Origin of the sequence: Ruegeria sp. HKCCD7221 (assembly GCF_013031225.1) — a bacterium.
GTDB lineage: Bacteria > Pseudomonadota > Alphaproteobacteria > Rhodobacterales > Rhodobacteraceae > Ruegeria.
In genome coordinates this window covers 338592-396262 of sequence record NZ_WPZE01000001.1, presented here as the reverse complement: position 1 = coordinate 396262, position 57671 = coordinate 338592, and the positions used below count along the sequence as shown (strand labels likewise).

General features: G+C 56.1%; 52 protein-coding genes and 2 tRNA genes (2 of these 54 cut by a window edge). 25 read left to right on the top strand and 29 right to left on the bottom strand.

Annotated elements, in window-relative coordinates:
- Positions 1-1324, bottom strand: the 5' portion of a protein-coding gene (locus GOX73_RS01960) for a Glu/Leu/Phe/Val dehydrogenase (RefSeq protein ID WP_171122746.1). 107 nt of this gene lie to the left of the window's left edge; the window shows 1324 of its 1431 coding nt (coding positions 1-1324); it begins with the start codon at positions 1322-1324; the stop codon falls past the left edge of the window.
- A gap of 327 nt (positions 1325-1651) precedes the next feature.
- Between GOX73_RS01960 and GOX73_RS01955 the strand changes: the two genes are divergently transcribed.
- The 3 genes from GOX73_RS01955 to GOX73_RS01945 are packed head-to-tail and all read left to right on the top strand — an operon-like array spanning position 1652 to position 4429.
- A complete protein-coding gene (locus GOX73_RS01955; RefSeq protein WP_171122744.1) occupies positions 1652-3334 on the top strand; it encodes a TadE/TadG family type IV pilus assembly protein in 1683 nt (560 codons plus the stop codon).
- On the top strand, positions 3331-3861 hold the full coding sequence (locus GOX73_RS01950; RefSeq protein ID WP_171122742.1) for a TadE/TadG family type IV pilus assembly protein: 531 nt from the start codon (positions 3331-3333) through the stop codon (positions 3859-3861). The genes GOX73_RS01955 and GOX73_RS01950 overlap by 4 nt, the downstream gene beginning before the upstream one ends.
- A 7-nt stretch (positions 3862-3868) precedes the next feature.
- Entirely contained in the window at positions 3869-4429 is a 561-nt protein-coding gene (locus GOX73_RS01945; protein ID WP_171122740.1) for a TadE/TadG family type IV pilus assembly protein, read from the top strand.
- A 1-nt stretch (position 4430) separates the two neighbouring features.
- Here the strand turns inward: GOX73_RS01945 and GOX73_RS01940 are convergent, their stop codons facing one another.
- Entirely contained in the window at positions 4431-4901 is a 471-nt protein-coding gene (locus GOX73_RS01940) for a hypothetical protein (protein WP_171122738.1), read from the bottom strand.
- 158 nt (positions 4902-5059) lie between these two features.
- On the opposite strand from GOX73_RS01940, the gene GOX73_RS01935 reads away from it, so the two are divergent.
- Positions 5060-5971 carry a pirin family protein gene (locus GOX73_RS01935; protein WP_171122736.1) on the top strand — a complete coding sequence of 304 codons (912 nt, stop codon included), beginning with the start codon at positions 5060-5062 and terminating at the stop codon, positions 5969-5971.
- Here GOX73_RS01935 and GOX73_RS01930 read toward each other — a convergent pair whose 3' ends face one another.
- Positions 5972-6559: a TetR/AcrR family transcriptional regulator gene (locus GOX73_RS01930; protein ID WP_171120961.1), complete on the bottom strand. Its 588-nt coding sequence runs from the start codon at positions 6557-6559 to the stop codon at positions 5972-5974. It lies immediately after the preceding gene.
- 97 nt (positions 6560-6656) lie between these two features.
- On the opposite strand from GOX73_RS01930, the gene GOX73_RS01925 reads away from it, so the two are divergent.
- From GOX73_RS01925 to GOX73_RS01900, 6 genes are all read left to right on the top strand, one after another.
- The gene (locus tag GOX73_RS01925; RefSeq protein ID WP_171122734.1) at positions 6657-6905 is read left to right on the top strand and encodes a hypothetical protein; all 249 of its coding nucleotides are present in this window, start codon (positions 6657-6659) and stop codon (positions 6903-6905) included.
- A 114-nt stretch (positions 6906-7019) separates the two neighbouring features.
- The gene (locus tag GOX73_RS01920) at positions 7020-8306 is read left to right on the top strand and encodes a homoserine dehydrogenase (RefSeq protein WP_171120958.1); all 1287 of its coding nucleotides are present in this window, start codon (positions 7020-7022) and stop codon (positions 8304-8306) included.
- A gap of 70 nt (positions 8307-8376) precedes the next feature.
- A complete protein-coding gene (gene glpX, locus GOX73_RS01915; RefSeq protein WP_171120956.1) occupies positions 8377-9360 on the top strand; it encodes a class II fructose-bisphosphatase in 984 nt (327 codons plus the stop codon).
- 78 nt (positions 9361-9438) lie between these two features.
- Positions 9439-11181: a single-stranded-DNA-specific exonuclease RecJ gene (gene recJ / locus GOX73_RS01910; protein WP_171122732.1), complete on the top strand. Its 1743-nt coding sequence runs from the start codon at positions 9439-9441 to the stop codon at positions 11179-11181.
- A 98-nt stretch (positions 11182-11279) separates the two neighbouring features.
- Positions 11280-11354: transfer RNA gene (locus GOX73_RS01905), tRNA-Glu, on the top strand.
- 22 nt (positions 11355-11376) lie between these two features.
- Positions 11377-11451 (top strand) — tRNA-Glu (locus GOX73_RS01900).
- 272 nt (positions 11452-11723) lie between these two features.
- Here the strand turns inward: GOX73_RS01900 and GOX73_RS01895 are convergent.
- The 8 genes from GOX73_RS01895 to GOX73_RS01860 all read right to left on the bottom strand — a co-directional run bounded on the left by GOX73_RS01895 (position 11724) and on the right by GOX73_RS01860 (position 20060).
- The gene (locus GOX73_RS01895) at positions 11724-12485 is read right to left on the bottom strand and encodes an abortive infection family protein (RefSeq protein WP_217350992.1); all 762 of its coding nucleotides are present in this window, start codon (positions 12483-12485) and stop codon (positions 11724-11726) included.
- 188 nt (positions 12486-12673) lie between these two features.
- On the bottom strand, positions 12674-14515 hold the full coding sequence (locus tag GOX73_RS01890; RefSeq protein WP_171122728.1) for a V-type ATP synthase subunit A: 1842 nt from the start codon (positions 14513-14515) through the stop codon (positions 12674-12676).
- Complete coding sequence (locus GOX73_RS01885) at positions 14512-15204, bottom strand: hypothetical protein (protein ID WP_171134764.1); 693 nt, start codon at positions 15202-15204, stop codon at positions 14512-14514. Before GOX73_RS01885 ends, GOX73_RS01890 begins: the two co-directional genes overlap by 4 nt.
- A gap of 1 nt (position 15205) precedes the next feature.
- Entirely contained in the window at positions 15206-15883 is a 678-nt protein-coding gene (locus GOX73_RS01880) for a hypothetical protein (protein ID WP_171120950.1), read from the bottom strand.
- The gene (locus GOX73_RS01875) at positions 15883-16326 is read right to left on the bottom strand and encodes an ATP synthase subunit C (protein ID WP_170422131.1); all 444 of its coding nucleotides are present in this window, start codon (positions 16324-16326) and stop codon (positions 15883-15885) included. Before GOX73_RS01875 ends, GOX73_RS01880 begins: the two co-directional genes overlap by 1 nt.
- Positions 16323-18119 carry a V-type ATP synthase subunit I gene (locus GOX73_RS01870; protein ID WP_171134763.1) on the bottom strand — a complete coding sequence of 599 codons (1797 nt, stop codon included), beginning with the start codon at positions 18117-18119 and terminating at the stop codon, positions 16323-16325. Before GOX73_RS01870 ends, GOX73_RS01875 begins: the two co-directional genes overlap by 4 nt.
- Complete coding sequence (locus tag GOX73_RS01865) at positions 18116-18721, bottom strand: V-type ATP synthase subunit D (RefSeq protein WP_171122722.1); 606 nt, start codon at positions 18719-18721, stop codon at positions 18116-18118. Before GOX73_RS01865 ends, GOX73_RS01870 begins: the two co-directional genes overlap by 4 nt.
- On the bottom strand, positions 18699-20060 hold the full coding sequence (locus GOX73_RS01860; protein WP_171122719.1) for a V-type ATP synthase subunit B: 1362 nt from the start codon (positions 20058-20060) through the stop codon (positions 18699-18701). Before GOX73_RS01860 ends, GOX73_RS01865 begins: the two co-directional genes overlap by 23 nt.
- 316 nt (positions 20061-20376) lie before the next feature.
- Here GOX73_RS01860 and GOX73_RS01855 point away from each other — a divergent pair, with 316 nt between their 5' ends.
- The 8 genes from GOX73_RS01855 (at position 20377) to GOX73_RS01820 (ending at position 27939) form a co-directional block, all read left to right on the top strand.
- Positions 20377-22116, top strand: coding sequence for an ABC transporter substrate-binding protein (locus tag GOX73_RS01855; protein WP_171122718.1), 1740 nt, complete (start codon positions 20377-20379; stop codon positions 22114-22116).
- Positions 22117-22197: 81 nt separating this feature from the next.
- On the top strand, positions 22198-23247 hold the full coding sequence (locus GOX73_RS01850) for an ABC transporter ATP-binding protein (RefSeq protein ID WP_171120941.1): 1050 nt from the start codon (positions 22198-22200) through the stop codon (positions 23245-23247).
- The gene (locus tag GOX73_RS01845) at positions 23247-24323 is read left to right on the top strand and encodes an ABC transporter ATP-binding protein (RefSeq protein WP_171122716.1); all 1077 of its coding nucleotides are present in this window, start codon (positions 23247-23249) and stop codon (positions 24321-24323) included. The genes GOX73_RS01850 and GOX73_RS01845 overlap by 1 nt, the downstream gene beginning before the upstream one ends.
- Positions 24320-25183, top strand: coding sequence for a carbohydrate ABC transporter permease (locus GOX73_RS01840; protein ID WP_170383538.1), 864 nt, complete (start codon positions 24320-24322; stop codon positions 25181-25183). The genes GOX73_RS01845 and GOX73_RS01840 overlap by 4 nt, the downstream gene beginning before the upstream one ends.
- Positions 25180-25977 (top strand): carbohydrate ABC transporter permease, encoded by a 798-nt coding sequence (locus GOX73_RS01835; protein WP_170410573.1) that lies wholly within the window; start codon positions 25180-25182, stop codon positions 25975-25977. The genes GOX73_RS01840 and GOX73_RS01835 overlap by 4 nt, the downstream gene beginning before the upstream one ends.
- Before the next feature lie 8 nt (positions 25978-25985).
- Positions 25986-26390 (top strand): DUF2160 domain-containing protein, encoded by a 405-nt coding sequence (locus GOX73_RS01830; RefSeq protein ID WP_171122714.1) that lies wholly within the window; start codon positions 25986-25988, stop codon positions 26388-26390.
- Between the two features lie 66 nt (positions 26391-26456).
- Positions 26457-26852 (top strand): BlaI/MecI/CopY family transcriptional regulator, encoded by a 396-nt coding sequence (locus GOX73_RS01825; protein WP_171120934.1) that lies wholly within the window; start codon positions 26457-26459, stop codon positions 26850-26852.
- Positions 26839-27939 (top strand): M56 family metallopeptidase, encoded by a 1101-nt coding sequence (locus GOX73_RS01820; RefSeq protein WP_171122712.1) that lies wholly within the window; start codon positions 26839-26841, stop codon positions 27937-27939. Before GOX73_RS01825 ends, GOX73_RS01820 begins: the two co-directional genes overlap by 14 nt.
- A gap of 6 nt (positions 27940-27945) precedes the next feature.
- Here GOX73_RS01820 and GOX73_RS01815 read toward each other — a convergent pair whose 3' ends face one another.
- The 3 genes from GOX73_RS01815 to GOX73_RS01805 all read right to left on the bottom strand — a co-directional run bounded on the left by GOX73_RS01815 (position 27946) and on the right by GOX73_RS01805 (position 31144).
- Entirely contained in the window at positions 27946-29349 is a 1404-nt protein-coding gene (locus GOX73_RS01815) for an MATE family efflux transporter (RefSeq protein WP_254429102.1), read from the bottom strand.
- Positions 29350-29450: 101 nt separating this feature from the next.
- Positions 29451-30947, bottom strand: a complete 1497-nt coding sequence (locus GOX73_RS01810) for a GMC oxidoreductase (RefSeq protein ID WP_171122710.1) — start codon at positions 30945-30947, stop codon at positions 29451-29453.
- On the bottom strand, positions 30944-31144 hold the full coding sequence (locus GOX73_RS01805; protein ID WP_171120929.1) for a hypothetical protein: 201 nt from the start codon (positions 31142-31144) through the stop codon (positions 30944-30946). Before GOX73_RS01805 ends, GOX73_RS01810 begins: the two co-directional genes overlap by 4 nt.
- A gap of 363 nt (positions 31145-31507) precedes the next feature.
- Here GOX73_RS01805 and GOX73_RS01800 point away from each other — a divergent pair, with 363 nt between their 5' ends.
- Positions 31508-32278 (top strand): DUF3299 domain-containing protein, encoded by a 771-nt coding sequence (locus GOX73_RS01800; protein WP_254429101.1) that lies wholly within the window; start codon positions 31508-31510, stop codon positions 32276-32278.
- 21 nt (positions 32279-32299) lie between these two features.
- Here the strand turns inward: GOX73_RS01800 and GOX73_RS01795 are convergent, their stop codons facing one another.
- The 7 genes from GOX73_RS01795 to GOX73_RS01765 all read right to left on the bottom strand — a co-directional run bounded on the left by GOX73_RS01795 (position 32300) and on the right by GOX73_RS01765 (position 40322).
- Positions 32300-33226 (bottom strand): 3-hydroxyacyl-CoA dehydrogenase NAD-binding domain-containing protein, encoded by a 927-nt coding sequence (locus tag GOX73_RS01795; protein ID WP_171122706.1) that lies wholly within the window; start codon positions 33224-33226, stop codon positions 32300-32302.
- Entirely contained in the window at positions 33226-33966 is a 741-nt protein-coding gene (locus GOX73_RS01790) for an SDR family NAD(P)-dependent oxidoreductase (RefSeq protein ID WP_171123564.1), read from the bottom strand. Before GOX73_RS01790 ends, GOX73_RS01795 begins: the two co-directional genes overlap by 1 nt.
- Before the next feature lie 114 nt (positions 33967-34080).
- Entirely contained in the window at positions 34081-34872 is a 792-nt protein-coding gene (locus GOX73_RS01785) for an SDR family NAD(P)-dependent oxidoreductase (RefSeq protein ID WP_171122703.1), read from the bottom strand.
- The gene (gene betC / locus GOX73_RS01780; RefSeq protein ID WP_171134762.1) at positions 34869-36404 is read right to left on the bottom strand and encodes a choline-sulfatase; all 1536 of its coding nucleotides are present in this window, start codon (positions 36402-36404) and stop codon (positions 34869-34871) included. The genes GOX73_RS01785 and betC overlap by 4 nt, the downstream gene beginning before the upstream one ends.
- The gene (locus GOX73_RS01775; RefSeq protein WP_171120922.1) at positions 36401-37540 is read right to left on the bottom strand and encodes an SRPBCC family protein; all 1140 of its coding nucleotides are present in this window, start codon (positions 37538-37540) and stop codon (positions 36401-36403) included. The genes betC and GOX73_RS01775 overlap by 4 nt, the downstream gene beginning before the upstream one ends.
- A 134-nt stretch (positions 37541-37674) precedes the next feature.
- On the bottom strand, positions 37675-38694 hold the full coding sequence (locus tag GOX73_RS01770) for a GlxA family transcriptional regulator (RefSeq protein ID WP_171122699.1): 1020 nt from the start codon (positions 38692-38694) through the stop codon (positions 37675-37677).
- A gap of 215 nt (positions 38695-38909) precedes the next feature.
- Positions 38910-40322, bottom strand: a complete 1413-nt coding sequence (locus GOX73_RS01765) for a cell wall metabolism sensor histidine kinase WalK (protein WP_171120918.1) — start codon at positions 40320-40322, stop codon at positions 38910-38912.
- Between the two features lie 296 nt (positions 40323-40618).
- Here GOX73_RS01765 and GOX73_RS01760 point away from each other — a divergent pair, with 296 nt between their 5' ends.
- Complete coding sequence (locus GOX73_RS01760) at positions 40619-41965, top strand: cytochrome P450 (protein WP_171122697.1); 1347 nt, start codon at positions 40619-40621, stop codon at positions 41963-41965.
- Positions 41966-41985: 20 nt separating this feature from the next.
- Here GOX73_RS01760 and GOX73_RS01755 read toward each other — a convergent pair whose 3' ends face one another.
- Together GOX73_RS01755 and GOX73_RS01750 are read right to left on the bottom strand one after the other, a co-directional pair.
- On the bottom strand, positions 41986-43119 hold the full coding sequence (locus tag GOX73_RS01755; RefSeq protein ID WP_171122694.1) for a PleD family two-component system response regulator: 1134 nt from the start codon (positions 43117-43119) through the stop codon (positions 41986-41988).
- A 316-nt stretch (positions 43120-43435) separates the two neighbouring features.
- The gene (locus tag GOX73_RS01750; protein WP_254429100.1) at positions 43436-44185 is read right to left on the bottom strand and encodes an acyl-homoserine-lactone synthase; all 750 of its coding nucleotides are present in this window, start codon (positions 44183-44185) and stop codon (positions 43436-43438) included.
- Positions 44186-44746: 561 nt separating this feature from the next.
- On the opposite strand from GOX73_RS01750, the gene GOX73_RS01745 reads away from it, so the two are divergent.
- The 5 genes from GOX73_RS01745 to GOX73_RS01725 all read left to right on the top strand — a co-directional run bounded on the left by GOX73_RS01745 (position 44747) and on the right by GOX73_RS01725 (position 52510).
- Positions 44747-45688: a PleD family two-component system response regulator gene (locus GOX73_RS01745; protein WP_171120912.1), complete on the top strand. Its 942-nt coding sequence runs from the start codon at positions 44747-44749 to the stop codon at positions 45686-45688.
- Between the two features lie 213 nt (positions 45689-45901).
- Positions 45902-47824: a DUF3604 domain-containing protein gene (locus GOX73_RS01740; protein WP_171122692.1), complete on the top strand. Its 1923-nt coding sequence runs from the start codon at positions 45902-45904 to the stop codon at positions 47822-47824.
- Positions 47825-47925: 101 nt separating this feature from the next.
- Positions 47926-48756: a peptidylprolyl isomerase gene (locus GOX73_RS01735; RefSeq protein ID WP_171122690.1), complete on the top strand. Its 831-nt coding sequence runs from the start codon at positions 47926-47928 to the stop codon at positions 48754-48756.
- A complete protein-coding gene (locus GOX73_RS01730) occupies positions 48753-49754 on the top strand; it encodes a HupE/UreJ family protein (RefSeq protein ID WP_171122688.1) in 1002 nt (333 codons plus the stop codon). The genes GOX73_RS01735 and GOX73_RS01730 overlap by 4 nt, the downstream gene beginning before the upstream one ends.
- A 113-nt stretch (positions 49755-49867) precedes the next feature.
- Entirely contained in the window at positions 49868-52510 is a 2643-nt protein-coding gene (locus GOX73_RS01725) for an AsmA family protein (RefSeq protein WP_171122687.1), read from the top strand.
- Between the two features lie 34 nt (positions 52511-52544).
- Here the strand turns inward: GOX73_RS01725 and GOX73_RS01720 are convergent, their stop codons facing one another.
- The 6 genes from GOX73_RS01720 to GOX73_RS01695 all read right to left on the bottom strand — a co-directional run.
- On the bottom strand, positions 52545-53465 hold the full coding sequence (locus GOX73_RS01720) for a hypothetical protein (RefSeq protein ID WP_171122685.1): 921 nt from the start codon (positions 53463-53465) through the stop codon (positions 52545-52547).
- Positions 53466-53471: 6 nt separating this feature from the next.
- Positions 53472-54785, bottom strand: a complete 1314-nt coding sequence (locus GOX73_RS01715) for a TRAP transporter large permease (protein WP_171122683.1) — start codon at positions 54783-54785, stop codon at positions 53472-53474.
- Positions 54786-54789: 4 nt separating this feature from the next.
- On the bottom strand, positions 54790-55323 hold the full coding sequence (locus tag GOX73_RS01710; RefSeq protein WP_171120898.1) for a TRAP transporter small permease: 534 nt from the start codon (positions 55321-55323) through the stop codon (positions 54790-54792).
- A gap of 69 nt (positions 55324-55392) precedes the next feature.
- Positions 55393-56367, bottom strand: a complete 975-nt coding sequence (locus GOX73_RS01705; RefSeq protein WP_171120896.1) for a TRAP transporter substrate-binding protein — start codon at positions 56365-56367, stop codon at positions 55393-55395.
- 47 nt (positions 56368-56414) lie between these two features.
- Positions 56415-57668: an FAD-binding oxidoreductase gene (locus tag GOX73_RS01700; RefSeq protein WP_171122681.1), complete on the bottom strand. Its 1254-nt coding sequence runs from the start codon at positions 57666-57668 to the stop codon at positions 56415-56417.
- Positions 57665-57671, bottom strand: the 3' end of a protein-coding gene (locus tag GOX73_RS01695) for an enolase C-terminal domain-like protein (protein ID WP_171122679.1). It continues 1127 nt past the right edge of the window; only the last 7 of its 1134 coding nucleotides appear in the window; its start codon lies beyond the right edge, outside the window; its stop codon occupies positions 57665-57667. Before GOX73_RS01695 ends, GOX73_RS01700 begins: the two co-directional genes overlap by 4 nt.

Below are 57671 nucleotides of genomic sequence, written 5' to 3'. Positions count from 1 at the left end.
TGGACTGGTAGGCGATACGCATCGTGTCATCCAGGCCCGAGCGTACAAGCTCCAATTCGTCGGCGCCCTTCAAATACTTGGACTTAAAGTCCGGTGACATTGACCAGGCATCCCCCAGATAGCGATCCAACCGCTCAAGCTCACTTACAATCAGCTCGTGGCGGGCTTCTTCCTGCCGGCGCTGCATTCGGCCAAACCGGATGTGGCTGAGGTTCTTTACCCACTCAAAATAAGAAACGGTCACACCGCCCGCATTGGCGTACATGTCGGGGATGATAACCGTGCCTTTCTTGCGTAGAACCTCGTCCGCGCCCGCAGTCACCGGACCATTTGCGGCCTCGATGATCAGTGGGGCTTTGATGCGATCGGCATTGGTCAGGTTGATGACACCTTCCAAGGCGGCGGGAATCAGGATGTCGCACTCGGCCTCAAGAACCGCCGCACCGTCTGCCGAATGGGTCGCATCGGGATAGTCGCTTACGCCGCCGTGTTTGACGATCCACTGCCGAACCGATTCAACATCAATTCCGTCCGGGTTATAAAGTGCTCCGTCCCACTCGATGATACCGACAATACGGCTGCCATCCTCCTCGCTCAGGAACTTGGCGGCGTGGTAGCCCACGTTGCCCAGCCCCTGTACGACAATGCTCTTCCCATCCAGCTTTCCGGACAGGTTTGCCTTTTGGACGTCCTCGGGATGCCGGAAAAATTCGCGCAGCGCATATTGGATACCCCGGCCCGTGGCCTCGACCCGCCCGGCGATCCCCCCAGCGTTCAGGGGTTTGCCAGTCACACAGGCGCGCGCATTGATATCGGTGGTGTTCATACGGGCGTATTGATCCGCCATCCATGCCATCTCACGCTCACCCGTGCCCATATCCGGCGCCGGGACGTTCTGCGAAGGGTTGATGAGATCACGCTTGGCCAACTCATATGCGAACCGGCGCGTGATCTGCTCCAACTCGTGTTCCTCATACTGCCGAGGATCAATGCACAATCCCCCCTTGGACCCGCCAAAGGGTGTTTCGACCAAAGCGCACTTATAGGTCATCAGGGCCGCCAGTGCTTCAACCTCATCCTGGTTCACGGCCAACGCAAAGCGGATACCGCCCTTCACCGGCTCCATATGTTCTGAATGAACAGAACGGTAGCCAGTGAACGTGTGAATATCGCCCCGTAGCCGCACACCAAATCGCACGGTATAGGTGGCGTTACAGACCCGGATTTTTTCCTCTAGCCCCGGAGGGAGGTCCATCAGGGACGCCGCCCTGTTGAACATCAAATCAACACTCTCTCGAAAGCTGGGTTCGTTTGTGGCCGTCATTTAATCCTCCGTGCCAAAGAGCGATCTACGCTCTGACTTTTTGTCGCACCCCTTGCGTAAACGATCAATATTTAAGCAAAAATAAAATTCAAAATCCTCACACTTTTTTAACGAACCGCGGTGAGTCGCAGTCTTTTCGATCATCGCCCGGAATTGTCCCCAAACAGAATACAGAGCGGCGTGAACTCTGTGAATTATCCGCCATTCGACAGGAAAAGGGCCTAATCTAAGGTTTTTTCGCCCAATTCCCGCCACGTTTCCCAGCTAATTTTCTGGCGTTAACTTTTCCTTAGCAGGGCCAAGCCACTGCTCAGCGAGGTCAGCACTATGATTAAGAACGCTATTGTCAGCGGATTTGGAAAATTTGGAAAAAAGAGTGCACCGGTCCGCGATTTCGCTGAACGCGAAGACGGGACGTTCACGATTTTCGTACTATTGGGTTTCTTGGTTATCTTCGCCACAACGGGGATGGGCGTCGATTTGATGAACTATGAGCGTGACCGCGCGAATTTGCAGTCAACGCTGGATCGCGCCGTGCTGGCCGCGGCCGACCTTGATCAGAAACTGCCCCCGAAAGAGGTTGTTGCTTCATATTTGGAAAAAGCCGGATTGGAAGGCAAACTTGTCGGCGAACCCGTCGTGATTGAAGGATTGGGATCAAGAACAGTTTCGGCCACCGCCGAAACCGTCGTCAAAACGCATTTCATGAGCTTTTCGGGGGTCAACTCACTGACCGCACGCGCCGCGAGCACTGCGGAAGAATCAGTGGGTGCTGTCGAAATCTCGCTGGTCCTCGACATGTCGGGTTCGATGGACAACCCGTCGGCCGAGGCCGGCAAAACCAAGATCGAAGTTCTGCGGGATGCCGCGAAAGAATTCGTTACGCTGATGCTGTCGAAGCAAGACGCGACAGAAGTTTCCATGTCGATTGTTCCTTACGCGACGCAGGTAAATGCAGGCGAGGATATTCTGAGCAAGTTCAGCAATGTCACCTCTGAACACAGCTATTCGCACTGCGTGAACTTTTCGTCGACCCAATTTGACGACCCGTCAATGGATCCGACTTCGGCATTCCAGCGCACCGCGCATTTTGACCCGTTCCGCTACACCAATGGCGCAGAGCAATTCCCAAGATATCCTGTGTGCCCAACCCGCGTCGGCAGTGAAATTACGGCCGTCACAGACGATATCGACGTACTTCACAACCGCATTGATGCCCTGACCGCGAAAGGCAACACGTCAATCGACGTTGGAATGAAGTGGGGATCCGCAATGTTGGACCCAAAATTCAAGGGCATTATCAAAAGCTTGTCGACCGAAGGCGCGGTTCCTGTGAAATTCGACGACCGTCCGTTGCGCTATGAGGATGATGTTCTGAAAGTTATCATCGTCATGACCGACGGTAAGAACACGACGCAGTATATGCTGAATTCAAATTACCGCAGCGGCAATTCGAATGTCTGGTTCAACCCCGAATACGACCGGGGCGATGGTAAGTTGGGTGAATACAGTGTTCGCTATTCGACCAATCCGGATCGCTGGGTCTGGATGCAGCACACAGATGCGGCGGGCTATTATGTCACGGCAACGCATCCGTTTGGCAATCCGCCCGACGAAAACGCTTCGAACGAAGAAGTCGGCACATCTGTGCGCCTGACCTATCCTGAACTCTTCAACCTTGCTTCGACCTGGTGGAATGCCAAGAACAACTATTACTGGCAGAACAACCACGAGAGTAACTGGCACTATAACATTCGCTCATCGGTGGGTGCGACAACCAAGAACACGCGCACCAGCAACATCTGCGGCGCTGCCAAAGACAAGGGCGTGATCGTTTACGGTATCGCGTTCGAAGCACCGGACGAAGGTCTGACGACCATCAAGAACTGTGCGAGTTCGGACAGTCATGTCTACAAAGTCGACGAATTCGATGATCCAGAAGGTATATCGCTGGGAGACGCCTTTGTCTCCATCGCTTCGTCGATCAAAAAACTGAGGCTGACACAATGAGCATGAAGGCCCTGGCAAAACTCCTGAAATTCCGAAAATCAGAGTCCGGCTCTGTGACGGTAGAGTTCGTGCTGATTTTCCCCGCGTTCCTGTTTTTCATCCTGAGCGCGGTGGAGTATTCGCTTGTCACCCTGCAGCAGGCGATGCTGGAGCGCGCGGTCGATCAGTCCGTTCGGGACATTCGCCTGGGCACAGGCTCAAACTTGACCCACGATCAGATCAAGGACTCGATCTGCAACAAGGCGATTATGGTCAGAGAGTGCGGGAAGAACCTGCGGCTCGAGATGATCATCCAAAACGCTTTTGTTGGCGTCGACCTGCCCCCTGCCCCAGATTGCACTGACAATTCCGAAGAAGTGAAGCCCGTGCGTCAATTCAAACAAGGCCAGTCCAACGAACTGATGATCCTGCGCGCATGCGCAAAAGTTGATCCGGTGTTCCCGACCTCTGCGATGGGTCGTGCGCTTTCGGACGAAACTGGCCAGATCGCGTTGACCGCGACCACAGCATTTGTTCAGGAGCCTTGATAGACCCATGTCCTTTCTGTCCAAGTTCAAAAAACTCTTCAGCCGCACCGCGCGTGACGAAAGCGGTCTTCTGACCGTCGAAGCTGTTTTGATATTCCCCATGCTGGTCTGGACTGTGACGGGGGCCTTTACTTTTTTCGACGGGTTCCGTCAAAGCGCGGCCAACCTGAAGGCGGCCTATACAATCGGCGACCTCATCTCGCGGGAAACTCAAACAGTTACGGACACATATGTGGATTCTCTGTATGAGTTGATGCTGCGCATGGTCAACAATGGCTCGGAAATGAAGCTGCGGGTCACGCTCATTGTTTTTGATGAAGTGGATGATCGCCACTACGTCCGGTGGTCAACCGAACGTGGGTACAATCAAGTCTGGACCGACGGGAACATCAAGGACATGCGGGATAGCCTGCCCCCGATGCCCGATCAGGACACGTTGATTATCGTCGAAACAGCCAACAACTATGAACCTGTTTTTGGGTCCGGTTGGATTTCTGACGATTATACGTTTCGCAACTTTGTGTTCACCCGCCCCCGTTTCACAAACGAGATCGCGGCTGACGTCTGATTTATGCTCTGTCTGCGATCATCGCAGACAGCATCTCGGACATGAACTTGGTTTCTGCAGCGGCAGTCATTCCTCCGATACCGACGCGACACCCAAGTCGCCACCACAGACCCGGTGCCCAAACGTTCTTTTCCTTGGAATTTGTCCGCACAAGAAAACCGTTTGATGGTTTGAACGCAAAGACCCCTCGGTCAACGGCCTCGACATCCTGAACGCGCGCAATGATGCGCCCTGTTCCGGTGCGCAGCTCGGTCTGTGTCAGCTCAATCCAATCTTCGGTCGCATTCCACATGCGATACGCCAGCCAAAACGCAGCAGCGCCCACAACGATCAGGAACACCTGCCAATGGGGTTCGGGCGGCGCGGCCAAGGCCACGTACAGAACCATGGCACCGACCACGGCCAACATACCAACCCCAAGCCACCGCCTGGGCGTCGACGCTTTTACTGTGGCCAGAACTTCCTGCTGCATGTCCATCCCCTGCATGATTTCGACCGGGTTTAGCGGCTTTCCACGGCGAAAGACAGAGGCGGATTTATTACTAATTTTTGCACACAGCACGTGCCCAATCGCAAATTGACGCACATTGCGCACAGACTACATGATCGACCAAGTAACAGGAGGCCGCAATGTCGCTACGACCCACTTTGGAAATCAGGAAATCCGTCCCGACGATGGAGGGCGCCGGCGTCAAGTTGCATCGTGCCTTTGGATTTCAGGACCCGTCCGAACTTGACCCGTTTCTTCTGTTTGACGATTTTCGCAACGAACACCCGCAGGATTATCAGGCTGGCTTCCCGTGGCACCCACATCGCGGGATAGAAACGATCACATATGTCTTGTCGGGAACAGTCGAGCATTCGGACTCTCTTGGAAATACCGGAACGCTGGGCGCAGGCGACGTGCAATGGATGACCGCAGGCTCGGGGATCCTTCACCAAGAGATGCCAAAAGGGAACGCTGTGGGTCAGATGCACGGGTTTCAACTTTGGGGAAACTTGCCGTCCGGCCAGAAAATGACGGCTCCGCGGTATCAGGATGTAGAAAGCAAGGACATTCCAGAGATCACGGATGACGATGGCACGACGGTCCGCGTCATCGTCGGCGAATTCTGGGGAAAGACAGGTCCCGTAGACGGCATCGCCGCCGATCCGCAGTATCTTGATATTCAGATCCCAGCCGGTGTGAAGAAAACGTTTCGCATCGACACCTACCGCAGGGCGTTTGCCTACGTTTTTCAGGGACAAGCGGCATTTGCGGATGCGTCTCAACCCACCGGGGTTCTGCTTGAAAAGGAAATCGCGGGGCAAGAGGTCAATATCCGCGATATGTCAGGCGACCGAACTTTGGTTCGTTTCGGAACCGGCGACGAGATCACGGTTCAGGCAGGTCCTGAGGGTGTGCGATTTCTGCTGATTTCCGGTGCACCGATAGACGAACCAGTTGCATGGCACGGCCCGATTGTCATGAACACACGGTCCGAGCTTGAGCAGGCATTCCGGGAATTGCGCAACGGCACCTTCATCCGGCCTGCGCATTGATCAGGCGGTCACGGATCGCCGGACCATATCCCAATAGACCTGCTCGACTTCATCCAGCGAAAGGCGTCCGCCTGCGCGATACCACGTCATCACGCCGTTCAACATGGCAATGACGGCCAAGGTCGCCATCTTGGTGTCGGCGACCAAGAAGGCCCCTACCTCTTGCCCATCCTTTAGGATTTGTTCGAGCGAGTCTTCGTAAGCCCGGCGTAACGCCTCGATTTCACCGAAATTTTCGGGGGTCAGGTTGCGCAGCTCCATATAGGCAATGAACACCTCATCCGGACGCTCAAGATGGAACCGGATATGGAAACCGACAAACTGGCGCAGCGCCTCAAGGGCGGTCGCTGGCCTTTCAAGCTTTGCGTAGGTCGACAGAAGATCCTGCATGTGATCGTTCATCAGGCGATACAGAAGGCTCTGCTTGTCCGGCGTGTAATTATAAAGCGCGCCAGCCTGCACGCCGACGTCTGCCGCGATCTGGCGCATGGAAACTGCGGCATAGCCCTGCTGCGCGAACAGGCGCAAAGCCGCCTTTCGGATGCGGGGGCCGGTAATATCGGAATGGGAACCTTGTGTGCGTGCCATGCCCCAACCGTATATGAACGGATGTTCAGATAGAACCCCGCTTGAATGCCCACGGTAAAAAGTGCATCACGGGGACAATGGTATTCGAAAGAGCAGTATGAAACCCCTGCCCCTGCTGATCCTGACCCTTTGCTGTGCGGCCTGTGCCGACTTTCCTGAGTTGGAAGGCAGCGAACCAGCCAGCCTGAAATCAGCGCGCTATCCAAAACTGATCCCCCTGCAAGAAAACCTTGGCCCTACGATCGACCCGATCAGCGAGGCATCCGAGGTAGAGGAAGAGCTTGAGACAAGGCGCAAAGAGCTGCAGAAAAAGGCGGATCAGCTACAAAGCGAACAAATCAACTGACCAAGTGATTGCTGCGGCTCACCACGCATTGCACCCCTTCGCCGAACCCGCTAAGGCAGCGTTGAACGGGGCAACCCGGCATTAAAGAATTACGAGCGGAAAGGAACCCACGGGATGACACAGGCGCTGCGGCTTGGAATTGCGGGCTTGGGAACTGTCGGCGTGGGCGTCGTCAAGATCGTGCGCCGTCATGCGGACCTGTTGCAGGCGCGGACAGGCCGCCCTGTGGAAATCGTGGCAGTATCCGCGCGGGATGCGAGCAAGGACCGTGGCGTCAACCTGTCTGACTATGCTTGGGAAACCGACCCAGTCGCTTTGGCCAAACGCGATGATATCGACGTATTTGTCGAATTGATGGGCGGTGAGAATGGTCCCGCCAAAGCCTCGGTCGAGGCGGCGCTGACAAGTGGCAAGGACGTCGTCACCGCAAACAAGGCGCTGCTGGCAATCCATGGTCAGGAATTGGCGGAAAAGGCCGAGGCCGCTGGCCGAGTCATTCGTTTCGAAGCCGCCGTCGCAGGCGGTATTCCCGTCATCAAGTCCCTGACCGAAGGGCTTGCAGGCAACGAGATTACCCGCGTGATGGGGGTGATGAACGGCACCTGTAACTATATCCTGACGCGAATGCAGTCGCAGGAACTTGGCTATAACGCATTGTTCGAAGAATGCGCGCAGTTGGGATATCTTGAGGCCGACCCAAATCTAGACGTCGGCGGAATCGACGCCGCACACAAGCTGGCCCTGCTGTCCTCAATCGCTTTTGGCACCAAGCCCAATTTCGACGGGATCGAGATCGAAGGCATCCAGCAAATCAGCCTCGATGACATTCATCAGGCGGATGATATGGGATACCGGATCAAGCTGCTGGGCGTCGCACAACGAACCGCGCGCGGGCTGGAACAGCGGATGCAGCCCTGTCTGGTACCCAGCGGTTCACCTTTGGGACAGCTCGAAGGCGGAACGAACATGGTCGTGATCGAAGGCGACGCAGTGGAACAGGTTGTTCTGCGCGGCCCCGGCGCAGGCGAAGGGCCCACGGCCAGCGCTGTGATGGGTGATGTCTGCGATCTGGCACGCGGACTGCAAATTCCGACGTTTGGGCGCCCAGCTACATCGCTTCAGGATGCAGCCCCGGCGATCACGGGCCTGCCAGCCCCCTATTATCTGCGTCTTGCGTTGTTCGATAAACCCGGTGCGTTGGCAAAAGTTGCCGCAATTCTGGGTGATGCAGGTGTGTCGATCGATCGGATGCGCCAATACGGGCATTCCGAAAGCACCGCGCCGGTATTGATCGTTACGCACAAGACAACGCGTGCCACGCTCGACGTTGCGCTGGATGGCTTCCGCGAGACAGACGTTGTTGCCGGAGAGCCTGTCGCCCTGCGGATCGAAGAGGTTTGACCCTTGCGGCCTGCCCAAAACGCAGGCTATGCCCAAAACAACGCCGATACTGAGTTAAGGATACTGAAAAATGAGTGCTGCCAAGATTGATTTCAACGACCGCCTGCTGTCATTGGGCCTAGCGCGGGTGGCAGAACAGGCCGCACTCGCGTCGGCATCTCTGGTGGGTCGCGGGGACGAAAAGGCTGCGGATCAGGCTGCTGTGAACGCCATGCGTGAACAGTTGAACCTGCTGGACATCGCAGGTGTCGTTGTCATTGGTGAGGGCGAGCGTGACGAAGCACCAATGCTGTATATCGGTGAAGAGGTTGGCACCGGCAACGGCCCCGGCGTTGATATCGCGCTGGACCCGCTGGAAGGCACCACGCTAACCGCCAAGGACATGCCCAACGCGCTGACTGTAATCGCAATGGGTCCGCGCGGTTCGATGCTGCACGCACCTGACGTCTACATGGACAAGCTTGCCGTTGGGCCCGGCTTCCCCGAAGGTGTCGTCAGCCTGGACATGAGCCCGCGTGAACGGGTTGAAGCGTTGGCCAAGGCCAAGGGGTGTGAACCCGCCGACATCACCGTCTGCATTCTTGAGCGCCCCCGGCACGAGGCCATGATCGCCGAGGTGCGCGAGACCGGCGCGTCCATCCGTCTGATCACCGATGGTGACGTTGCGGGCGTGATGCACTGTGCCGAAAGCGAAGTGACCGGCATCGACATGTATATGGGTCAAGGCGGCGCGCCCGAGGGTGTGCTGGCTGCGGCTGCCTTGAAATGCATGGGCGGTCAGATTTTTGGCCGCCTTCTGTTCCGCAACGATGACGAACGCGGACGAGCGGCCAAGGCGGGTATCACCGATCTGGACCGTGTCTATGCGCGCGATGAGATGGTGACAGCGGACGTCATCTTTGCCGCGACTGGCGTGACCGGAGGATCGCTGTTGCCGCGCATCAAACGCGAGCCAGGCTGGGTTGAGACCACCACCCTGCTGATGCGGTCGAAAACCGGGTCGGTTCGGCGCATGTCCTACCGCACGCCAATGTGGTCGCACGACAACGCGTAACCGCGTGCGCAAGTCGATCCATACAATAACAAAGGCCGGGTCCGCGAGGGTCCGGCCTTGGCATATCAGGGGCAGGTCATGAGCTTTCTAGGGGTTGAACAGTCTTTGTCCGGGCGGCGCTGGGTCGGCCCTTCGGCAGATGTGGAACGCGCGACCGAGATGCTGGTGCAACAAGCGGGCCTGCCGCGTGCGGTCTGTCAGGTTTTGGCCCGGCGCGGCGTTCCGGCGATGGAGGTCACCGGATTTCTGGACCCCAAGCTGAAAGAATTATTGCCCGATCCCCGCGCGATGAAAGACATGGAAGCCGCCGCGACCCGGTTTCTGGCGGCGGTACGCGCCAAACAGCGAATTGCCGTCTTTGCCGATTACGACGTGGATGGCGGCAGCTCGGCCGCTTTGTTGCTGGTCTGGCTGCGGCAGATGGGGCTTCAGGCAACGCTCTATGTCCCCGACCGGATTGCTGAAGGCTACGGCCCCAACGGACCTGCCATGCAGGACCTGGCCGCCCGTCACGACCTGATCATCTGCGTCGATTGCGGCACCCTCAGCCATGAACCGATAGCGGCTGCCAAGGGTGCGGATGTGATCGTTCTGGATCACCATTTGGGGGGCGAGACCCTGCCTGACTGCGTGGCCGTGGTGAACCCGAACCGGCAGGATGAAAGCGGCGATCTTGGCTATCTTTGTGCGGCGGGCGTAGTGTTCCTGATGCTGGTCGAAGCGGGGCGGCAACTGCGTGAGGCCGGGGTAACGGGGCCAGACCTGATCTCACTGTTGGATCTGGTGGCGCTGGCGACGGTTGCCGATGTGGCTCCTCTGATCGGGGCGAACCGGGCGCTGGTACGGCAGGGGTTGAAGGTGATGGCCCAGCGGCAGCGGCCCGGTCTGGTGGCCCTGTCGGATGTGGCACGGATGGATTCTGCCCCCAACAGCTATCACTTGGGGTTCCTGCTTGGGCCACGTGTGAATGCCGGTGGGCGAATTGGTCAGGCCGATCTGGGCGCGCGGCTACTTAGCACCGAGTCGCAGCACGAAGCCGAAGCGCTGTCCCAGCGACTTGATGAACTGAACACCGAGCGCCGCGACATCGAAAACGCCGTGCGCGTAGCCGCCATGGAACAAGCTGAAGAACGCGGCTTAGATGCACCCTTGGTCTGGGCAGCAGGTGAGGGCTGGCATCCGGGCGTCGTCGGCATCGTCGCCTCGCGCCTGAAAGAGGCCGCGAACAGCCCTGCTATCGTGATCGGCTTTGACGGGGATGAGGGCAAAGGCTCGGGCCGTTCTGTCGCGGGCGTTGATCTGGGTGCGTCGATTCAGCGACTGGCTGCCGAGGGGCTGCTGGTCAAAGGCGGCGGGCACAAGATGGCCGCCGGTCTGACCGTGATGCGCGATCAGTTGGAACCGGCCATGGCGCGGCTGTCTGAACTTCTGGCCAAACAAGGCGCGGGCGACAGCGGCCCGGCGGACCTGAAACTGGACGGCACATTGATGCCGGGCGCAGCCACAGTGGACCTTATCGAACAGATCGAAAAGGCAGGTCCATTTGGGGCAAGTGCCCCTGCCCCACGGTATGCCCTGCCTGATCTACAAGTGCGCTTTGCCAAACGAGTGGGCGAATCTCATCTCAAACTTTCGCTGTCCGATGGCGTAGGCGCCGGGTTGGACGCCATCGCGTTCGGAGCATTCGACGGGCCGATGGGCGAAAAGCTGTCCAACCATGGCGGCGCGCGGTTCCATTTCGCCGGCAGGCTTGAGGTCAACACATGGGGCGGACGGCAATCTGTGCAGCTTCGGCTGGAGGATGCAGCCGAGGCCAATTAGGCCAGCACCCGGCCCCGCCAAAAAACTTTCACATCCCTGCATTTTTCGGCTTGCGGGGGTGATAGGTAAACCGTAAAAGGCGCTCCACAAGCTAACGTGGCCCGTTCGTCTATCGGTTAGGACGCCAGGTTTTCAACCTGGAAAGAGGGGTTCGATTCCCCTACGGGCTACCACTTGTGCTTGTATCGCCTAAATGGCCCGTTCGTCTATCGGTTAGGACGCCAGGTTTTCAACCTGGAAAGAGGGGTTCGATTCCCCTACGGGCTACCATTTTTCTATTTAAAATCAATAACTTAATAAAAATACTTTGCTTGAAAACGTTCTCCCTTAAGCTGTTAATTGAAATTGACAAGACAACCTTGGGAACTTACCAATCCGATTGTCAGCCGTGTAAGTAGAGCAGGTTAGCCTGTAGACTGCACTACTCGACTTGGTGTTTCTGGTTGTGCTTCTCAGGCCTCGGCCAGAAACACCAATTTCATTTCGCATATTGGCAGTTTCCTACCCCTTCAATTCGATACTTGATTGAGAACAAAAACTGGCTAGCTGTCCTGTTCTGACCGCGACTTCCACGTTTCAATTAGAAAGAGTGCCATCGAGCCTGCAAGGTTAACAGCAAGCGCGGCATGTCTGGGTGCAGGTCTTACTTTCTTTCTACCACCACCATGCGCATCACTGACTTTATTACGAAGCTGCCCAAGATTTTCGACAACTGACTGGCAACCGCCAAGAATCTTCTTTAACGCATCTTCAGAATGCTGCGACGGTGCAATACGCAATTCTTTTGCTACCGAGCTATAAAGTTTCGGCAAGTCCCATCTGTCTTGATACTCTACGTTTGCATCCTCAAGAATGTGTTTACAAACTTCTTCTAGTAATGACCTCGAAGCCGTAATCGCTCCTTCTGGGTCTGCCGCCCTTCTATCCAGCGCCTTTTGCCATGCGAGGCTGACTCCATCCGCATCGTAAGACTGAACACCTATGGTAAGAAGCCTGTCTGTCCTTGATCGCCCAAATTCTAAAAATTCTAAGATCGGCGAAAAAGTGTCGTTTATCATCTTTCGGCGCGCGGCGTACGCGCCGCTTCCCTCATGGAAGTCTTTCAAGTGTGCCCATAAACTACCGCTGTCTCGGCACACTCTTATGTAAATTGGGATCAGTTCACGCGTTTCTGGGTCATCACAGAGTTCCGCCCTGATGGACCTGTATGCGGGCTCTTCCAAACCTCCGCCAGTTCCTAGTACTTCCACCATGTTCTTTAAGTAAAGAGTTCGTTCAAACAGGTTGTCGGGCAAATCATCCATGCAAGTCGGGCAAATCATCCATGCAAATAGAACTCAATATGACGTTTCTGGAACTTTACAAACCTGCATCCGGTTAGCCAAGCGGTGCAAGAAGTTCAACGCAGTTAACGACAATAAGGCTGGCTAACCTCCGTGTAAGCGATTGATAAATTGTGTTTTTTATAATTCCCTACGGGCTACCATTTCCCTTACACTCCGAATTTTTCGCGACACAAATCTTCTATCTGACCCCAAGTCGATTTGAATTCCGGCGTGTTTTCAGCCGCATAGTGGAAGTTCTTCATCAATCCCGTCAGCTGCGTAAAGACCTGTCGAACCTCGGCTTTATCGGCGAATTCGGCAGTGGATTGTGTCACGCCGTAGACCAGCTTGAAAGTCATCTTCTGCCTATCAAGCGGTACGGTCGCATCCACTTTATCGAACGCATCTTGTTGCAGATAGACCATGTCCACGAACAAGGCCTTTTGCTGGGTGACGAAATCCTCGATCGTAACGCCCTCTTCGCCCGTCACCTGCATCATCTGGTCGACCTGTTCGCCCTTTTCGATCAACGCCAGAAGATCACGAACCTTGCTGGTCCAACCCGCCTCTGCGTTCTTGTCATACCAATCGGACAACTGGTCCAGATAGCGCGACCAACTGAGCATCGGATCGACCGCAGGGTAAAACCGTTTATACGCACGTTCGGAAGACAGACCGAGAAAACACTTAACCGTGGACAAGGTCGATTGCGTGACCGGTTCGTCAAAGTTGCCTCCGGCGGGTGAGACCGTTCCAATCAGGGTCAGGCTGCCCAGCGCGCCGTCATTAGTTTTCAATGCGCCCGCGCGTTCGTACAACCCCTTGATCGAGCTTTCCAGATAGGCCGGAAACCCTTCTTCTCCGGGGATTTCTTCCAACTTGCCCGAGGTCTCTCGCATGGCCTGCGCCCAGCGGCTTGTGCTGTCGGCGATCAGCAGAACATCGTACCCCATCTGGCGATAGTACTCGCCCAGCGTGATGCCGGTGAAAATCGACGCCTCACGCGCCGCAACGGGCATCGAGGACGTGTTGCAGATTATGATCGTCCGGTCCATGAGGCTACCACCCGAGGTCGGGTCAGTCATCTTTGGAAATTCGCTAATGGTTTCAACCACCTCGCCCGCGCGCTCTCCGCAGGCGACGACGATGACGATGTCTACCTTGGCGTTTCGCGCGATCAGGTTCTGCAACACTGTCTTACCGGCACCAAACGGCCCCGGAATACAGGCTGTTCCACCCCGGGCAATGGGAAAGAACGTGTCGATCAGGCGCTGAGATGTCAGGACCGGTTCGGTTGGATAAAGCCTTTCGGACAGCGCGCGTTTCAGAACCCCTTCGGGCAATGGACGTCGCACCGGCCATTTCTGTGAAAGGGTCAGAGTATGCTCTCCGCCCTGTTCGTCCTCAAGCCGCGCCACGATATCGTGGATCGTGGCCGCGCCCTTCTGGACCCAGACAACCTTATAGTCGCCGACCCAGTTGAACGGCAGCATGATTTTGTGTTCGAACCTGCCCTCGGGCACCGTTCCGATACTGTCGCCTGATCGAACACTATCACCAACTTTGACGGACGGTGAAAACGACCACTTTGCCTGATCGTCCAACGGGGCCACATCCGCACCGCGCGGCAGGAAAGTGCCAAACTCAGCCGCGACTTTCGGCAAAGGGGACTGCAGACCGTCAAACACCTGACCCAACAATCCCGGCCCAAGTTCGACCGACAGCAACTGCCCCGATTGCTCGACCGGATCACCCACCGCAACGCCATCCGTGCTTTCATAGACCTGCACGTCCGCTGTTTTCCCACGCACACGCAGAACTTCGGCCTTCAGGCGTTCCTGTCGACCTCCGGGCCCAAGGCGAGTCGGCAGGATAAACACCACCTCGTTTTTGACCAACTGTCCGGGGTGACCTTCTGCGTCCTGTTTTGCTTCGATCTGAACCAGCCCTTCCTGGACCGAGACAACACGGGCGGTGGCTGTTTGGATAGCGGGGGTTGGGGCGGTCATGGGTAAGCTCCCTCAAAGTCGATATCAGCGGCGTCGGCCATGGCCTGTTGCGCCAGTTTTTCAAATCGTGCCGCCGCCTCCTGCGCGCTGCTTTGCGCCCAACGGTCGAAAATATTCCAGATCAGCACATAGATCGCCACGGCCTCAAAATCGAAAAGATGTCGTGCGGCGTGGCGCTTTAACTGCTTGTGACTAATCGACAAAAAAAGCCTTTCCAGCCCCAGTGGATCGTTGGATTCCAGCAATTGACGCGCGTCTTTGATCCAAGGCATTGCCGCATCCAACCCGAAACCGGGGTCATTCCAATGGGCAGGGATATGGCGGCTCCATCGTCCAAACCCCAAAGGCGTCGCAGGCGGTGGTTCCCCTCGATGCCGAAGTCGCAACGCGGCAACTACGGTGCGCAAGTCCATCCGTTCGATAAGCAACTTTTTCAATGTCGGTTGCGGGATGTTATCCAGTGCCTTCCTGCAGCGCGCAATCGCTTGATCGTCCGTGACATCCATGTCGTAATCGTTCCAGTTCAGAGCGTGCTCCAACACGCGCAGAACCCGGGCATCTTCGGGTGCCAGCGCCTTCAACCGTAGATCCAGCCGCAGTCGCGACAGAGGCGGCTGCTTGGCCACAAACAACCGCTCCGAGCCCGGCAAACTGCTGATCAGCGCGATATAGGCGTCCGGGTCCGACATGTCAGCGGATCACGCCTTCCAGCACGGCGCGGAATCTGGGTTGCAGATGCTCCATCAACAGCGAGGCCACGGCTTTGTCGGTGAGGTCCAGAACAACGCCCTGCTCCTCGGCCTGAATGCGAATGCCATCCTGGGTATCGTCTGACGCGTGCAGCTCGACTTGTTCCCGCAGCATTTCGGCGGTCAAACCCAGCACATACTTGGTCAATTTACCAGACTGGATATCGTCGGCGTTCTGCTTGATATCTTCCTGAGTGGCCACTTTCGCGGGCAGGATCACCTGCACTTTACCATCCAGCTTGGCACCTGCTGCGGCCCGCCCAACAACCTCAAGGATCATCTGTTTCAGCATCTCGGGATCAGCCATTTCCTTGGTGACAAGGCGCTCGACATCCTTGCGGAAACGGTCGGTCAGGCCAGCTTTCATCGTCAAAACGGCATCGCGCATCGCGGTATTCAGCGCCTCTTCTCCAGCCGCGCGGTAATTGTCCGAGTCGGCGCGGGCTTTCTTCTGATGCGCCTCAGCCTCGTGCTTGGCATCTGCAAGGATCTTGGCGGCCTCAGCCTTGGCCTCGGCGCGTAGCTTCTCGGCCTCGGCCTGACCTGCGGCAACGCCGTCATTTCGCAGCTTGTCGATCAGGGCATCAACACCATGAGAAATCATTCCATCCTGTGCCATCAGCTAATCCCCGCGCTGATGACCAAGGCAAATACGAAGGCGAAAACGCCAAACCCTTCGATGATCGCCGCCGGAGCAAGCGCCAAGCCGAAGATTTCTGGTTTCTCTTTTGTTGCATTGATCGCCGCGGCGCAGGCCCGTCCTTGCCAGATGCCGCAATACATCAGCGCAATGCCCGATAGGATGCCGATCCCGAACAACCCGCCCGCATTTTCGGGCGTCACATCGCGGTTCAGGGTAAACATGATGACAATCCCATAGATCACCATCGTTGACGGAAATGCCGAGACACCGACGAACCGACCATAGCCGCCTTCGGTTTCAGTCATCGCGCCGATGCTGGCCTGCCCAGCGATTGCGCACCCAATGGCACTTGCCGCCGCGCCCAACGCCATTGGCGCGTAAATACCCAGCCAACCCAATGTCAATACAAGCTCATTCATTCCTGTACCTCCTTGCGGGCGAACGGGCGAAAGACGATGCCTTCATCCGGCAGACCCCATTTAAAGAATTCGATATAATTGAGACGCAAACCGTGAACGACACCGCTCATCATCGCGAGGGCGAAGTTCAGAATATGACCGACGATCAGGATCAACAGCCCGAACAAAATGCCCGGCCCCTTCATCGCCTGCATCACCGAAACCGCCAGATCATTGAACGTGATCGCAAGCGACGCCGAGGCCAGACCCAGCGCAAACAGACGCATATAGCTCAGCACATCGCCAAATGCCCCCATCGCACCAGCAAGGCTTTGCAGCCCATCTATCAGCCGCCACAGCCAGTCGATTGGTTTACGCACCACCCGCTCGCTTGAAAACAGGACAATGGCCAGAACACCCGCAGCCAATACAATCGAGCCCGGCAGCATCGTCCCACCCTTCATATAGCTGAGCCACAGAATAAACCCGCCAATCAAGGCTCCGATCCAGCCAAGGTTTGCAACGGCCCTCCGCTGCCCCCACGCCGCGCGCGCGGCCAAAGCATTTGCTAACACCAGATGCAATACGCCCACTACGATCGAGATCATCATCATCGCACCAAAGTTGTTGAGGTCCAGTATCTTGAGCTTAGCCCAAACCGTGCCGTCGGCTGGTGATGCACCAAAATAGCTGCCGACCAGCACACCGTAGATGATCGTAGCGCCGGAAATAATTATTCCATATCGGCGCCAAGACCTTTCGCGCGGCGTTTTTCCCATCCGTTTCCAGAATGCCAAAAGACCCAGCAGAATGACCGCTCCGTAACCTGCATCCGCCACGATCATGGCAAAGAAAAACGCGAATGAGGCCGCGACGATGATACTCGGGTCCCAGTCCTTGTACCCCGGCACCTGATAGAACAACGCAAGATCAACGGCCGCGCTTCGGTCCTCCGGTTGCTCCAGCAGAGTCGGTGGATTGTCATCCGGCCCCGGTTCTTCAATCAGAACAGCGGCATCTTTGGATTTGGCCATGTCCAGAACCGCTTCGATACGGTCCTCGGGCACCCAGCCCTGCAAGGCGAACATCGCCTCTGCGTCGCGGACCTTCTGGGTCGCATGAGCCAGTTCCGCGGCGCTTTCTGCTGCCGACAAGTTACGGCGCATCAGGGTCAGATAACGTGTTTGGGCAACCCGTTCAGCCTCCAACGCCTCAATCGCGATCTCGGCTTCTTCCAGTTGCGCTTCCAATTCGTGAATCGGCAAAGAACCGGTATGCGTACGCGGCACCGGCAGGATATCATCGCCCGGATCATCGGGCGCGATCAGAACGGCGTAAATGTACCGATGGTCCTCCTGCAAAATCGCCCAGGGCAGATTGATGTTTGACAATGCATCGCGATGTTTCAGGGGAAGCTGATAGAACCATAGCCGATTACCCGCCGGCACATCGGTCGGCGGAAAATCCAGGTCCCCCCAAGGGCGAACCTGCGCGATCCGGTAGGTCAGAAAATCCCGGCGATCCGTCATATCGCGGGTGCGCTGCATCAGGTCCAACACGTCACGCACGAACTGATCCATATCGAACACCGGATCACGCTGTATCTGTCGGCGCGGCTCTGGCACATCCGTCAAAAAGCGCAGCGCCTTATACGCATTGCGCGCGCCGCGCTCGCTGATCTTTTCCGGCTCGGATGGCGGAGGCGCAAGCGGCAGCACATGCATACAGCCTAGCTCCTGCAACGCCTCCAGCGTATCGCCCTTCCGCGCGGCAGGTCCGACGAGGGACAGTTTCTTCAGCCGCGCAACGCTCATGTCAGCGCTTCCTGCGCATGTTTGCGCTTGGAGATTTTCGAGCGCACAACCGCCTGCATCTGTTCATCACTTAGAAAGATGCGGATTTTCTTGATATTGGCCTTGGCGCGCGGGATCAGAACCTTTTCGAACAGGTTAACCCGCTGCGTGATCGTGGCCACGGCCTTGTCAAAGATGCGCACCCGTTCCTCGGCGACTTTAACGCGCAACCGCGCCTCAATCATGTCATGCAACAGGCCGGCAGCGGCATCGACCCAATGCGGTTTCGCCAACACCGAATAGGGCCGCACAGCAACTTCGATCCGGTCTAGGTCGGGCATCTTGACGCCGACCACGTTGACCTCTTTCAACCTATAATCCTTCAGCTCAACAAGCCCGTCCAGATCGACCCCTTGCTGCGCCAACATCGGCAGTTTTTCCCCGACCTGCTGCGCCAGATTATGCACCTCTTGCTGCAAGCGTTGGACGTCTTCGCGGGCTTTGGCACGTTCCGCCATCAACTGCTGGCGTTTGAGGTCCAGCGACGGCAGGAACCGCTCATAGCTTTTCAGCTGGGTCTGCTGGCGGGCCAGCGACGATTTATTCAGCTGCAACCGCGCCATCGACATCCTTTGGGTAATACTTGTCGACCAAGGCCTGCTTCATCAGCAACTGATCAGGCTGGAAACACTCGGCCAGCGTCTTCCACCCCAGATTCAGCGCGTCCTCAAGCGGGATCGAGACGTTGATATCCATGAACCGCTTGCGAAACAGCGCGCCGAATTTCAGCAATTGGTGATCGTAATCCGACAGATCAAACGCCATCGCCTGTTTCTGCGCGGCGTCTCGGCTTTCGGAATAGAACCGGATCATCGTATTCATGATCTGCCCGTGATCCTCGCGCGTGGTCTTGCCGATCACGTTCTGCTTGAGGCGCGACAGGCTGCCAAACGGATCAATCACCCCCGAATGCAGGTAAAACTGCCCCTCAGTGATATAGCCCGTGTTATCTGGCACCGGATGGGTTACGTCATTGCCGGGCATTGTCGTCACGGTCAGCACCGTGACCGAGCCGCCCTTGGCGTAATCACACGCTTTCTCATACCGCCGCGCGAGTTGGGAATAGAGATCTCCCATATAACCGCGCTGCGACGGCACGCGTTCCTGACTGATCCCCACCTCTTTCATTGCATCGGCATAGGCGGTCATGTCGGTCAACAGAACCAACACGCGCTTGCCTTCCTCAACCGCGAATTTCTCGGCCACCGCCAGCGCCATATCTGGCACCAACAGCCGTTCCACCAGCGGGTCCATCGCCTGATTGACGAACATCACCGTTCGCGAGAACACGCCCGCATCCTCGAACGAGGTCCGGAAGGTGTGGTAATCGTCAAAGATCAGCCCCAACCCGCCAAAGACCACGATATCGGCATCAGCCTGAATACCGATCCGACTGAGGAACGCATTGAACGGCTCGCCCGAGACCGAAAAGATAGGGATTTTCTGGCTTTCGACTAGTGTGTTGAACACGTCGATCATCGGCACGTCGGTGCGGATCATCTTGTTGGGCACAGCCCGCTCCGAGGGGTTCACCGTTGGCCCACCAATGTCGATCCGCGGCTCGGAGGACAGGTTCGGCCCACCGTCGATCGCCACCCCTGCCCCGTCAAAGACGCGGCCCAGAATGTTGGCCGAATAGGGCGTCTGCATCGGGTGGCCCAGAAAGGTCGCGGTTGCCTCGGTCGATATACCCTTGGTGCCGGAAAACACCTGTAGGGTCACAACATCGCGGTCGATGAAAATCGCCTGCGCCAGCGTCTTGTGCCCGTCCACCGTTTCGATCACGGCCAGGTCGTTGAACCGAACCGCCGCATCGGCTTCGCCGTCCAGCGGGACCCTGACCTTGATCGTGTCCCCGACAATTTCCAGAACACGAGTGTACTTCAAAAGACTTTGGGACATCGTCGAACCTCAGTCGTCTAAAAGAAATAGCGATTTCTCTGGACAAGATATCCGCTCGAAACCAGCGAAATCACGATCAGCTTACAAAGAATCAAGGACTTGGCAAGGAAAGATAAACCTGAGGACCGAATGAGGCGCGCTTTAATCCGCGGCCTCCTCAGATTGCGCAACAACGATGCGTTTCCAATGCAAAACAATAACTTACCGAGAAATTATGCCATTTACTAAAAAATTAGTTTGACAGCTAAGCGCGAAATCGCTGATGCTGTTCGTCATCCGGTCAATACCGGAACTCATAATCTTTGGGAGGAGACAGATGCGGAGACATCTACTTTCCGCAGTGGCGGCGGCTGCCGTCATTGCGGGGCACGGCCCTGCTTGGGCTGACGAAGCCGCAGCACAACGTTGGATTGATGACGAATTCCAGCCATCAACGCTGTCGAAAGACGAGCAGATGGGTGAGATGAAGTGGTTCATCGAAGCTGCACAGCCCTATGCCGGCATGGAAATCAACGTCCTGTCAGAGGGTATCCCAACCCATTCCTATGAATCCGAGGTTCTGACCAAGGCGTTCGAGGAAATCACCGGCATCAAGGTCAACCACCAGATCCTCGGTGAGGGTGAGGTGGTTCAGGCTGTTCAAACTCAGATGCAAACCGGACGTAACCTGTATGACGGCTATGTCAACGACAGTGATCTGATCGGCACCCACTCGCGTCTGCAACTGGCCTATCCGCTGACAGACATGATGGAAGGCGACTGGGCGGCGACAACTTCGCCGACACTGGATCTGGATGACTTCATGGGCATTCAGTTCACCACCGGTCCCGATGGTAAGTTGTACCAATTGCCTGACCAGCAGTTCGCCAACCTTTACTGGTTCCGCAAGGACTGGTTCGACGACGAAGCAAACAAGGCGGCCTTCAAAGAAAAGTACGGCTACGACCTGGGCGTTCCGGTCAACTGGTCGGCATACGAAGACATCGCCGAATTCTTCACCAACGACGTGAAAGAAATCGACGGCGTCGCGATCTATGGCCACATGGATTACGGCAAGCGTGCGCCTGACCTTGGCTGGCGTATGACCGACGCATGGCTGTCAATGGCCGGTGCCGGTGACGTGGGCGAGCCTAACGGTGTTCCGGTCGACGAATGGGGCATCCGCATGGAAGCGGGCACTTGTAATCCTGTTGGTGCGTCCGTTTCGCGCGGTGGTGCCGCAAACGGCCCGGCTGCGGTCTATGCGATCCGCAAGTGGGACGAATGGCTGCGGAACTATGCGCCTCCGGGTGCGGCGTCTTATGACTTCTACCAGTCGTTGCCCGCGCTCAGCCAAGGCAACGTGGCACAGCAGATCTTCTGGTACACCGCCTTTACCGCCGACATGGTGAAGCCGAAATCCGAAGGCAACAACACCGTGGATGACGAGGGCACGCCGTTGTGGCGGATGGCCCCCAGCCCGCATGGCCCCTATTGGGAAGACGGCCAGAAGGTTGGCTATCAGGACGTGGGGTCGTGGACCTTCCTGAAATCGACCCCCGAAGATCGTGCTCAGGCGGCTTGGCTTTACGCTCAGTTCGTGACGTCGAAGACTGTTGATGTGAAGAAGTCCCATGTGGGTCTGACCTTCATCCGCGACAGCTCGGTCAACCACGAGTCGTTCACCGAACGTGCACCCAAGCTGGGTGGTCTGGTCGAGTTCTACCGCTCGCCTGACCGTGTGGCATGGTCGCCGACCGGCATCAACGTGCCGGACTATCCGAAGCTGGCCCAAATCTGGTGGCAGCAGATCGGTGATGTGAACTCGGGCGCGTTCACTCCGCAAGAGGCGATGGACCGTCTGGCCGAGGAAATGGACATCACCATGGCCCGGATGCAGGCTGCGGATGAAAGCGCCGGTGTCTACGGCGGCTGTGGTCCGCGTCTGAACGAACCGCAAGATCCTGCCTTCTGGTTGGAGAAAGCCGGTTCGCCAAAGGCCAAGTTGGAAAACGAAAAGCCGCAAGGCCAGACTGTCAACTATGACGAGCTGGTGGCGCGCTGGCAGGCCAACTAAGCCAATGAAACCGGGGATGCCGTGCGCGGCATCCCCACACCAAGACCAGTGCACCGCACTGAAGGACCGGAACCCACGGACATGATCGAACTTCAAGACGCCACCAAACGGGTTGGCAACGTCATCCACATCAAGCCCACAAACCTGACGCTTCAGACCGGCCATTTCAATGTGCTGTTGGGCGCGACGGGATCAGGCAAGACCTCTCTGATCAAGATGATGGCCGGGCTGGACCCGATCGCCTCTGGCAAAGTGCTGATGGACGGGCAGAACGTGACCCGGCTGAACACGCAAAAACGGCAGATCAGCCTCGTCCACCAGTTCTTCGTGAACTACCCGCATATGACTGTATTCGACAACATCGCCTCGCCGCTGCGCGTGGCGGGCATGGCGAAATCCGAGATCGAGGGCCGCGTGGAAGAGGCAGCCGATCTGCTGCAACTGCGCCCTATGTTGCACCGCCGCCCGCATGAGCTGTCGGGCGGCCAGCAGCAACGTACTGCGCTGGCCCGCGCAATTGCCAAGGAAAGCCGCGCGGTGTTTCTGGACGAACCGCTGGCCAACCTCGACTACAAATTGCGCGAAGAACTGCGCGAGCAGTTGCCCGATCTGTTCGCCGGGCGCGGGGCCGTGGTGGTCTATGCGACCTCAGAACCCGAAGAGGCGTTGCTGCTGGGCGGCTACACCGCCCTGATGGAAGATGGACGTGTGACGCAGTTCGGCCCGACCGCAGATATTTATCGCAACCCCGAAAACATCGCGGCTGCGCGCGTCTTTTCAGACCCGCCGATCAACGTGGCGCGCATCACCGTATCAGGCACGCAGGCGCAGCTTGCAGGTGGTGGAGGCTGGGCAGTCTCGGACATGGCCGATGGCGAATACATGGTCGCCGTCCGCCCGCACCGGGTGACCCCATTCCGCACATCTGACATCGATGTAGAACTGACGGGCCGCGTGATCGTGACCGAGCTTTCGGGCTCGGATTCCAGTGCGCATTTCCAACATGGGGACGACGCCTGGGTGTCATTGGCGGCAGGTGTGCACCCTTATCAGGTTGGCGAAGACCATAGTTTCTACATGAATCCAGCGCATTGCCGGTACTTCAGCCAAGACGGAAAAAGGGTTGTCTAATGGCTCAGATCAAGCTTTCAAACCTTAGGCACAGCTATATGCCGGCCCCGAAAGGTCCCGAGGACTATGCACTGAAGGAAATCGACGTGACGTGGCGCGATGGCGGGGCCTATGCGCTGTTGGGTCCGTCGGGTTGCGGCAAGTCAACTTTGCTGAACATCATCTCGGGCCTGTTGACCCCGTCCGAGGGTCAGATTCTGTTCGATGGTCAGGACGTCACCGCCCTGCCCCCCGATCAGCGCAACATCGCGCAGGTGTTCCAGTTCCCGGTGATCTACGACACGATGACCGTGGGCGAAAATTTGGCCTTTCCGCTGAAGAACCGGGGAGTCGATCCTGCAACCATCAAGCGCCGCGTCGATGAGATTGCCGAGATGTTGGACGTCACCGATATGCTGAACACCCGCGCCAGTGGCCTCAGCCCGGACAACAAGCAGAAAATCTCGATGGGGCGCGGGTTGGTGCGCGATGACGTGAACGCGGTGATGTTCGACGAGCCGCTGACCGTTATTGACCCGCACCTGAAGTGGAAACTTCGGTCCAAGCTGAAAGAGCTGCACCAGCGCGTCAAAGCAACGATGATCTACGTGACCCACGACCAGACCGAGGCGCTGACCTTTGCCGACGAAGTGGTAGTGATGCAGGAAGGCGAAGTTGTGCAGATTGGCACGCCGGTTGAACTGTTCGAGCGGCCTCAGCATACGTTTGTGGGTCATTTTATCGGATCGCCCGGCATGAACGTTCTGCCGTGTGAGGCCAAAGGCGACCGTGCCGTTTTCGAGGGTCATGAGGTGATGCTGGAAGGCCCCACTCACGGCGACGGAGGTCGCACCGATCTGGGCATTCGCCCCGAATATGTGGGTTTTGGCGACACCGGTATCCCGGCCCATGTGACCAAGGTGGCTGATATCGGCCGCCACTATGTGGTCAGCGCCATGGTCGGCAATACGGCCCTGAAAGCGGTGACGGAACACAGTGTGCCCGAGCCGGGATCAGAGGTCTTTCTGCAATTCAAACCAGAACAATCCCGCGTCTACCGCGGCGGCTGGATCGCAACCGAGGAGCGGTCGCAATGAGAACGGAAAACCAAAAAGCGTGGTTCTTTGTCCTGCCCGTGCTGGCACTGGTCGCATTCAACGCGCTGGTGCCGATGATGACGGTAGTCAACTATTCGGTGCAGGAAACCTTTGGCAACAACCAGTTTTTCTGGGAAGGGCTGGGCTGGTTCGAACAAATCCTGCGTTCGGACCGGTTCCAAGCGGCCCTCGGTCGGCAGTTCCTCTTTACCTTCCTGATCCTGCTGATCGAGGTGCCCTTGGGCATCATCGTGGCCCTGTCCATGCCCCGCAAAGGGTTCTGGGTCCCGGTCTGTCTGGTGCTGATGGCCCTGCCGATGCTGATCCCGTGGAACGTGGTTGGCTCGATGTGGAACATCTTCACCCTGCCGAAAATCGGCCTGATGGGATATTTCCTGAATGACGTTCTGGGCATCAACTATGACATGACCCAACAGCCGCTGTCGGCCTGGATCACGGTCATAGTCATGGATGTCTGGCACTGGACTTCGCTGGTGGTGTTGCTGTGTTATGCGGGTCTCGTGTCGATCCCGGATGCCTATTACCAAGCTGCCAAGATCGACGGAGCCAGCCCGTGGTCGGTGTTCCGCTATATCCAGCTTCCCAAGATGAAAACCGTTCTGACCATCGCCGTCCTGCTGCGCTTTATGGACAGTTTCAACATCTATACCGAGCCCTTCGTTCTGACTGGAGGCGGCCCCGGCAATTCGACCACCTTACTGTCGATCGACCTTGTGAAGATCGCGTTGGGACAGTTTGACCTTGGCCCTGCAGCTGCGATGAGCCTGATCTATTTCGCCATCACGCTGCTGGTCTCATGGCTCTTCTACACTCTGATGACAAAGGATGACGCGCAATGAAGAAGCGGTCCCTTATCCCGATCCTGTATATCGCGTTCCTGATGCTGCCGATCTATTGGCTAGTGGCGATGTCCTTCAAGACCACGAACGAGATCCTGTCGGGCTTTTCCCTGTTTCCGCAGACCTTTACGCTGGACAATTACATCACGATCTTTACGGATCCGACGTGGTACTGGGGGTACATCAACTCAATCACCTATGTGACCCTTAACACAGTACTTTCGGTCTGCGTTGCCCTGCCCGCGGCCTATGCGTTCTCGCGCTATCGGTTCCTGGGGGACAAGCAATTGTTCTTCTGGCTGTTGACCAACCGCATGGCTCCGGCAGCCGTGTTCGCGCTGCCCTTCTTTCAGCTTTATTCGTCGATCCACCTGTTCGACACCTATCTGGCTGTGGCGCTGGCACATACGCTGTTTAACGTGCCGCTGGCGGTGTGGATTCTGGAAGGTTTCATGCGCGGCATCCCCAAGGAACTGGACGAAACCGCCTATGTCGATGGCTATTCCTTCCCGCGTTTCTTCGTGACGATCTTTCTGCCCAACATCAAAGCGGGCGTGGGTGTGGCGGCGTTCTTCTGCTTCATGTTCTCGTGGGTCGAGATGCTGTTGGCCAAGACGCTTACGGCGGTTGAGGCCAAACCCATCGCCGCTGTGATGACCCGCACCGCCTCCAGCGCTGGGTATGAACTTGGCCTGCTGGCAGCCGCCGGGACGCTCACCATTATCCCCGGCGCCATCGTCATCTGGTTTGTCCGCAACTACATCGCGCGCGGGTTCGCGATGGGCCGTGTGTGAGGTTCGATATGCGTAAACTACTACTTACCCTCCCCTTCCTGCCTTCAACGGCCTTCGCCCAAGCCAAAGCCGGTTGGGGCAATGTCGGACAGGAAGAAGAGAAAGGTTTTTCCTGGACGGATCCCCTTTGGCCCGATTTTTGGATGGCATGGACACCGGCCACACTGGCCGTGTTTGTTGGCATCTTCTCAGCTATTGCTTTGATCGGCGTCCTCGAAGCCACCAAGTTCCGCGACGGGATCGAACGGCGCGGCGTTCTGGGCCTGACGACCACACTGGGCGATCGTCTGTTTATCACCCTATTGGGATCGGCCTACATCTTTCTTGCCTGGCTGGGGTTCGTGGGACAGCCCGTCTGGACACCGCTGTTCCTGTCAATCGGCTGGGGTATTTTCGTCTTCTGGAAAGTTTGAGCTTTGCGAAACAGCGAAAGGATGCTTGTCTGTCAGGCATACTAAAAAATGCGACACGAAAGACCGATGCGAAAGAAAAAAACAACAAACCTGCTGACCGAAGTAGAGCTCGAGTTCATGAATGAGCTTTGGGCACTTGGTCAGGGCTCGGTCCGTGACGTGCTTGATCGTCTGCCTGCTGAACGCAATCTCGCTTATACATCCGGCGCTACCATCCTGCGTATTCTCGACGAAAAAGGCTTTGTCGAAAGCCGCAAGGACGGAAAGACGCTGATCTATACGCCGCTTCTGGAGAAAGACAGATATCAGGCCCGGTCGTTGCAGAACCTGTCACGAACTTTGTTCGACGACACACCTGCCACACTTGTCGCGCGTCTGGTGGACGACGCCGGCCTTAGCGAAGCCGATCTAGAGGAAATTCGGGCATTGGTAGAAAGGAGACTGCAAAATGACGGCGGTTAAACCGGTTCTCGATGCCTATCTCGAACTGAACCTTGTACTTGTTCTGGCAGCATTTGTTTGGTTGGCGGTCAGAGCTGCCCTTGCAAAGACGCCTTTGCAACATGGGTTTGTAATCCAGCTTCGTGCGCTTAAGGCGCTGTGCCTGTGCGTTGTTCTCAGTCCTGTGCTTGCCCTTGGCGTTTTCGCACTGGCCGCTCAGACATCGGCCCGCGGTGTTGTCGCGATCGGCGATATCGCTGTCGCCGCTTATCTGCGAGGCGATATTGCCATGCCAGCCACTCAGTTTGAGGCGCTGCTCAACACACGTCAGCGCTGGGGCGATCTGGTCTTCTCGGGCGAGTATCCGGTTGTGTCTGCTGTGCTTGTCCTTCTTGCAATCATATCGGTGGGGTACGCGGTTCGGATTGCGTATGACGCTTTGGCGATACGCAACACGATCAACAGCAGCTATCTATGGCGGCGTTCTGCCAAGGTAGATATCCGGCTATCTGATCGCATCGCCGTACCTTTTGCGGTGCGCGGTCTGCGCCGACGCCATGTAGTCTTGCCCAGCCATCTTCTTGATACCCCGCGCGAATTGCGCTTTGCACTGGCACATGAGTTGCAGCACGTGCGCGCCGGAGATGTTGAGTGGGAACTGGGTTTTGAATTGATGCGCCCGCTCCTGTTCTGGAACCCGGCCTATGTTGTTTTGAAATACCAGTTTGACCGGCTCCGCGAACTTGCTTGCGACCAATCCGTTGTTGCCCGCAGGGGTATCAATGCGCGTGACTATACAACCTGTCTATTGGACTATTGCGCCAGAAACGTTGTTCAAGGAAGCCCACGCGTCTTGAACGTAGCCTTGGTAACGGGAGGCAAGGCAAAACGAGTGCTGCGTCAACGGGTAATCGCCTTGGCCGAAGCACCCTCGGTTCAATCTTCCATGCCGCTTCTGTTTCTCGGCCTGACGATCGCGTTTACGATGGTGCTTGGATTGGCCGCAGCCTCGGTGCGTCAGGCAGATGATTGGAGCCACGACCGCATCATGCTGTCCACTGTGGTGAACCTTGAAAGGTTGGAAGCGCGCAGAAGTCAGACCGACTGACCTTGCCTACCAACCGCGCCGTCCAAATAGAGCCTGAAGCCGTTTTTGTCCCGAAAACGGGTCAACTGGCTGAGGTTCCTTCAATCGCGACACGACGCGGCGGACTAAAACGATACAGATCGCCGCAAATATGACGCCCCCCAGTGCCTGCCCGATCAAAACGCCGGGCGCGCCTGCGATATAGGCACCAGCCACGGCGAATGGCCAGGTTCCCAAAGTGTGTCGCCCCCAGTTGACCCAAGTCGAATACACGGGATGGCCCAAATTGTTAAAGCTGGCATTGGAGACGAAAATCACCCCATTGAAGAATGACGCAAGCGCCAGAGGCCCACAGAAAAGATAGATCAAGGCCCGCGTCTCCCCCTGCGCGCGGAACAAATCCGCGATAGGGGCCCGCAGGATATACAATGTTGCGGCCATGAGACAGACATAGACGGCCGTAAACTTGACCCCGGACCAAAAGGCTTCTTTTACGCGGTCGTGTTGTCCGGCACCGAAATTTTGCCCTACGATCGGCCCGATTGCCCCCGACAGGGCAAAGATGACCGAGAATGCAACAGGTATCAGCCGTCCGATCACGGCCATACCGGCAACGGCGTCTGTGCCGAATTGGGCGATTTCACGGATGACGATTGCATTTCCCACCGGGGTTGCCACATTCGTCAAAACAGCAGGCACAGCAATTGCCCGTACCGAGCGGAAATCGCCAAGAACCTGTTGGAACGACAGGCGCGCAAACGCGCGGTGCACACGCACGGCGGGCCTGATCGCAGCGATCAACATGCAAAGGCGTGCGATCACTGACGCAATGGCCGCACCGTCCAGACCGAGCCCCACAGCGAAAATCAGGATCGGGTCCAGGACAGCGTTTGTGATCCCACCATAAATCGTCGCCATCATCGAACGCCGGGCGTCCCCGTTCGCGCGCAGAACGGCCATGCCAGCCATCGCCATGGCCATGACCCACATGGTCGGCAAAATGATCGACACGTAGCGCGCCGCCAGACGCAGCACCTCACCTTCTGCCCCCAAGACAGACAGAAGAAAGCGTATTTTAATCATCACGATGGCGGACACGATTAAACCAAACAATATGCCCAGAATGGCAACACTGGTCGCGAACTGCCTTGCACGTTCGGGCCGCCCAGCACCTAGTTCCCGCGCCACCAGCGCACCTGCGGCGATCGAAAGACCGACATTAACGGAATTCGTAAAAAACAGCAGAGTGCCCGCGTATCCCACGGCCGCGGCCAGCGCGTCATTACCCAGCATCGAAATGAAAACCATATCCACAAAGTCGACGGCAAAAATTGCCATCAACCCGATACTAGTGGTCAGCGACATCCGAGTGACGTGCCGCATCAGGCTGCCTGTCAGAAAAACAGCCTTGCCCGACGATCCTGATTGCATGTGCTCGATGTCCCCCCGCTTGCGACTGCAATTTGCCAGCGGACACCGCGACTGCGCAACCGTTTATTGGGGCCATCCGGTCTTTTGCGGTCTGCGGTACCCTAGGCGGTTGGATCAGCCAAATGCTCGGCCAGACGTAGTGAAAGCTGAACAATCGTGAAGGTCGGGTTTGAATGCCCACTGGTTGGGAAAACCCCTGACCCCGCAACATAAAGGTTGGGCGCACCATGCACCTTGCAATTGGCGTCGACCACGCCGGTTTCAGATGTCAAAGACATACGCGCGCCGCCCATGTGGTGACTGGAATAGTCAAGCGGCAACTGTTCCAGCGGCTCACGATTCCAAAGGGACGGATCGACGCGCATTCGACCAAGCCCGCTGCGGATCAGGAACTTGGCAGCTTCGGCTGTGGAACCGCGCAGGGTTTCGATATCTTTCTCGGTCAACCGCAGGTCCAGCCCGACGATGCCCAAGCCAAACCTGTCCCGATTTTCGGTCAGCACAATTCGGCTTGCGGGATTGGGCTGCTGTTCCCCCATCACAAAGGACGTCCCGGTAAAGAAGTAGTCCTCTTCGAATTGCAGGCTCTTGATAAACTCGGCGTCGCCGATTGCTTTTTCTCTGATCGGCAGAGGGTTGAGACGTTGCAGCCGCACAGCAGAATTCAGCCATCCATTCTTGAGCATGTAATCGTGACTGGGGCTCAGCAAAAGTTCAGGCCGGGACCGGCGCAACAGGCGTTCAAGCTCCCACGTGGGTGAGTGCGAATAGAGCCGCTTGGTAATAAAGTAGGTGTCGTTGTCGATAATCGGGTGTTCCATGAAACACCGCCCGACCATATCGTTCTGGTTGCCAAAGCGATTTTCGTGACCCGCATTCAGATGCAACAACATGCGGCTGGTTTCGATGCCGCCCAATGCCAACACAAACCGGTCGGCCGTGGCCACGCCCTGTCCATCTTCATAATTGCGAACCTGCGCCTGGGTGATACGGCCTGTATCACCATCGACCGCAAACCCCACGACATTGGCGTTCAGGACCAGATCAATATTCGGAGTGTTCTTCAATCTGTCTTGAAAAGAGACACCAAAACGAACGGGGTCTTCATTTCGAACATCATGAAACTGGCGGTCGGAACTGAAACGCTGTTCAACGACCTCCAGATTTCCAAGGTCATCAACGGGCTTTCGAATATCCGCGCTGAAGCGACCGGTTTGCAGAAGGTTTGCCGCCTCTTCCTGATAGGGCACCAGATCTTCAAAGCGGATTGGCCAGCCACTTAGCGGAACATCATCGCGCGGCAGGAAATCAGAACGGTCCAACAATAGGCACACCCCGCCCCAATGACCCGTGCTTCCACCCAAGGCCCGAAGGCGCGGGGCGGACAGGGGGTAGTATTCCAACCCCAGATTTTCCCCTTCGTACAGGTCCTGAGATTCCCAGGTCACTTCCCAATCGCCAGCTTCAAGCAAAAGAACACGTTGCCCGGATTCTGCCAGTTTGAAAGCAAGCGTCATTCCTGCAGGCCCGGCACCCACGATGCAGCAATCGTAGCGGTCATCCAATGCGGGAATGTCGCCTCGTGCGTCGAGGATCATGACACCTCTCCACCGTCGAGATCGCTTTCGTCCAACAACCAGCCATCGACAAGGACAGGTTTGGGGTCTGCAACAGGTGGAAGAGGGTTGTCCTTAATCCGCAGAAAACCAACCCGTGTGATCGGCGGTATCAAAACAATGGCGGCCAGCACACCAAAAACGTGCCGCCGCTTAACAGTTCGTTTCTGTGAAGCCATCGGTAACCACAATACTCTTACAAACAACAAATACGCGAACGGCCAAAACCAGCCAGAGCAACATTGGGTAATTATACTTTTTTTGAGTGGGGTTTGGCAAAACCTAAAAATTTACCTCGATTTAGGACGGTCTTTGCGAAAATCAGGCGGGAAACGGCACGCGCGAAACTAAAGCGAAGTCGCAGTTAAGGCGGCGATTTATACTCAGGCCGACCAATATGCGGGTGAGTGAACGACCCTTTGGATGGGCGCTCGCAGGATCAAAAGATTGTTTTGACCTTGGGTGGTGAAATTATCCGCCTTCTCCAGGCTCAAAGTGACCTATATTATGAGTAGCGAAAGCAAGTAATGCGGGAAAAGTCATTGTTATTGAAGAAATGGGTTCGAGGTTTGGCTGTCGCGAGTGTCGCGCTATCACTTCATGCGAGCGGTGCGTCGGCTGGTGTTTCGGTTGACTGGGCGGACCTGCCCGACCCGGTCGCCCAAGTCTTTGAAGACCCCTACAGCGACCTGAGCCCCGAAGATTTCGATGATGTGCTGTTTGTCGTCCGACTGCGCGGCAGGCTACAGCAGGATAGCGGAACCAGAGAAGAACGTCAGAACTGGCAAGAGATGCTGGACGAAACCGAAGCTGCCTTGGCCGCAGGCGGCATCGACATCGACTGGTTGCTTGACCAGCGTCACGTCGTCATGGAGCGTCGGGAAAAAGCGGCGAACGCGGGAAATCCGGTATTTGATGGCAAAAACATAACCGTTGCGGGATTTGCAATCCCGGCACCGCCCGACGCAGAAGGTCGCCAGATTGCGTATCTGGTCCCCCAACGGGGAATGTGCAGCCACATGCCCCCTCCTCCGCCGAACCAGATGATCCGGGTCAGGCTGAACAGTGATTGGACACCTGCCTATTTTCACGAACCTGTCCGTTTGACGGGTCAGTTGAACATTGATCCGACCGACCACCAGATGGTCGTCGTGGACGGTCTTATGCCAATGCGAGCGACGTTCATGCTGGATGCTGATCGGGTTGAAACGCTGGAAAGCCGCGAGGATCGTTTAGAGTGGAGCGACAGCGCAGCCGACAAACTCCGCGCGGCTGGCCGTCGCAAGACCGGTGGGCAGACGACGGCTGACTAGGTCCGGGATAAGGGCCGTGCTTTATCGCAACCCTGATACGGACTTTTGCACGGAAACGATAAGCGCATCGCGTTTTCTGGAAAGTTCAGCAGGCGTCTGCCCCTGTGACGCCGCCTGAACTCCCTCGGTCATTTGCCGTTTCACATCATCCGTCAAATGGACCTGACCCAGATCATCCCACCATCGGTTGAACGTGTCTGAGAAGTGGTCGCAGAACGCTTCCAGACCACCCTCTCCTGCCCCGAGATTGAACAACATGGTCGGCCCCATTGCCGCCCATCTCAGGCCCGGTCCAGCCCAGACCGCCTTATCGACATCCTCAACCGACGCAACGCCAGAGACAACAAGGTGAATGGCCTCGCGCCAGAGTGCAGCCTGCAGGCGGTTGGCCACATGCCCCGGCACCTCTTTGTTCACTCGGATCGTCGTTTTGCCGAGGCTTTCGTAAAAACCATGTGCAGCTTGGACAACGCCCGAAGCTGTCTTGTCGTTTCCCTGCACTTCAACCAGCGGAATCAAATGCGGCGGGTTGAATGGGTGCCCCAAGACAAAGCGTGAGGGGTCCGCCCATCCGGTTTGCATCTGTCCCAGCGTCAAGCCGGAGGCAGAGCTTGCGACGATTGCATCCTGCTCTAACGCAGGTTCGATCAAGTGGAAGGTTGCGTGCTTGATGTCGAGCCGCTCAGGTACATTTTCCTGCACAAAACCAGCACCTTCCACGGCCTGCGTCGCATGGTGACAAAAGGTGATCGCGTCCGGGTTTCCGTTTCGAACAAGACCAAGTTCCTCCATAGACGGCCAGACGTCCGCTATATAGCTGCGCACCTTTCCTTCAGCTTGCGGATCAGGGTCGAACATCGCAACGGACCGCCCCGAAGCCAGGAACAATGCGGCCCAACTTGCGCCAATAACACCGCCGCCAAGACAGGCCGTATGCTGAATATCCATCAAAACAATCCCGGATTTAGGGGCGAAGCCGCAGTCATGCCACCGTCAACAGTGAACAACTGACCAGTCGCGAAACCTGCCTCGTCCGAAGCCAGCCAGACCGCCATGTTTGCAATATCCTGTGGCTTGCCGAACCTTCGAACAGCGTGCCGCGCCAGCGCGTCGCGACGCGCAGCGTCGGGGTCATTCGCCAGATCAAACCCGGCGTCCAACATCCCTGTTTCAATCCAGCCGGGGCAAATCGCATTGCAGCGCAGCCTCGGCCCGTGATCGACTGCGATTGATCGGGTGAGCCCATGCACAAAGGCCTTGGATGCGTTGTACAAGGCCATCGAGGGATCCGCGGCCATCCCGGAGATAGAACCGATATTGATGATCGAGCCGCCCTCTGCCATTCGGGGGATAATCGCGCGGCAGAGGTTGAATACGCCTTTACAATTCGTTCCAACCACCGCGTCCCAATCTGCGTCCGAGCTGTCGACCACATTCTTTTCAACCTGCACGCCTGCGTTGTTCACAAGGATGCTCAGGTCTTTGATCGAGGTTGCCAATTCGTCCACGGCAGAAGCGTCTGTGACATCAAGCGATATCCAGACGATGTCGCCCTTCAACCCGTCCGGTCTTGGCCCACGGCCGCATGTCGTCACTGACGCGCCTTCGCGTGCGAAAGCGTCAACAATTCCGCTGCCAATTCCCTGCCGCCCACCAGTCACGAATGCTGTTTTTCCTGCTAACCGCATCACTGCACGACCCTCATACGTTGAACCAATGTGCAGGTTTGCTGCGCATCGACGGACCTACCGCGGCCCGATCCCGCTTCACCGATGCTTCCACGGCATGAGTGAGTAGCGTGCTCATAGCTTCATCTGCTGAACCTGCGCGCTCAGCCCTCCGTCCAGAACCCAAAGTTGTCCACTGGCGTAGCGTGCCTCGTTCGAGGCCAGCCAGTTGACCAGATTGGCGATATCTTCGGGCGTTCCGTAAGTGCGCATGGGGTGCACGTCCCGAACGGCCTGTTGCAACTGGTCGATAGACTGACCGCCCCCGCCAGAGCCTTCGCCTGCAAAGAAACTTTGCAGCATCGGGGTATCAACATAACCCGGGCAAATGGCGTTGACACGAATTCCCTCGGGTCCGTGATCGCAGGCCATCGCCTTTGTCAGCGCATGTACGGCCCCCTTGGATGCGCAATATGCGGCAAGACCGGGATCAGCAATAAATCCGTCATAACTGCCGAAATTGATGATCGAAGCGGTTGTCCCTTGTGCCGCCTCTCGCAACAGCGGCAGCGCGTGTTTGGCAGTTAGGAAAGTTCCTGTCACATTCACAGCGAACGAAAGGTTCCACTCCTCAAGCGTCGTTTGCTCGATGGTCTTTTCGATCTCGATTCCAGCCGCGTTTACAAGCACATCAAGTTGCCCCGCTTCGCGCCCGACTTGCGCCATTGCTGCAACCGCGTCGGCCTCTTGCGTGACATCCAGTTTAACGAAGATGCTGCCATCGTCATCGTGGGTGGCAAGCGACCCCTCTGGCGTTAAGTCGGCCGCATAGACCCGCGCACCCTCCCGCAGGAACCGGGCCACGATCGCCCGCCCGATTCCACCGCGCCCGCCTGTGACCAGTGCGGTTTTCCCCTTCAGCATCATTCAGAGTTCTCCTTCAACGGCGGATACCGGTACCGTTTTGCGGCCACTGTCCAGTCCATGTGATTGCGCACGTATTCCTGCGAGGCATCGCGTGGCGGATTGTAATCCCACGTCTCGCCTGCTCCTGCCTCCATCGCCGCATGAAGGGCACGGCGAGATTTCTGCGTGGCGATCACATCGGCGCGCAGGCTCTCGCTGTCCCAACGCTCTACGACCTCTGCAGCAAATTGCCTGGCAACAGACGAATAAGCAGGATCAGCGGCCAGGTTGGTCTTTTCGTGCGGTTCCAACGCCAGATCATAAAGCTGCGGTGGATCCGGGTCGCAATGAATGTATTTCAGCGCCCCTCTGCGGATCATGAAAACCGGGTATGGTGTCATCTCGGCGCAGTACTCGCCGATAGCTTCGTCCACCGGGTCATACTCTCCACGCGCAAGGGGCAATAACGAACGGCCGTCTATGGGCTCTCCGAAGATATCTGCCGTACCACCCGCGAAATCGACAAAGGTTGGTAGCAGATCGACCAGAGAACAGGCGTTGCCAGCCACACCTTGAACCACACCCGGCCCGGTCATGATCAACGGCACGCGGGCCGAGTGTTCAAAGAAGTTCATCTTATACCACAGGCCACGTTCCCCCAACATGTCGCCGTGATCCGCTGTGACGACAACCAGCGTATTGTCCAGTTCACCAATATCCTTCAGTGCACGCACCATTGCTCCGACCTTGCTGTCGAAATAGCTGACATTCGCCAGATACGCTCGGCGCGCCCTTTGAATTTCTTCTTGGGTCAGAGGGATATAGCTTGCCTCAATCCCATCCATTACGCGGCGAGAGAACGGATCTTGTTCGTCCCGTGCGAGCGTAAACTCCGGCATTGGCACATCTGCATCGGAATACAGATTCCACCACTCTGGCTTTGCGACATAGGGGTCATGCGGATGTATGAAACTGGCCACCAGACAAAACGGCGCGACATCCCCGCCTGCGCGCTCTCGCCCGCGGTCGATCAGCCAGCGGCGGGCTGCGAACTCAACCTCGTCGTCGTAATCCGTCTGGAAGGTGGCGATTGCCTCGCCACTTTCCTTGACGGTCTGCATGTTGTGATACCACTTGTCGATCCGCTCGTCCGGTGTTTCCCAGTCCGGCGTCCAGGCAAAATCGGCCGGGTAGATGTCGGTCGTGACCCGATCCTGAAAGCCGTGCTTCTGGTCCGGTCCGACAAAATGCATTTTTCCAGACAGACACGTCCTGTATCCCAGAGACATAAGGTAATGCGCAAAGGTCGGGACCGAGGCGCGAAACTCGCTGGCGTTATCATAGGCCGCAATCCGGCTGATCAGTTGCCCGGACATGAAGGCAAAACGCGACGGAGCACACAGCGGCGAGTTGCAATAGGCCGCATCAAACCGCATCCCGCGCTGCGCCAGCGCATCAATATGCGGGGTTTTCACAGTTGGATGCCCGTAGGCTCCGCAAAAATGGGGTGCCAACTGATCAGCCATGATCACAACAATGTTGGGCCTGTTCACGGCGCGGCCTTCGCATAAGCATCCAGCACCAAACCGTGAAAGTGGTGAACGGCATGTTCCGACTTGCCCGATCCGCTGGGGTCGTGAACGATACGACCCTGCGTGAAGGCCGGAGTGCTCATCCCACGCTGGACGCTTTCAACGATATCGATGTCTTCGCGTTGCAGTACCTCATCCAGATAGCGGATCGCCTCAAGCTCGGCCTCGTCAGGCTCGGGTGTTTCCAAATAGAAATCATAAGTCTCCAGCGTCCGGTCCGGGCCCACCGGAATGATATTCAGCACGATCATCGAAGACCGCCCCGGATACCGCATCAGGCAGGTCGTGGGCCACAGCCACCAAACCGCATGCGTTCGCACGGTTGCGTTGGACACGTCATACGCGGTGTTGCTGTTTTTACCGGCTTCGGCCATGTGGCTGGAGTAAATGCCGTAGGTTGTCACCTTGTAGGTGTCCATATCGACCAGATCGCAGAAATCCTTGTGGGCCGTTGGGCAGTGGTAACATTCCAGAAAATTGTCGACGACATTCTTCCAGTTCGACTTGATGTCATAGGTCAGCCGGTGCCCAAAGGTTAGGTCTTCGATATCCGGTGCCCAGTGGCGTATCTCGGTCTGCAAGTCGCCCGAAACTTCGGTCAGCGGACGCGCGTCATTGTCGAGGTTCACAAACACGAAGCCTGCGAATTCCTCGACCTGAACCTGATCCAGACAGATGTCCGACGTGTTAAACCCTGTCAGGTTTTCGGTTTCCGGCGCACGGACAAGCTGTCCGTCCAGCTTGTAAACCCACGCATGGTACGGGCACATGATCCGAGTGGTCTCGCCCTCGCCAGACAACAGGTGATGCGCGCGATGCTTGCACACGTTGTAGAATGCGCGAAGCGTCCCCTCGCGGTCGCGGACAACGGCAATCGGGCGGTTCGCAATCTCAACTGTCACAAAAGACCCCGGCGCCCGTAGTTTTTCGACATGGCACACCCATTGCCATGTCTTAGCAAGGATTTCGTTCAGGTCCACTTGGTGCCATGCCGGATCAACATAGGCTTCTGCCTTCAAGGAACTGGTGTTCAAAGGATCAGGGCTGAAGCCATCTGAAATTCGCGCAAACTGGGTTTTCGAGGGAAGCTCGCTCATCGGTCACTCCGCTTATTTTGGCCATGTCTTGACTGGGTGTTGGATAGTAGAAGTTATTTTCTGCCGAAAAACCCTAATATTCTAAACTTTTCTGGCCACAAAATTGATATTTCAAGACATCAACCGATGCCCGATCACCCCGCCTGAGGCTTGCGATGCATAGGCCAGGCGCGAAACTCAAAGGGAACGCGGCCTTCGATCCGATCCTGACTGGGGGGCAGCCCAAACCTTTGCTTGTACGACCGGCTGAAATGCACTTGGCTGGCAAATCCCGAAGCCATCGCAACTTCGGCGATCGGCATGTCCGTTTGGGTGACCAGCCCACGCGCGCGGTCCAGACGAATGTCCCTATAATACAAGGCAGGTGTTTTCTTTATGTAGGTTGAGAATAACCGGTCAAGCTGACGCTGCGAAAGGCCCGCCGCCCTGCTGATTTCTGGAACCGGTAGGGGCTCTTCAAGGTTGGCTTCCATCACCTGAATCGCCGTTCTCAGCTTGGCCGGGACAGTCGTCCCCAATGGCTCGTTTGTCTTCGGTTGCTGCATGTCCGACGGACCGCGCAATCTGTCATGGAAAACGTACCGCGCCGCAGCGTTCGCCAAGGCGCTGCCATGGATGCCCTGCAGAACTTGCAGCCCCAAATCAACCGCGGCAGTTCCCCCGCAACAGGTAATACGGTTGCCATCCAGCACAAACAGGTTTTCGACCACCTCAACGTCCGGAAACAACTCCTGAAAAGCGTCGATATGCTCATAATGCACTGTTGCCTTCTTTCCGTTTAACAACCCCGCCTGCGCCAGAATGAAGGCACCCGTATCCAGCGCCCCCAATGTCGCGCCATTGCGCGCCCACTGTCGCAGAGCTTTTGCGATATGTGCTGTCACGTGTTTTTCCGGCGTCCAACTGGACGAGATGATGACAACGTCATAGCCCTTGGTTGCGACTTGATCCAAAGCCACCGTGTCGATCCCGCTGCCGTTACTGGAAACACAGTAACCACCTGTTTCCGAGGCAAATTCCCACTTGAAATACGGCTTTCCATCCAAGTAGTTGGCGGCCCGAAAAGGATCAATGAAACCCATTGTTGCAGCCAAATTGAAACTTGGCGCTACAACAACCAGCAACCGAGTTTCCGTCCCTTGAGACTTTGCCATATGACCACCTCTTGCAAGCAGGGCTCAGACCGCCAGAAGAAAGGTTTTGGCTGGCTCGCGCAAGAGACACGCTAATGCAGCAAGGTCAGCGGCTTTGGCCTTGTTCGCTACGAGGCGCACAGGTCGGCTTCGTCCGTGGCAACGGTTTGGGTAGGCTCGGCAAGCCGCTAACTAAACCGTCGACAAAGCACCGCGTGGGTCGCGGAGAAGCCTCATCAAGCGGCGTCGGGCTTTCTTGAAAACGCGCGACTTGCGCCCCTTTTCCCGTCAACAATCGGGAATTCTACGAAAAACTCAGTCCCCACACCTACGGTACTGTAGTAGTCGATCGTTCCGCCGAACTGTTCCACGATTTCCTTGGAAATGTTCATCCCAAGCCCGGTGCCTCCGGCGTGGCGCTCATCGGACGAGTCAATTTGAGAGAAGCGATCAAAGACCTTGTCCCGGCTGCCCTCAGGAATGCCCACACCTTGGTCCTTCACGAACAACCGCACCCGTGGTCCGATCTTCTTGAACCCGACTGTCACAGTTCCGCCCTCGAACGAAAACTTGGCCGCGTTAGAGATCATGTTGGTCAGAACCTGAATAAGGCGGGATGCATCGCCCTTGATCAACAGGTCCTGCTGTTCAGGTGCGTCCTCGACCAGTTCCACGTCATGTGCGCTGGCAAAGCCAAGGTTGCAGGCAATCGCCTCTTGAACCAGCGGGGCGACCTCAATCATCGTCTGGCGCATGACCATTTCGCCGGCTTCCATCTTTTGAATGTCCAGAACGTCGTTAATAAGGGACGCCAAACGCTCGCTGTTTTTGCTCGCCAAGGCGATCAGGTTTTGCATGTTTTCCGGCACCTCGCCCATGACCCCGGAGTTTATCAGGTCCAGCGAGCCTTTTATCGAGGTCAGAGGAGTTCTCAATTCATGGCTCACAGTCGAGATGAACTGAGTTTTTGCGATGTAAGCTGCCTTGGTGCGCTCATGTTCCTCTTTCAGTTTTTCAAGCTGTTCGAGGTTTTTGCGGTAGAGCTTGAGAAAGACCAACGAGCAGTCGATCAAAAAGTACATCACGAAAACGACTGTGAAGAAGTGCAGCCACAAATCCGAAGACAAGTCAGGTTGTTCAACCCAGATATCCCGAACCACGATGACCATGAACGAAACACCGTACATGGCCAGTCGCACGATCATCGCCCACACAAACTGGTGGTTGTTCATCGCGGCAAACAGGGCAGCGGCAAAAAGGAAAAACAAAGGGGTGAAGTGGCCGCCGGTAGGCTGCTCAAGCGCCACCGAAACAGCGTACAAGCATATCGCGGTGGAACTGAGGATTGTATTCAACAAAATCCAGGCGACCATCACCGCGATTGCGCCGCGTTCATCCGGGTTTAGGCGCGCAACCCGTTTTGCCAGGTACAGGTCCTGCGCTTCGCAGATCAGGATTGTTCCATAAAACAGCAGGGCGTTGAGAGGGTCGAAGAAAAAGCCTGTAAGTATCGTGGTCGCCAGAAAAATCGCTTGCCGCTGCCACAGCAGCGCAAAGCTCATGGCGGTATAGTCTTTGATATTTTGCAGCAGCTTGTCGTCGGGCTCACCCGAGTCCCGAACCTGTTGCGATGCGTCGATTGCCGTCATCCCGGTGTCTTCATTACTTTGCCTCTCAGGATGTCTGTACCGGCACAATGAGGACGTAGTTGGTCGGAATTTAGTTCACAGTTTGGCAATACTCCCGAACCTTATTAAGAATTGTCCCGCCTAGTTGAACGTTGCACAATTGCATACGTCTTGAATTGTTTCCCCCAAATAGGCCAATCAATCTCGTCTAAGATCACTAACTCATTGCTTTTTTGAACTTTCTCCACGTAAATATTCCCAATAACCGGCGAAAAGCGAAAAGGGACCGCGTTTTGACCACAATTGGGAAACGTCAGATGGAACAGTTCGACGTGACGCCGGTTTCAGCGAAGCTCGCTGAAAAGCCGGTAACGTTGCTTCAGTTCGCGCGATCCGCTGGTAGGAACATGTTAGAAGTCATTCCGGCCGAAACGCTTCGTCAGACCTATGTGCGTGGGCCTCTGAACATCCACTACATTTGCGACCCGGAAATGGTCACCGAACTGCTTGTCGGAGGCGGCCGTAATTTCCCAAAGGCAAAGTTCACAAAGGACATTATCGGATCTGCGGTCGGCAACGGCCTGATCTTGTCGGAAGGCGAAAAGTGGCGCAAACAAAGACACCGTTATTCTCCGCTTTTTGCAGCCAGAAACCTGCCTGTTTTGTCCCGCCACTTTGCCGAGACCGGGTATGAAGTTGCCGAGTCTCTTGCCGAAAACGAGGGGCCGGTCGACGTTTCGCAGATCGCGCCCGCTTCTACGCTGACAAACATTTCACGGGTCATCTTCTCGGGGAACGAAGAAGTCAGCTCCGAGCAAATTCGCGTCGGGCTTATCGCCTATTTCAACTATATTTCAGACCTGTCCTTGTTCGATTTAATGGGGCTTCCGAAATGGCTTCCTCGCAAGAAATGGCTTAGCAGTAAGGCTCCGGTCACGGACATGCGCGATCTGGCTCGGCATGTTATTGAACTGCGCCGGTCGGAAAACCGCGAAGAACCAGAAGACTTCCTCGACCTGATGATTGATGCGTTGAAGGAAGACTTTGAGGATGCCGAGACAACCGTCGACAACCTGCTGACCTTTGTTGTCGCTGGCCACGAAACCTCGGCCAATGCCTTGGCATGGGGATACTATCTGCTGGCACTGAACCCAGAGATGCAAACCCGTATCCGGCACGAAATTCGGACGGTATGTCCTGAAGGCAAGCTTGAGTTTTCTCATCTGGAGCATTTGCCGCTGCTTCGGGCCCACATCAAGGAAACCCTGCGCCTTTACCCGTCTGCGGCCTTCTTCGCCCGTGACGCCTCCGAGGCCATTCAGGTCAAAGATGTCAAAATTGAAGAAGGGGATGCGCTTTTCTTCCCAGTTTATTCGCTGCATCGGAATGAAGTGTTGTGGGAAGATCCCGCGCAATACCGCCCCGAGCGATTTATGGGAACTCCACCACCCCGCGGCCAGTATATTCCATTCGGAGCCGGACCCAGAATTTGCATTGGCGCGCAGTACGCTGAAACCGAGATCATGATTTTGATGGCTTCAGTCCTGAGGCGGATACATTTTTCGCTGTCAGATGTCGAAATGCCGGAACCTGTTCTCACATTTACAATGCGGACCAGCGGTCCATTGATCTTGAACGCGGAAGAAGTCCCCGCAGGGTCCTGATGGAAACAAGGGTGGCGAGACTATTTACCCGCCAGATAGGTTTCGTTTCCGTACATCTCGCGCAAAACCGTGTCGAAAAGTCTTTTCTGAGATTTTTCTTTGCGCCCTACTCGGACTTCGCATCTTTGTTGGGGCTCGACTTCGGCCCCCTTTCGAAGAGCCTTTTCGCGACCGTCAACTTTTTCGAAAGCATTATTCATTGCAGCAAACGCACCTGTCTTGGAAATTGAACGCATTGAAACCGGCGGGCTCATCACAGCCCTCATATAGCCAGAAGCACCCCGTCGACCGAGTGTGTCACTGAAAACATGATTGAGTTGGTCTTCCTTTGGCAACCCGGCCGCCCGATCCCGCCCATGAACAACCACAAGGAAGGCGCCGCCTCCCCTGTAGGAAAACACGGCCTCAGAGTTCCCGGTTGTCAGTTCGATACTACGGCCCAGATCGGCCATCGTGCGCCGGAAGCCTCCGAAATCGTTCAGATCAAAGCGGAACTCTGCATCCTGAAGTTTGATAGCGGTCACCCAGGATTCAAAAAGACGGCCTCTTGAAAGTTGCTCGATGTAGTTGTCGAACTCGACATATTTCAAGCAGCGTTCAAGCCCATCTATGGTAAGCGGGTCCTCGAAGCTGAATTGCTGATTATGGTCCAGTTCTTCGCGGAGATTTTTCACCGACGCAGATGTCCTGCGCGCCTTGATCCTCTCCTGCATCAACAAGTGGGCCGCGTGCATTCGACTGCGCAGCTCAAAGAAATCAAAAGGCTTGCTGACATAGTCAAACGCACCCTGCAAAAACGCGTCTTCCACGTATTTGCGGCCACTCATTGCGGTCAGCATGATGGCCGGGGTTTCCGCGTGTTCCGGGATTTGTCGAATGCGGCGCAACAATTCGATGCCGTTTGTTTCGGGCATCTGAATATCAAGCAGGAAACAATCAAACGGTGTCTCAGACGACTCTATGGCCTGCAACGCTTCGCTGGCTGAACCCGCGACCGAGATTTCATAGTTTTCGAATTCAGCCAGTGCCGCCTGCAGCAACTCCAAAATGCTCGGCTCGTCGTCGACGGCAAGCACTCTTAGTGTTCTTTTCTGCAGCGCGCGGGTTTCCAGCTTACGCTGGAATTGTTCTTTTCCCGGGTTCGTATGTTTCATGACTGGTGAACCGCATTTGACCTCATCAACGCCCTTAGCCTAGGCAGTGAGTGGGACGAAACAGCGGCAAAAAGCCCGGAAAAGCCCCTAAATGTTGTTCATTTCTTGACGTTATTTTGTCGGGCAACGGGCGGATTTCGACAATCCCGTGCCCCGATCGTATTTTTTACAAGTTAAATCAAATGGTTAATTCAAGTCCAAAACGCGCTTCTGCGCGCGCATGCCAAACGGCTTGACCTTACTGCGTATTCTAGCAGATCCGGGCGCAGTCGAAAAGCGCCAGAATTCACTCTTGTTATCGAGAAATCGCGGCGGATCAGTCTGAATCGTTCTTAATATTAAACAGCACGGATTGGCTGTAGCTTCCCTCGATCGCAAACTTGGCACCAACGGGTGCGGCCCCTACGCCCAAACGCCGCGACCAACGCGCCCAGATGGACGGCACAATTCCCAGTATCCGTGATGCACCGCCTTCTTCGGCGTTCACCGTCATCTGATAAAAAAGTTCGTGCTGTACGGCCATCCTGCGTGCTGACGGAACACTGTCAGCGATGAAGAAGCGCGACGCCTCCCAAACTTTCGGATTTACCGGAGCCTCAAAAAACAGAACGTCTGTAGGCATTCCCGGAAGGATGCCTTTCTGCGCATCCCGCAGCATATAAGTGTACATGCCACAGCGCGCCGAAGTCGGCAGCAACCGCACCCCGCCAATCACCTCGCCAAATTCGTGCAGGATCACCCAGCGGCAGGCTGGGGTATCGTATTGATCGAACTCCATCCCATCGACTTCGCCGATCTGCCACTTCAGCCGGTCTATGAAAATTGCCTTTCGGGTCTCAAGGTACTTTGCAAGCAGAGTGCCGTGCTCGTGCATATTGCGGAAGTTCAACGTGGTTGCACGAATGCTGCCGAGCTTGCTTTGACGCTCGGACATTCCACGCTTGAGCGCGAACATCTTCTGCCGCGCCGAGACTTTCGGCCCAGCCGGAATATCATTGGCAGGTTCAAGGTCCGGCAGAAGTTGCGACGCCGGGTATGCCTGCTCGTACCTGAGTGGTCGGTCCATATTTTACTCTTAATTTTGCCACACTTATGCCAAGAAGCTGAACGGCAAGTCTATATATTAGTGGCGCTCTCCTTATGATTGTATGGCATGTGTGACCAAATCTCCTCCCATACCTTGGGTTGAGCAAACGCAAGATACCTATATGTATATTTGCTTGACCATTTTACGCTCTAGGCATGAGCTTTAAGGGCATGATCATTCTCGCAAGAGGTTGACTTACCTCCGCTTTTCTTTGCGGTCGCCAAACTCAGTCAGAATTTCAGGAAACATTAAGGAACGCGTAATAGTCGCGGGTTACAACTGAGCATCGTTCACAACTTGGAATGCCTGGTTTTGGTGCGGTCAAGTCTACCAATAGCGCCCTACGGCCTATTTCTCCCGTGCCAAGATGCAACGTGAAAAAATGTAAGGTGGGACACATGCGCGCCCTTCAAGTGTCAATGTTTTGCCGCTTTTGTCCGACAGGCTGACCAAACCTAAATAATCCACTCGCCAACCGATCTTTGCCTGACGTCTGCAATGCCCAAAGGTCGGTTCGGTGGCAAAACCTGGTGAATAGTTATGCGGATACTTGCTGTAGACGACGACCCAAGCATTCTGGAGCTGCTAATCTGCGTTCTGGGAGCGTTCGGCTACGAAGATGTTGTGACGGCAAACAGCGGTCACGAAGCAATTCGAATTTTGTCAGAAACCGATCAGCCGTTCGACTGCCTGCTGCTTGACGTGCAAATGCCCGAGATGAATGGCATTACGTTGTGCGAAGAAGCGCGCAAGTTGCCCGATTACAAGTTTACGCCGATCATCATGGTAACTGCCATGGTGCAAAAGCAGTATATCGACGAGGCTTTCGAGGTTGGCGCAACAGATTATGTGACCAAACCCTTCGAGTTTGCCGATCTGAAGCAACGGCTTTCTGATGCATACAGGTTGGCGGCGGAACGACGCGCAGCGATCGAAGTGATGGAAGCCGATGTTTACGCGAATAACGACTCGGAAGTTAATCCAAATTTCAGCCTGACCGACCCGCTCTATTTTGGAGATCTGACAGGTTGCATTGGATTGGCCGAGTTCGAAAACTACGTTGTTCAACTGGCGACAATGCACTCCAGAACCTCCAAGATCGTGGCCGTAAAAGTCGCAGATGTAGAAGAGATTTTTGCGTCAAGCCCGTCCAGCGAATTCCGGGAATTCCTGGCTTCGGCAGGATCGTCGCTTTTGTCCGTCACACAGGAAGGGCGCAACTTTGCGACCTATTGGGGCAACGGGGTATTCCTGCTTATCCATGACAAGAAAAAGGGTATGGGCGCTCAACAATTGACGCACCGACTGTCCCAGATTCCGGCAGGTGAACTTGCAGGTGTGCATTCACCGACCAACTTCTCGTTCCATGTTGGAGACGACGTTTCTTTGCTGGCCCACTCCAAGATGGAGGCGCTGTTCCTGATCGACAAAGCCGTGGAATTGGCCGATATTCCGCAAGGCCCGATTGCACGGTTCGGCTAAGCCTAATACACGATCTGAAATTAGGTGCGTTCAGGACAACTGAGCGCACCTTTTTTGTTCGCAGGATACGCCGCAGTTGCGCGGTTCTGGTTTCACCCCTCCTACCGGCGCGCCCAAACAAAAATTCATTCGGATATATTAGAAAAATAGAATATCCTTAGGAAACGGCTGAATCGCCTGTCTTTTTTCGACTTTTTTACTGGGGAGATTTCGATGGTCAGACTGCGTTCGTGTTTGGTGGCTTTTATTTCGCTGCCCACCATTACTTTTGCTGACGCTGTTCCAAGCAAGCAAGCCGCCGAAGGCACGTTTGCGGAACGCCCCTTTTCACCTTACGCCAATCGCACGTTCCCCGAGCGCCCCTTGTGGGGGGATACGCACCTTCACACCGGGCTGTCGTTGGATGCTGGCGCATTCGGGAATACCTTGCTGCCCGACGAAGCCTGGCGGTTTGCAAAAGGTGAGCAAGTCATTTCATCCACCGGCCAACCCGTTCGGTTGGCGCGCCCCCTGGATTGGATGGTTCTGACGGATCATACCGATCTGATGGGGTTTGCACCTGACCTGCAAGCCGGGAAACCCGGTGTTCTGTCCGATCCGAAAGGACTGGAGTGGTACGAGGGGTACAAGGCAGGTGGCGAGAACGCGGCCAAGGCTGCTTTTGACATCATTACGAATTTTTCGCAGATGACCCTGCCGGAAATCCTGCTTGAATCCTACAGCCCCGGCGCGGATGCCTTTGCGTTCACCTGGGAACAGATCGTTTTGGCGGCCGAACGTCATAATGATCCGGGCAAGTTCACTGCGTTCATCGGCTTTGAATGGACCTCGGTTCCGAAAGGGTTCAACCTGCACCGGAACGTCATGCTGCGCGATGGTCCAATTCGTGCGCTGCAAATGGTTCCACCGGTCACGCAGCCGCCCTATGGGGATACCGATCCCAAGGCCTTGTACGCCTGGCTGGAAGAGTATCAGGAAAAAACCGGTGGGCGGGCCGTTGCCTTTGCCCATAACGGAAACCTGTCCAATGGCTGGATGTTCCCGACCGAAGACACCTACCACGGCGGAAAAGTGGACGAAGAGTATGTTCAAAACCGCGCAAAGTGGGAGCCGCATTACGAAGTCACGCAAATCAAGGGCGACGGCGAGGCTCACCCCTATCTCAGCCCCGATGATCCGTTTGCCGATTACGAAAACTGGGATGTTGGCAATCTGGATATCACCGAACTCAAGACCGAGGACATGCTGGCCGGTGAATACGCGCGCGAAGCGTTGAAACGCGGCTTGGCGCTTGAGGAAAAGTTCGGAGTGAACCCCTACAAATTCGGCATGGGCGGCGCCACGGACAGCCACACCTCACTGGCGACCGCGGAAGAGGAAAACTACTTTGGCAAGTCGGTAAGTGCTGAACCTTCGGCAACGCGCGTTCTGCATCCCTTTGTGGAAAGTGAACTGGGCGCATTCGAAGGACACACGCTTGTCGCGTCTGGGTACACTGCGGTTTGGGCGTCCGATAACACTCGTGCGGCGATCTTTGACGCCTTCAAACGCCGGGAGACCTATGCCACGACCGGGCCGCGCATCGGCCTACGCTTTTTCGGTGGCTGGGATTTTCAGGACGACGACCTACTGACGCGGCTGGTCGCGGATGTCGGTTATACCAAAGGTGTGCCCATGGGCAGCGACTTGCGCCCGCGTGAGGGCGATGGCGCGCCATCTTTCCTGATTGGCGCTCTGCGCGACCCCATTGGTGCAAATCTGGACCGGGTACAGGTCGTAAAGGGCTGGCTGGATGCTGAAGGTGAGCTTCAGGAGAAAGTGTTCAATGTCGCCTGGTCCGGCGATCGCGCATTGGATTCGAATGGCCAGTTGCCTGAGGTTGGCAATACAGTCGATCTCGATACCGCAAGCTGGAGCAATACGATCGGGACATCTGAACTTCTGACCGTGTGGACCGACCCCGAGTTCGATCCGAGCCAAAGAGCATTCTACTATGTTCGAGTGTTGGAAATCCCGACACCACGCTGGGTTCTGTATGACAAATTGCGCTTTGGAATTGATCTGCCAGAAGAAGCCCAGTTGGTTCATCAGGAACGCGCTTATTCCTCGCCAATATGGTACACCCCCAGCGAGTGATGCGCGGGCTTAAGTCGTCAACTAATCAACACTATTAAGTCACCGGAAACAGAGCCGCTGGTCAGTAATGACCACGGCCCTCCGCTTCCGAGAAAGAGCCCATGCGTGTATTGAAAGACCCCCTGCTCCACTTTCTCTTGATCGGGTGCGGAATATTTGGATGGTTCTTCCTTGTTGCCCCGGAAGGTGAAGTTGCCCCGCCAGCAGAAACGATAATTGTCGACCAGGATGATGTGGATTTGCTGGTTGCACGTTTTACCGACAGTTGGAAACGGCCACCGACGGACACCGAACGACAGGCGTTGATTGAAGCTCTGATCCGTGAAGAAGTCCTTGTTCGCGAAGCGCGCAAACTTGGGTTAGACCGTGGCGATCAGGTAATCCGGGCGCGGCTGGCGCAGAAGATGGATTTTCTGACAGATGCAATCGCGTCCTCGGTAGAGCCGGAAACCGACGTTCTGCAAGCGTACCTGGAGCAGAACGCGGAACGCTTCACCACACCTCGGTTAATTGCATTTGATCAGGTGTTTCTGGGCGAAGCGCCGACGCCTGCTGACATGGACTCCGCGCTAGCAAGGCTAAGAGCCGGCGAAGACTGGACCGGCGTCGGCGCGCGCACATTGCTGCCGTTGTCCCTGCCTTTATCTGCCGCACGCTCAGTCGATGCGGCGTTCGGATACGGGTTCTCTGGCGCCGTAAACCAATTTAAGCTCGGTGAGTGGGAAGGCCCCATTCAGTCGGGTTATGGTCTTCATCTGGTTCGGATCACCGACACGCAACCCTCCAAATTGCCCGAACTGGAGGATATCCATGATGCGGTTTTGCTTGAATGGCGGAGGGACACGGGTGAAGAATTGGCGCAGGCCCAGTTCGAGGATTTGGCCGCGACCTATCAGATCGTCACTCCGGAAACCGAAAAGGCGCAGGAATGAAGGCTGCGCTGTTTGTGTTGTTGACCGTTTGGGCCGCACTTTCGGGGGCGCCGGCGCAGGCACATGCGCTGGACCCGGGCTATCTGGAGCTGAGGCAATTGGCTCAGAACACCTGGCAAGTGTTGTGGCGAAAACCTGATGTGACAGGCCGCCCCATGACGATTGATGCGGTTTTGCCAGAGTCCTGCACGCCCGCGCGAGGCCCTGAACCCACATCAGACGGCGTTGCATGGGTATCGGTGTGGGTCGCTGAATGCGAAACCGGCCTTGGGGGAAATTCAGTTAAAATTGATGGGCTGGAAACACAAAGAAATGACGTGCTTTTGCGGCTTCAACCCCTTGATGCACCAACAACAACTCTCAGGTTCACGCCTGACACCGTAGAACTGGAAATTCCCCGACAACCTACGACGTTGGCCGTCTTCACAAGCTATTTTCGCCTTGGTTTCGAACACATTCTGGAAGGTTGGGATCACCTGCTATTCGTTTTTGCCCTGTTCCTTCTGGTGCGTGACAAGTGGCGTCTGGTCGGCGCGGTGACAGCGTTTACGGTTGCCCATTCGATCACTCTGGCTTTGGCAACTCTGGGCGTGCTGAACGTCCCCGGCCCGCCTGTGGAAGCAGTAATCGCCCTGTCGATCGTTTTCCTCGCACTGGAAATCCTGCGCCGAAAGGACGGGCATTTGCGGTTGTCGGAACAGTACCCGTGGATCGTTTGCTTTTGCTTCGGGCTGCTGCACGGCTTGGGCTTTGCCGGGGCATTGGCCGAAATCGGCATCCCCCCTCAGGACGTTTTCGCCGCCTTGCTGTCTTTCAATCTGGGTGTTGAAGCTGGTCAGCTTTTGTTTATCGCAGCCCTATCAGCAGTTCTGATGGCATGGCGTTTCACGACACCCTCTGGATCGGGGCGACTTGCGACTTATTCCATGCCGATCGCAGGCTACGCGATCGGGTGCGTGTCGATATATTGGTTGGTTGAACGTGTTAGCGGGTTTTGATGATAAGGTGGATGCAATGAATCGGTTAACGAAGAACCGATAATACTTGATCTGAAAGACGCACCGCGAACCAAGCAACAGTGGACGCAAGAATGAATTGAGAGGGGCATATAGTGCGAGTTTTGCTAAAAGGCGCGCTGATAATTGGCGTAATTATCCTTTTCGTCGTTGCCGCCGCATGGCTGTTTCTATCATCCCCGTTTCTGTCGACCCCGCGCACCGCCATGGCCCAACAGGTTCTGACCAACAAGCTGGGTCAGCAACTGGTTATCAACGAAAATATAAGTGTTGGGCTTGGCTCGCAATTGTCGGTCACAGCCACCGGCATTGTGATGCCTTCTGCGTCGCTGGAGGGAACCGACCTTGCCAAGATAGATACTCTCAGGTTTTCGGTTGCCGCTGCGGATCTTGTGAAGGGAAAACTGTCGATCAGCAATTTGATGGTGGACGGAATTCACCTAAACCTGATTGCAACAGAAAACGGTAAGACAAGCTGGTCAACCGGTCAAAAGACAGACGACGCAAGCGGCCCAATGCCAACGACGAATGCTGTTTCAGAGATTTTTGCAGACCGTGAACTTAGCCTAACCAACATCACGGTCCTGTATCAAAGTGCGCAAAATGGTCTCGATTTCGATCTACGCCTGCCGGAACTGACATTGGCGTATGGCGACGGTGTAGCGGTCGCCTCGGCCAACGGGCACGGCACATTGAATGGGCAGGCATTTGAACTAAGCGCCCAATTCCCTGACCAAGACCCTTTTCAGGTAACGGCCAAGTTCGATCAGGTTTCACTTGCCGCAAACGAGCTTCAGGCCGATGCGGGTTTGGCGATTGCTACCACCGCGACGATTGATGAACTTGGACAACTTCTCGATATTCTAAAGCTGAACCGTGTTCTTGAAGGTTCTGGAAGTGCGGAAGCGGTATTGAAGGTCTCTGAGGGCGTGTCACGTCTGGACGACCTTAACATACAGGCACAATTGGAAGGCGGGCAGAGCCTGGAGCTCACCGGTCAGATCGGAGAACTTGGCAATCCGGAAGATGTGTCCCTGACGACCCGGATTCGGTTGTACCCCGAAGGGGCCGAGCCCGCGCCGGCTGCATCGCGCTATGACCTGAAACTGATTTCGGTGGACATGGTCATGGACAGCGTCCCCGGTGAAATACCGCAGCGGCAGATGGTCATTGAAACCAATGGCTTCACGCTGGACACATCGGGAGAAGGCCCGCCCCCGGTTAAATTCTCGGAAGTGTCCAGAACGCCGGATGGAAAACTGCGAGTTGGCAATGTGAACCTGCGGATCGGTGACCCCGCGAACCCGTTTGTCATTCTCAACGGGTCGGTAGGGGACGCGTTGCAGTTGCAGGAGGTCTTAGGCGAAGGAATACTTGAAATTCCGGCAAGCAGTTTGATTTCCCCCGAACTGTTGGGCGAAGATGATCAACTTGGAAAGTTCTCCGGCGCGTTTTCCCTGACCGGCAATATCAAACAGCTCTCGCTCTCGGACTTGAACGGAAGCACAAGTGACACGGATGTCTGGTCTCTGGACGTTCATGGTTCTGTCGAGAACGTTCTTAAGTTCGAAAACCTGGACCTAGGCATCGAAATCGACGTCCCATCCGGTGCCGACCTTTTGCAGGCATTGTCGCTAGAGCCGGTAGATACCGGACATACAGGATTTTCGATCGACCTTCATAGCGATGGTACGGATTGGAGCGCCCAGGCGGATGTGACCGTCGCCGATTCCGGTCTGACCTTTTCAGCCACTCTGGACGACGCGACCTCGGACCCTGTCCTTAAGGGGTTAATCGAAAGCGACCTGATCCGTATTGACCAGATCCGCAGCATCGTTCTGGCGACCGCTCAGTTACGAAAACTGGGAGTAGCCAACGAGGATACCACAGCAGAAACAGACGCACAGGCGGAACCCGGCGCCCTAAGGGACGTAACGCTGAAACCGATTGGGCGCTCTATCCTTCTGTCTGGAATGAATATGGATGTTGATATCGACCTGCGTCACATCGAAGGCTCGGACGGTATCAGCACTTTGCAAAGCGAACTGACCCTGAACGAAAGCGAACTGAAAGCGGGGCCGTTAAAGTTTGAATATGGTGGCGCCCATTTCGACGTCAGTGGCCGTATGGACTTGTCGGACGAAGATCACCGGCTGAACCTTAAAGGTCAGGCTGGGGGGTGGCGGCTGAACGACATTCTGCACAACCTGAATTTCAAGAAAGGCGCCAGCGGAACTATTTACGCGGATTTCGACGTCACTGGCGGGATCGACTCGGCCAAACATTTCGTCAAATCCATGAGCGGTAACGCCACCGTTTCCATGCGCGACGGGTCGATTGAAACCCAGCTATTGGATCTTGCGGGCCTTGGGTTGCTACCTTGGGTCTTTTCAAAGGAAAAGCAGAAGGTTGCGCCAATCGTGTGTTTACGCGCACCGCTGGCTATTGCAAACGGCAATATCTCGACCAAACAAACCACCATGGAGACCGATCAGGTTCAGGTCGTTGTTTTTGGCGCGGTGGATATGAACAACAAGGCACTGGACCTTAACCTGCAACCACGCAAAATCGGTGATCCCCTGTCCCGCAGTCCGTGGCCAGTGACGGCGACCGGTCCGCTGGCAAAGCCAAACATTAAGGTCAAGGACGGGCCGAAGCGCCTGAAACGGTCAGACGGGGCCGATCAGATGCCCGCCAAGCGCAAACTTTGCGTGCCCGATATCTTGCAGTTGCAGTAATTTGGTGGACTGAGGTTCCTTAACCCCAGCAAGACTATCCTGCGCGGTATAGCCGTCGCATGACGGTCGGCGTCAGATACATCGGGATTTGATACGCGCCGATGAACACCATCAGCGGCGCGGTAACCTCCGGAGGCAGCGCCACAAAGAAGATGGCAATATTCCGGTTGCCTGCAATCAAGGCCATGGCCGTTCTTTTAGCCGCGGACAGCCTGTTGCGTGTCAGGACATATGTCACCGCCTGAGCGCCAAAATTTGCGCAACACGCGAAAGCGATCCAAAACAAAGCAGTACCGGGCTGGTCCAACATTGTGCTGCTGACCGAAGGCATTAACCCCACGACGAAAACGGCCAATGTGATCGTGCCCAACCCTTCAAGGTTCATCAGTATTCCTTGCGACGGGGATTTTAGCACTGTTCGACGCAGAGCTATCGCTGCAAATGTCGCAGCGAAAATCGTCACGAACAACTTTAGCACGGCCTGCAACACCGTATGAAAATCACCAATCTCGGGCATCAGCCAAAAGATTGGAAACACGGTCAGCGGTAAAACGGCAGTCCCGGCCACAAGCAAACGCATCGCGTGTTCCGCCGGGTACCCCATCATCAGGCACAGATTGGGGCTGCCTGCGATGGATGGCGCTGCGGTCATGATTAGCAAAGCCAAAAGCACGGGCTCCGCGTTCCAACCAAACAGAAAGCCAACAGCAAGCACAGCCAATGGAATGGCGAACTGAAATCCCAACACAGTCCCGGATACAAGCCGCCAGTCGCCCATCGAGCCCAGAATGGACAACGGCTCCATCCTCAGGACGGTCACAAACAACAGTAGAACCACCAGCGGGGGCAGCATCGGGCGCATCGGTTCGGCCAGTCCCGGCAGCAGCAACCCACCAACCAGTCCAGCCACTAGAACAAGCGGGCCGTTGCGTGCGGCCCAATGCAAGGGGTTCAAGACGGACTACCCACCGGGGCTCTGTCGTAGGTTGTCCGGAAGCCATGTGGCCAGTTCCGGGAACCAGATCAACACGAAGACCATCAAGACCATGATCAGGAACATCGGGATCGCGGCGCGGGCAATATAGCCCATCTCATGATTGGTCATGCCCTGCATGACGAACAGGTTGAAACCGATCGGAGGGGTGATCTGCGCCATCTCAACCACAACAACGATGAATATTCCGAACCAGATCAGGTCGATACCGGCCTCCCTGATCATCGGTTCCACAACGGCCATGGTCAGAACGACCGACGAGATGCCATCAAGGAAACAACCCAGAATGATGTAAAAGACCAAAAGCACCATGAGCAGCTCAAACCGTGTCAGCTCCCACCCTGCGATCAGGTCGGCCAAACCACGTGGCAATCCCGTAAAGCCCATCGACAGTGACAGAAAGGCCGCCCCCGCAAGGATTAACGCAATCATGGCACTTGTGCGGGTTGCTCCCATCAGGCTTTCCGTAAAGGTCTTCCAGTTCAGTGACCCCTGCCCCGCCGCAAGCAGAAGCCCCCCGATCACCCCAAACGCTGCAGCTTCGGTGGCAGTTGCATAGCCCAAATACATTGAGCCAATCACAACCATGATCAGCAGGATCACGGGCAACAAAAACCGAGAGTTCCTGATTTTCTCGGAAAAACTAAGCTTGCCCTCGTCGTTCGGATTCCAATCCTTGCCCAACTTTGAATAGATCGCGACATAGCCCATGAACATGGCGGCCAGAACCAGACCCGGAAGGATGCCAGCGAAGAACAGCTTGGTAATGGATTCATTTATCGTCACGCCGTAGACGATCAGGGTCAGGGATGGCGGGATCATCAAGCCAAGCGTCGCCGCCCCCGTCAGGGTGCCGATGATCATGCGCTCGGGGTAGTTGCGTTTGCGTAGCTCGGGAATGGACATCTTGCCCACGGTCGTCAGGGTCGCAGCAGACGATCCAGACACCGCAGCAAACACGGTACAGCCTACGATGTTCGTGTGTACCAACCCGCCAGGCAGCGGGGCCATCCAAGGCGAAAGCCCCTTGAACATGTCTTCAGATAATCGCGTTCGATAGAGGATTTCCCCCATCCAAATGAACATGGGCAACGCGGTCAAAGTCCACGAGGACGAGGCTGACCAGATCGTAGTGATCATCACATCGCCGACCGGCCGAGTGGTGAACAGTTCCATCCCCACCCAAGCCACGCCCATCAGGGCAAGACCAACCCATACGCCCGTGCCGAGCAAGGTGAACAGAACGAAAAGAAAAAGAATGATGACTGAGATATTTTCCATGCCGTCACTCCCCGTGGCTCTGATCTGCGAGATCACGAGTGATGCGGTGATCACCTTTCACGACAACATGGATCAGGTGATCCGTCAGGGCGATTGCAAGGATCACCGCGCCGATCAGCATAGATGACTGAGGGATCCAAAGGGCGGTCTTGTCCTGCCCCTGACTCACGTCGTTGAATTTCCAACTCCAGTAGACAAACCGATAGGCATACCAGCAAAAGTACCACATCACGGCAGCACCGACGGCAAAGCACCAGATCTCCAGCACCCTGCGGACACCATTGGGAACGGCGTTCAACAGGATCGACACGCGAATATGGCTACCCCGGTTCAATGCGTTCGCAAAGGCCAGAAAGGACGCCGCAGCCATGGCATATCCGGCATAGTCAGGGGCACCGGGAAAAACCTCGCCTGTCCAGCGGGCCAGCATCTGCACCACAATCAGCAACAAGATGGCGATCAGGCTCAGCGCGGCCAGAACGCCTGCGGCCTGATAAATGAAATCCAATACGGACCGAAGCCCTCGCAATGCTGCCATACCGTCCCCGCGATGTTATGATTGGTCAGACAAAGGGCGGCAGGATACCCCGCCACCCGTTTGAGGGATTTATTGCGACTGGAACGCGTCGACGATGGCCTTGCCTTCGTCTCCTGCCGCCTCGAGCCACTCGTTTGTCATGGTCACACCGATCTCTTTCAACTCGTTGACCATCTGCTCAGAGGCCGGACCAACGGTCATACCACCATCGCGCAAGCCTTGAAGGGTGAAACCAGTATATTCTTTGGCACGCCAGTTACCGGCATATTCCGCCAGCTCCGCGCAGGCCTTGATGACATTCTTGTTGGCGTCAGACACACCACCCCAGACATCTGAGTTGACCATCACATAGTTGCGCGGCAACCAGGCATCCACCTCATAGAAATAATTCAGGCTTTCCCATACCTTACGGTCATACCCGGTGGACCCCGACGACACCATCGAGTCGGCCACGCCGGTTGCAAAAGCCTGGCTGATTTCTGCCGCTTCGATCGTGACTGGCAGCATCCCGGTCAGCTCTGCAAGGCGCGAGGTCGCGTTGTTGTAGGAACGGAACTTGATGCCTTCCATATCCGCGACCGAGTTCACCTCGTTCTTGAAATAGAGACCCTGCGGCGGCCATGGAACTGCGTAAAGCAACGTCAGGTTCTGTTCTGCCAGCAGGTTCTCAATGGACGGCTTGGCCGCTTCCCAAAGTTTTGCGCTGTCATCGAATGACGTCGCAAGGAAGGGGATCGAGTCAAAACCAAACAGCGCATTTTCGTTCTGGTGCCCCGACAACAGGCGTTCCCCGATGGGGGCCTGTCCGGTCTGAATTGCACGTTTGATATCCGCGCCCTTGAACAAGGACCCCGACGGATGCGTTACGATTTCAATCTCACCGCCGGTTCCGGTGGTAACGCACTTAGCAAACTCGGCCCCCGTAGCGGAATGGAAGTTGGAAGCAGAATATGCCATGGGCATATCCCATTTTTCCGCCACGGCCGGAGCGACCGAAGCAGCTGTCAAAGCGGTTGCCGCCAAAAGACTTGTCAGTTTCTTCATCGTATTCTCCCTATTGAATATCGAACCGCCGGTGTTTCTCACCGACATTATTGTGTTGCATAGCGTGAGGGCGCATAGACGCTCACGTCTGTGTTCGGAGTTCTGTCCGCGATCATCTGGGCCAACAGGCGCCCGGTTTTCGGCCCACCCGTCAAACCGATGTGATGGTGCCCAAAGCCAAGATACGCACCTTTGATATTAGGTACTTCGCCGATGATCGGGATCGAATCCGCCGGGGCGGGTCTGTGCCCCATCCATTCAACTTCCTCCTTCCATGTTACACCCGGAAAGGCAGCTCGGGCGTTTTTCTTCAGCAATTCGAACGGCGCGCGTGACGGCGCCGCATCCAGCCCTCCGAATTCGACGATACCGGCCAAACGAATTCGCCCATCCATCGGAGTGGCCACAAACTTGCCCGAAGCCACCATCACCGGGCTACGCGGCATCGCAGAAGGCTCTATCAATTCAAGATGATAGCCGCGTTCGCTTTCCAAAGGAACAGAAACCCCAAGACGCGCGGCCAGAGGGCCCGACCAAACACCCGCAGTGATCAGGGCAGTATCACAGGCGATGGTCTCACCACCTGCCCGCACACCAACCACCCGACCGTTTTCATAAGCGATGTCTTCGACAGTGGCGCGAATAATGTGACCGCCCTGCGCTTCGACATGTGCCGCAAGGTCTTTCACATAACGCCCTGGATCAGTGATGTGGCCGTGATCTGAAAGCTTTGCAGCAAATCCGATCTCCTGACCAAAGACAGGGTCATAGGCGCGAAATGCCTCGCCCTCCAGCTCCTGCCATTTGAACCCGTACTTTCGACGTATCGCCCACCCAAACGCGTCACTTTCGAACTGCGCCCGGTTTTCATAAAGAAACAGATAGTCGGACGGCACGATCCACTTTTCGGCCCCCGTCCCTTTGGCAAGGGCTTCGTGGTCATTCAAACTGTCCCCCACGATCGGGGTCAGTGCAGCCGCAATACGTTCCACATCATTTGCATTCGCGTGTTTGAGATATTGGGACAGCCACGGCAGAAGCTTGGGCAAGTACCCCCATTTCATGAACAACGGCTGAGAGGGGCTAAACAGCATTTTCGGAGCTTTTCGAAGCAACCCTGGAACGGTCACCGGCACGATTGAGCAAGAAGCCAACACTCCGCCATTGCCGTATGAGGTGCCTTCGCCCGGACCCGCCTTGTCAATCAAGATCACCCGGTGCCCATCGCGCTGAAGCCAGATTGCAGAGGACACGCCGACAATACCGGCCCCGATGATCGCGATGGTTTTTGCGTCGTTCATGCT

Coding starts and splice junctions, on each gene's coding strand:
- GOX73_RS01700 (WP_171122681.1), bottom strand. CDS start 57,668: ATGAACGACGCAAAAACCATCGCGATCATCGGGGCCGGTATTGTCGGC.
- GOX73_RS01820 (WP_171122712.1), top strand. CDS start 26,839: ATGACGGCGGTTAAACCGGTTCTCGATGCCTATCTCGAACTGAACCTT.
- GOX73_RS01935 (WP_171122736.1), top strand. CDS start 5,060: ATGTCGCTACGACCCACTTTGGAAATCAGGAAATCCGTCCCGACGATG.
- GOX73_RS01705 (WP_171120896.1), bottom strand. CDS start 56,367: ATGAAGAAACTGACAAGTCTTTTGGCGGCAACCGCTTTGACAGCTGCT.
- GOX73_RS01750 (WP_254429100.1), bottom strand. CDS start 44,185: ATGGACCGACCACTCAGGTACGAGCAGGCATACCCGGCGTCGCAACTT.
- GOX73_RS01785 (WP_171122703.1), bottom strand. CDS start 34,872: ATGATGCTGAAGGGGAAAACCGCACTGGTCACAGGCGGGCGCGGTGGA.
- glpX (WP_171120956.1), top strand. CDS start 8,377: ATGAGTGCTGCCAAGATTGATTTCAACGACCGCCTGCTGTCATTGGGC.
- GOX73_RS01835 (WP_170410573.1), top strand. CDS start 25,180: ATGAAGAAGCGGTCCCTTATCCCGATCCTGTATATCGCGTTCCTGATG.
- GOX73_RS01950 (WP_171122742.1), top strand. CDS start 3,331: ATGAGCATGAAGGCCCTGGCAAAACTCCTGAAATTCCGAAAATCAGAG.
- GOX73_RS01735 (WP_171122690.1), top strand. CDS start 47,926: ATGCGTGTATTGAAAGACCCCCTGCTCCACTTTCTCTTGATCGGGTGC.
- GOX73_RS01715 (WP_171122683.1), bottom strand. CDS start 54,785: ATGGAAAATATCTCAGTCATCATTCTTTTTCTTTTCGTTCTGTTCACC.
- GOX73_RS01925 (WP_171122734.1), top strand. CDS start 6,657: ATGAAACCCCTGCCCCTGCTGATCCTGACCCTTTGCTGTGCGGCCTGT.
- GOX73_RS01710 (WP_171120898.1), bottom strand. CDS start 55,323: ATGGCAGCATTGCGAGGGCTTCGGTCCGTATTGGATTTCATTTATCAG.
- GOX73_RS01825 (WP_171120934.1), top strand. CDS start 26,457: ATGCGAAAGAAAAAAACAACAAACCTGCTGACCGAAGTAGAGCTCGAG.
- GOX73_RS01870 (WP_171134763.1), bottom strand. CDS start 18,119: ATGAGCGTTGCGCGGCTGAAGAAACTGTCCCTCGTCGGACCTGCCGCG.
- GOX73_RS01860 (WP_171122719.1), bottom strand. CDS start 20,060: ATGTCCCAAAGTCTTTTGAAGTACACTCGTGTTCTGGAAATTGTCGGG.
- GOX73_RS01930 (WP_171120961.1), bottom strand. CDS start 6,559: ATGGCACGCACACAAGGTTCCCATTCCGATATTACCGGCCCCCGCATC.
- GOX73_RS01765 (WP_171120918.1), bottom strand. CDS start 40,322: ATGACGGCAATCGACGCATCGCAACAGGTTCGGGACTCGGGTGAGCCC.
- GOX73_RS01740 (WP_171122692.1), top strand. CDS start 45,902: ATGGTCAGACTGCGTTCGTGTTTGGTGGCTTTTATTTCGCTGCCCACC.
- GOX73_RS01745 (WP_171120912.1), top strand. CDS start 44,747: ATGCGGATACTTGCTGTAGACGACGACCCAAGCATTCTGGAGCTGCTA.
- GOX73_RS01790 (WP_171123564.1), bottom strand. CDS start 33,966: ATGCGGTTAGCAGGAAAAACAGCATTCGTGACTGGTGGGCGGCAGGGA.
- GOX73_RS01730 (WP_171122688.1), top strand. CDS start 48,753: ATGAAGGCTGCGCTGTTTGTGTTGTTGACCGTTTGGGCCGCACTTTCG.
- GOX73_RS01895 (WP_217350992.1), bottom strand. CDS start 12,485: ATGGATGATTTGCCCGACAACCTGTTTGAACGAACTCTTTACTTAAAG.
- GOX73_RS01945 (WP_171122740.1), top strand. CDS start 3,869: ATGTCCTTTCTGTCCAAGTTCAAAAAACTCTTCAGCCGCACCGCGCGT.
- GOX73_RS01845 (WP_171122716.1), top strand. CDS start 23,247: ATGGCTCAGATCAAGCTTTCAAACCTTAGGCACAGCTATATGCCGGCC.
- GOX73_RS01890 (WP_171122728.1), bottom strand. CDS start 14,515: ATGACCGCCCCAACCCCCGCTATCCAAACAGCCACCGCCCGTGTTGTC.
- GOX73_RS01760 (WP_171122697.1), top strand. CDS start 40,619: ATGGAACAGTTCGACGTGACGCCGGTTTCAGCGAAGCTCGCTGAAAAG.
- GOX73_RS01770 (WP_171122699.1), bottom strand. CDS start 38,694: ATGGCAAAGTCTCAAGGGACGGAAACTCGGTTGCTGGTTGTTGTAGCG.
- GOX73_RS01855 (WP_171122718.1), top strand. CDS start 20,377: ATGCGGAGACATCTACTTTCCGCAGTGGCGGCGGCTGCCGTCATTGCG.
- GOX73_RS01885 (WP_171134764.1), bottom strand. CDS start 15,204: ATGTCGGACCCGGACGCCTATATCGCGCTGATCAGCAGTTTGCCGGGC.
- recJ (WP_171122732.1), top strand. CDS start 9,439: ATGAGCTTTCTAGGGGTTGAACAGTCTTTGTCCGGGCGGCGCTGGGTC.
- GOX73_RS01755 (WP_171122694.1), bottom strand. CDS start 43,119: ATGAAACATACGAACCCGGGAAAAGAACAATTCCAGCGTAAGCTGGAA.
- GOX73_RS01940 (WP_171122738.1), bottom strand. CDS start 4,901: ATGCAGCAGGAAGTTCTGGCCACAGTAAAAGCGTCGACGCCCAGGCGG.
- GOX73_RS01830 (WP_171122714.1), top strand. CDS start 25,986: ATGCGTAAACTACTACTTACCCTCCCCTTCCTGCCTTCAACGGCCTTC.
- GOX73_RS01875 (WP_170422131.1), bottom strand. CDS start 16,326: ATGAATGAGCTTGTATTGACATTGGGTTGGCTGGGTATTTACGCGCCA.
- GOX73_RS01920 (WP_171120958.1), top strand. CDS start 7,020: ATGACACAGGCGCTGCGGCTTGGAATTGCGGGCTTGGGAACTGTCGGC.
- GOX73_RS01955 (WP_171122744.1), top strand. CDS start 1,652: ATGATTAAGAACGCTATTGTCAGCGGATTTGGAAAATTTGGAAAAAAG.
- GOX73_RS01880 (WP_171120950.1), bottom strand. CDS start 15,883: ATGGCACAGGATGGAATGATTTCTCATGGTGTTGATGCCCTGATCGAC.
- GOX73_RS01865 (WP_171122722.1), bottom strand. CDS start 18,721: ATGGCGCGGTTGCAGCTGAATAAATCGTCGCTGGCCCGCCAGCAGACC.
- GOX73_RS01775 (WP_171120922.1), bottom strand. CDS start 37,540: ATGAGCGAGCTTCCCTCGAAAACCCAGTTTGCGCGAATTTCAGATGGC.
- GOX73_RS01840 (WP_170383538.1), top strand. CDS start 24,320: ATGAGAACGGAAAACCAAAAAGCGTGGTTCTTTGTCCTGCCCGTGCTG.
- GOX73_RS01815 (WP_254429102.1), bottom strand. CDS start 29,349: ATGCAATCAGGATCGTCGGGCAAGGCTGTTTTTCTGACAGGCAGCCTG.
- GOX73_RS01795 (WP_171122706.1), bottom strand. CDS start 33,226: ATGGATATTCAGCATACGGCCTGTCTTGGCGGCGGTGTTATTGGCGCA.
- GOX73_RS01810 (WP_171122710.1), bottom strand. CDS start 30,947: ATGATCCTCGACGCACGAGGCGACATTCCCGCATTGGATGACCGCTAC.
- GOX73_RS01850 (WP_171120941.1), top strand. CDS start 22,198: ATGATCGAACTTCAAGACGCCACCAAACGGGTTGGCAACGTCATCCAC.
- GOX73_RS01805 (WP_171120929.1), bottom strand. CDS start 31,144: ATGGCTTCACAGAAACGAACTGTTAAGCGGCGGCACGTTTTTGGTGTG.